At 36.2% G+C, this 57,671-nt stretch carries 67 protein-coding genes and 1 riboswitch (2 of these 68 cut by a window edge); of the genes, 6 read left to right on the top strand and 61 right to left on the bottom strand.

The genetic code is table 11. The annotated features are described in order from the left end of the window. From lhaT to sleB, 25 genes are all read right to left on the bottom strand, one after another. A protein-coding gene (gene lhaT, locus BLR62_RS04200; RefSeq protein ID WP_176759213.1) for a lipoprotein heptaprenylglyceryl N-acetyltransferase LhaT crosses the window boundary here: on the bottom strand, positions 1 to 509 show its 5' portion. 67 nt of this gene lie to the left of the window's left edge; only the first 509 of its 576 coding nucleotides appear in the window; it begins with the start codon at positions 507 to 509; the stop codon falls past the left edge of the window. Between the two features lie 57 nt (positions 510 to 566). Next, positions 567 to 1,133, bottom strand: coding sequence for a ReoY family proteolytic degradation factor (locus BLR62_RS04205; RefSeq protein WP_090793580.1), 567 nt, complete (start codon positions 1,131 to 1,133; stop codon positions 567 to 569). A gap of 28 nt (positions 1,134 to 1,161) precedes the next feature. Beyond that, positions 1,162 to 2,409, bottom strand: coding sequence for a tetratricopeptide repeat protein (locus BLR62_RS04210; protein WP_090793583.1), 1,248 nt, complete (start codon positions 2,407 to 2,409; stop codon positions 1,162 to 1,164). A 194-nt stretch (positions 2,410 to 2,603) separates the two neighbouring features. Beyond that, entirely contained in the window at positions 2,604 to 3,893 is a 1,290-nt protein-coding gene (gene aroA / locus BLR62_RS04215; RefSeq protein ID WP_090793585.1) for a 3-phosphoshikimate 1-carboxyvinyltransferase, read from the bottom strand. 21 nt (positions 3,894 to 3,914) lie between these two features. Beyond that, positions 3,915 to 5,015: a prephenate dehydrogenase gene (locus tag BLR62_RS04220; RefSeq protein ID WP_090793588.1), complete on the bottom strand. Its 1,101-nt coding sequence runs from the start codon at positions 5,013 to 5,015 to the stop codon at positions 3,915 to 3,917. Next, the gene (gene hisC / locus BLR62_RS04225) at positions 5,012 to 6,118 is read right to left on the bottom strand and encodes a histidinol-phosphate transaminase (protein WP_090793590.1); all 1,107 of its coding nucleotides are present in this window, start codon (positions 6,116 to 6,118) and stop codon (positions 5,012 to 5,014) included. Before hisC ends, BLR62_RS04220 begins: the two co-directional genes overlap by 4 nt. A gap of 11 nt (positions 6,119 to 6,129) precedes the next feature. Beyond that, positions 6,130 to 6,495 (bottom strand): chorismate mutase, encoded by a 366-nt coding sequence (gene aroH, locus BLR62_RS04230; RefSeq protein WP_090793593.1) that lies wholly within the window; start codon positions 6,493 to 6,495, stop codon positions 6,130 to 6,132. After that, the gene (gene aroB, locus BLR62_RS04235; RefSeq protein WP_090793596.1) at positions 6,492 to 7,571 is read right to left on the bottom strand and encodes a 3-dehydroquinate synthase; all 1,080 of its coding nucleotides are present in this window, start codon (positions 7,569 to 7,571) and stop codon (positions 6,492 to 6,494) included. Before aroB ends, aroH begins: the two co-directional genes overlap by 4 nt. Then, entirely contained in the window at positions 7,571 to 8,737 is a 1,167-nt protein-coding gene (gene aroC / locus BLR62_RS04240; protein WP_090793599.1) for a chorismate synthase, read from the bottom strand. The genes aroB and aroC overlap by 1 nt, the downstream gene beginning before the upstream one ends. Positions 8,738 to 8,922: 185 nt before the next feature. Beyond that, positions 8,923 to 9,696 carry a CheR family methyltransferase gene (locus BLR62_RS04245; protein WP_090793601.1) on the bottom strand — a complete coding sequence of 258 codons (774 nt, stop codon included), beginning with the start codon at positions 9,694 to 9,696 and terminating at the stop codon, positions 8,923 to 8,925. A 46-nt stretch (positions 9,697 to 9,742) separates the two neighbouring features. Beyond that, entirely contained in the window at positions 9,743 to 10,714 is a 972-nt protein-coding gene (locus BLR62_RS04250) for a polyprenyl synthetase family protein (protein ID WP_090793603.1), read from the bottom strand. Then, positions 10,701 to 11,183 carry a hypothetical protein gene (locus BLR62_RS04255; RefSeq protein WP_090793606.1) on the bottom strand — a complete coding sequence of 161 codons (483 nt, stop codon included), beginning with the start codon at positions 11,181 to 11,183 and terminating at the stop codon, positions 10,701 to 10,703. Before BLR62_RS04255 ends, BLR62_RS04250 begins: the two co-directional genes overlap by 14 nt. Before the next feature lie 14 nt (positions 11,184 to 11,197). After that, positions 11,198 to 11,407: a trp RNA-binding attenuation protein MtrB gene (gene mtrB, locus BLR62_RS04260; protein WP_090793608.1), complete on the bottom strand. Its 210-nt coding sequence runs from the start codon at positions 11,405 to 11,407 to the stop codon at positions 11,198 to 11,200. An 85-nt stretch (positions 11,408 to 11,492) separates the two neighbouring features. Beyond that, on the bottom strand, positions 11,493 to 11,765 hold the full coding sequence (locus tag BLR62_RS04265) for an HU family DNA-binding protein (protein WP_143008349.1): 273 nt from the start codon (positions 11,763 to 11,765) through the stop codon (positions 11,493 to 11,495). 431 nt (positions 11,766 to 12,196) lie between these two features. After that, on the bottom strand, positions 12,197 to 13,675 hold the full coding sequence (gene spoIVA / locus BLR62_RS04270; RefSeq protein ID WP_090793612.1) for a stage IV sporulation protein A: 1,479 nt from the start codon (positions 13,673 to 13,675) through the stop codon (positions 12,197 to 12,199). Between the two features lie 179 nt (positions 13,676 to 13,854). Further along, on the bottom strand, positions 13,855 to 14,103 hold the full coding sequence (locus BLR62_RS04275; RefSeq protein ID WP_090793616.1) for a stage VI sporulation protein F: 249 nt from the start codon (positions 14,101 to 14,103) through the stop codon (positions 13,855 to 13,857). A 64-nt stretch (positions 14,104 to 14,167) separates the two neighbouring features. After that, entirely contained in the window at positions 14,168 to 15,211 is a 1,044-nt protein-coding gene (locus BLR62_RS04280; protein WP_090793619.1) for an NAD(P)H-dependent glycerol-3-phosphate dehydrogenase, read from the bottom strand. A 12-nt stretch (positions 15,212 to 15,223) separates the two neighbouring features. Next, complete coding sequence (der, locus tag BLR62_RS04285) at positions 15,224 to 16,534, bottom strand: ribosome biogenesis GTPase Der (protein WP_090793623.1); 1,311 nt, start codon at positions 16,532 to 16,534, stop codon at positions 15,224 to 15,226. A gap of 85 nt (positions 16,535 to 16,619) precedes the next feature. Beyond that, a complete protein-coding gene (locus tag BLR62_RS04290; protein WP_090793625.1) occupies positions 16,620 to 17,168 on the bottom strand; it encodes a YphA family membrane protein in 549 nt (182 codons plus the stop codon). Between the two features lie 143 nt (positions 17,169 to 17,311). Next, positions 17,312 to 18,454: a 30S ribosomal protein S1 gene (gene rpsA, locus BLR62_RS04295; RefSeq protein WP_090793628.1), complete on the bottom strand. Its 1,143-nt coding sequence runs from the start codon at positions 18,452 to 18,454 to the stop codon at positions 17,312 to 17,314. Between the two features lie 98 nt (positions 18,455 to 18,552). Further along, on the bottom strand, positions 18,553 to 19,134 hold the full coding sequence (locus tag BLR62_RS04300) for a lysophospholipid acyltransferase family protein (RefSeq protein ID WP_090793631.1): 582 nt from the start codon (positions 19,132 to 19,134) through the stop codon (positions 18,553 to 18,555). After that, positions 19,135 to 19,815 (bottom strand): (d)CMP kinase, encoded by a 681-nt coding sequence (gene cmk / locus BLR62_RS04305; RefSeq protein WP_090793634.1) that lies wholly within the window; start codon positions 19,813 to 19,815, stop codon positions 19,135 to 19,137. It abuts the gene before it with no gap. 18 nt (positions 19,816 to 19,833) lie between these two features. After that, positions 19,834 to 20,496, bottom strand: coding sequence for a flagellar brake protein (locus BLR62_RS04310; protein ID WP_090793636.1), 663 nt, complete (start codon positions 20,494 to 20,496; stop codon positions 19,834 to 19,836). Between the two features lie 142 nt (positions 20,497 to 20,638). After that, the gene (ypeB, locus tag BLR62_RS04315) at positions 20,639 to 21,976 is read right to left on the bottom strand and encodes a germination protein YpeB (RefSeq protein WP_090793639.1); all 1,338 of its coding nucleotides are present in this window, start codon (positions 21,974 to 21,976) and stop codon (positions 20,639 to 20,641) included. 14 nt (positions 21,977 to 21,990) lie between these two features. Next, positions 21,991 to 22,998, bottom strand: coding sequence for a spore cortex-lytic enzyme (gene sleB / locus BLR62_RS04320; protein WP_090793642.1), 1,008 nt, complete (start codon positions 22,996 to 22,998; stop codon positions 21,991 to 21,993). 183 nt (positions 22,999 to 23,181) lie between these two features. Between sleB and BLR62_RS04325 the strand changes: the two genes are divergently transcribed. After that, on the top strand, positions 23,182 to 23,757 hold the full coding sequence (locus BLR62_RS04325; protein WP_090793644.1) for an adaptor protein MecA: 576 nt from the start codon (positions 23,182 to 23,184) through the stop codon (positions 23,755 to 23,757). 48 nt (positions 23,758 to 23,805) lie between these two features. Here the strand turns inward: BLR62_RS04325 and BLR62_RS04330 are convergent, their stop codons facing one another. The 5 genes from BLR62_RS04330 to BLR62_RS04350 all read right to left on the bottom strand — a co-directional run bounded on the left by BLR62_RS04330 (position 23,806) and on the right by BLR62_RS04350 (position 28,602). Continuing rightward, positions 23,806 to 24,777: an asparaginase gene (locus BLR62_RS04330; protein WP_090793647.1), complete on the bottom strand. Its 972-nt coding sequence runs from the start codon at positions 24,775 to 24,777 to the stop codon at positions 23,806 to 23,808. 63 nt (positions 24,778 to 24,840) lie between these two features. Next, entirely contained in the window at positions 24,841 to 25,437 is a 597-nt protein-coding gene (locus tag BLR62_RS04335; RefSeq protein ID WP_090793650.1) for a hypothetical protein, read from the bottom strand. Then, positions 25,418 to 26,008, bottom strand: coding sequence for a CPBP family intramembrane glutamic endopeptidase (locus BLR62_RS04340; RefSeq protein ID WP_090793652.1), 591 nt, complete (start codon positions 26,006 to 26,008; stop codon positions 25,418 to 25,420). Before BLR62_RS04340 ends, BLR62_RS04335 begins: the two co-directional genes overlap by 20 nt. 14 nt (positions 26,009 to 26,022) lie before the next feature. Next, positions 26,023 to 27,534 carry a RecQ family ATP-dependent DNA helicase gene (locus BLR62_RS04345; RefSeq protein WP_090793655.1) on the bottom strand — a complete coding sequence of 504 codons (1,512 nt, stop codon included), beginning with the start codon at positions 27,532 to 27,534 and terminating at the stop codon, positions 26,023 to 26,025. After that, entirely contained in the window at positions 27,535 to 28,602 is a 1,068-nt protein-coding gene (locus tag BLR62_RS04350) for a YpbB family protein (RefSeq protein WP_090793658.1), read from the bottom strand. It lies immediately after the preceding gene. Positions 28,603 to 28,730: 128 nt separating this feature from the next. Here BLR62_RS04350 and BLR62_RS04355 point away from each other — a divergent pair, with 128 nt between their 5' ends. Then, complete coding sequence (locus BLR62_RS04355; protein WP_090793660.1) at positions 28,731 to 28,961, top strand: ferredoxin; 231 nt, start codon at positions 28,731 to 28,733, stop codon at positions 28,959 to 28,961. Between the two features lie 41 nt (positions 28,962 to 29,002). Here BLR62_RS04355 and BLR62_RS04360 read toward each other — a convergent pair whose 3' ends face one another. The 25 genes from BLR62_RS04360 to BLR62_RS04480 form a co-directional block, all read right to left on the bottom strand. Continuing rightward, complete coding sequence (locus BLR62_RS04360) at positions 29,003 to 30,220, bottom strand: GerMN domain-containing protein (protein ID WP_090793663.1); 1,218 nt, start codon at positions 30,218 to 30,220, stop codon at positions 29,003 to 29,005. Next, positions 30,217 to 30,738: an RNA polymerase sigma factor SigX gene (locus BLR62_RS04365; protein ID WP_090793666.1), complete on the bottom strand. Its 522-nt coding sequence runs from the start codon at positions 30,736 to 30,738 to the stop codon at positions 30,217 to 30,219. The genes BLR62_RS04360 and BLR62_RS04365 overlap by 4 nt, the downstream gene beginning before the upstream one ends. 52 nt (positions 30,739 to 30,790) lie before the next feature. Continuing rightward, a complete protein-coding gene (locus tag BLR62_RS04370) occupies positions 30,791 to 31,285 on the bottom strand; it encodes an ECF transporter S component (protein WP_090793669.1) in 495 nt (164 codons plus the stop codon). A 4-nt stretch (positions 31,286 to 31,289) separates the two neighbouring features. Further along, positions 31,290 to 31,655 (bottom strand): DUF4430 domain-containing protein, encoded by a 366-nt coding sequence (locus BLR62_RS04375; RefSeq protein WP_090793673.1) that lies wholly within the window; start codon positions 31,653 to 31,655, stop codon positions 31,290 to 31,292. Positions 31,656 to 31,735: 80 nt separating this feature from the next. Continuing rightward, positions 31,736 to 31,902: riboswitch (cobalamin riboswitch) on the bottom strand. Next, a complete protein-coding gene (locus BLR62_RS04380; RefSeq protein ID WP_090793676.1) occupies positions 31,892 to 33,544 on the bottom strand; it encodes a sensor histidine kinase in 1,653 nt (550 codons plus the stop codon). It overlaps the preceding riboswitch by 11 nt. Beyond that, positions 33,544 to 34,260, bottom strand: a complete 717-nt coding sequence (locus BLR62_RS04385) for a response regulator transcription factor (RefSeq protein ID WP_090793679.1) — start codon at positions 34,258 to 34,260, stop codon at positions 33,544 to 33,546. The genes BLR62_RS04380 and BLR62_RS04385 overlap by 1 nt, the downstream gene beginning before the upstream one ends. 42 nt (positions 34,261 to 34,302) lie before the next feature. Next, the gene (locus BLR62_RS04390) at positions 34,303 to 35,040 is read right to left on the bottom strand and encodes a pseudouridine synthase (RefSeq protein WP_090793681.1); all 738 of its coding nucleotides are present in this window, start codon (positions 35,038 to 35,040) and stop codon (positions 34,303 to 34,305) included. Between the two features lie 85 nt (positions 35,041 to 35,125). Beyond that, complete coding sequence (locus tag BLR62_RS04395; RefSeq protein ID WP_090793684.1) at positions 35,126 to 35,662, bottom strand: spore maturation protein; 537 nt, start codon at positions 35,660 to 35,662, stop codon at positions 35,126 to 35,128. Beyond that, a complete protein-coding gene (locus BLR62_RS04400; protein ID WP_090793687.1) occupies positions 35,652 to 36,242 on the bottom strand; it encodes a nucleoside recognition domain-containing protein in 591 nt (196 codons plus the stop codon). Before BLR62_RS04400 ends, BLR62_RS04395 begins: the two co-directional genes overlap by 11 nt. Beyond that, positions 36,239 to 37,138 carry a D-alanyl-D-alanine carboxypeptidase family protein gene (locus BLR62_RS04405; protein WP_245719389.1) on the bottom strand — a complete coding sequence of 300 codons (900 nt, stop codon included), beginning with the start codon at positions 37,136 to 37,138 and terminating at the stop codon, positions 36,239 to 36,241. The genes BLR62_RS04400 and BLR62_RS04405 overlap by 4 nt, the downstream gene beginning before the upstream one ends. Positions 37,139 to 37,274: 136 nt before the next feature. Continuing rightward, positions 37,275 to 37,847: an SMC-Scp complex subunit ScpB gene (scpB, locus tag BLR62_RS04410; RefSeq protein WP_090793689.1), complete on the bottom strand. Its 573-nt coding sequence runs from the start codon at positions 37,845 to 37,847 to the stop codon at positions 37,275 to 37,277. Further along, a complete protein-coding gene (locus BLR62_RS04415) occupies positions 37,848 to 38,588 on the bottom strand; it encodes a segregation/condensation protein A (RefSeq protein ID WP_090793692.1) in 741 nt (246 codons plus the stop codon). Positions 38,589 to 38,710: 122 nt separating this feature from the next. Next, positions 38,711 to 39,061 carry a GNAT family N-acetyltransferase gene (locus tag BLR62_RS04420; protein WP_090793693.1) on the bottom strand — a complete coding sequence of 117 codons (351 nt, stop codon included), beginning with the start codon at positions 39,059 to 39,061 and terminating at the stop codon, positions 38,711 to 38,713. 77 nt (positions 39,062 to 39,138) lie between these two features. Then, the gene (locus BLR62_RS04425; RefSeq protein ID WP_090793696.1) at positions 39,139 to 39,579 is read right to left on the bottom strand and encodes a peptidylprolyl isomerase; all 441 of its coding nucleotides are present in this window, start codon (positions 39,577 to 39,579) and stop codon (positions 39,139 to 39,141) included. A 14-nt stretch (positions 39,580 to 39,593) separates the two neighbouring features. Further along, positions 39,594 to 40,892 carry a diaminopimelate decarboxylase gene (lysA, locus tag BLR62_RS04430; RefSeq protein ID WP_090793698.1) on the bottom strand — a complete coding sequence of 433 codons (1,299 nt, stop codon included), beginning with the start codon at positions 40,890 to 40,892 and terminating at the stop codon, positions 39,594 to 39,596. A 146-nt stretch (positions 40,893 to 41,038) separates the two neighbouring features. Next, positions 41,039 to 42,499: a spore germination protein gene (locus tag BLR62_RS04435; RefSeq protein ID WP_425438857.1), complete on the bottom strand. Its 1,461-nt coding sequence runs from the start codon at positions 42,497 to 42,499 to the stop codon at positions 41,039 to 41,041. Positions 42,500 to 42,637: 138 nt separating this feature from the next. Beyond that, entirely contained in the window at positions 42,638 to 43,393 is a 756-nt protein-coding gene (gene sigF / locus BLR62_RS04440; protein ID WP_090793703.1) for an RNA polymerase sporulation sigma factor SigF, read from the bottom strand. An 11-nt stretch (positions 43,394 to 43,404) separates the two neighbouring features. Then, positions 43,405 to 43,842, bottom strand: a complete 438-nt coding sequence (gene spoIIAB / locus BLR62_RS04445) for an anti-sigma F factor (RefSeq protein WP_090793705.1) — start codon at positions 43,840 to 43,842, stop codon at positions 43,405 to 43,407. After that, the gene (gene spoIIAA / locus BLR62_RS04450) at positions 43,842 to 44,192 is read right to left on the bottom strand and encodes an anti-sigma F factor antagonist (protein WP_090793708.1); all 351 of its coding nucleotides are present in this window, start codon (positions 44,190 to 44,192) and stop codon (positions 43,842 to 43,844) included. The genes spoIIAB and spoIIAA overlap by 1 nt, the downstream gene beginning before the upstream one ends. A 119-nt stretch (positions 44,193 to 44,311) precedes the next feature. Beyond that, positions 44,312 to 45,469, bottom strand: coding sequence for a D-alanyl-D-alanine carboxypeptidase family protein (locus BLR62_RS04455; RefSeq protein ID WP_090793710.1), 1,158 nt, complete (start codon positions 45,467 to 45,469; stop codon positions 44,312 to 44,314). A 96-nt stretch (positions 45,470 to 45,565) separates the two neighbouring features. Then, positions 45,566 to 46,453, bottom strand: a complete 888-nt coding sequence (gene xerD / locus BLR62_RS04460; protein WP_090793712.1) for a site-specific tyrosine recombinase XerD — start codon at positions 46,451 to 46,453, stop codon at positions 45,566 to 45,568. Between the two features lie 246 nt (positions 46,454 to 46,699). After that, a complete protein-coding gene (gene fur, locus BLR62_RS04465; protein ID WP_090793715.1) occupies positions 46,700 to 47,143 on the bottom strand; it encodes a ferric iron uptake transcriptional regulator in 444 nt (147 codons plus the stop codon). Between the two features lie 101 nt (positions 47,144 to 47,244). Next, positions 47,245 to 47,898, bottom strand: coding sequence for a stage II sporulation protein M (spoIIM, locus tag BLR62_RS04470; protein ID WP_176759208.1), 654 nt, complete (start codon positions 47,896 to 47,898; stop codon positions 47,245 to 47,247). A gap of 78 nt (positions 47,899 to 47,976) precedes the next feature. Then, the gene (locus BLR62_RS04475) at positions 47,977 to 48,516 is read right to left on the bottom strand and encodes an NUDIX hydrolase (RefSeq protein WP_090793719.1); all 540 of its coding nucleotides are present in this window, start codon (positions 48,514 to 48,516) and stop codon (positions 47,977 to 47,979) included. Between the two features lie 24 nt (positions 48,517 to 48,540). Then, a complete protein-coding gene (locus tag BLR62_RS04480; protein ID WP_176759209.1) occupies positions 48,541 to 49,332 on the bottom strand; it encodes an SDR family NAD(P)-dependent oxidoreductase in 792 nt (263 codons plus the stop codon). 81 nt (positions 49,333 to 49,413) lie between these two features. Here BLR62_RS04480 and BLR62_RS04485 point away from each other — a divergent pair, with 81 nt between their 5' ends. The 3 genes from BLR62_RS04485 to rnz are packed head-to-tail and all read left to right on the top strand — an operon-like array spanning position 49,414 to position 52,074. After that, a complete protein-coding gene (locus BLR62_RS04485; protein ID WP_090793723.1) occupies positions 49,414 to 50,151 on the top strand; it encodes a glycerophosphodiester phosphodiesterase family protein in 738 nt (245 codons plus the stop codon). Continuing rightward, entirely contained in the window at positions 50,141 to 51,154 is a 1,014-nt protein-coding gene (gene namA, locus BLR62_RS04490) for an NADPH dehydrogenase NamA (RefSeq protein WP_090793726.1), read from the top strand. The genes BLR62_RS04485 and namA overlap by 11 nt, the downstream gene beginning before the upstream one ends. Positions 51,155 to 51,159: 5 nt before the next feature. Beyond that, the gene (rnz, locus tag BLR62_RS04495; protein ID WP_090793801.1) at positions 51,160 to 52,074 is read left to right on the top strand and encodes a ribonuclease Z; all 915 of its coding nucleotides are present in this window, start codon (positions 51,160 to 51,162) and stop codon (positions 52,072 to 52,074) included. A 49-nt stretch (positions 52,075 to 52,123) separates the two neighbouring features. On the opposite strand, the gene BLR62_RS04500 is transcribed toward rnz, so the two are convergent. The 4 genes from BLR62_RS04500 to BLR62_RS04515 form a co-directional block, all read right to left on the bottom strand. Further along, positions 52,124 to 52,807 carry a class F sortase gene (locus tag BLR62_RS04500; RefSeq protein ID WP_090793728.1) on the bottom strand — a complete coding sequence of 228 codons (684 nt, stop codon included), beginning with the start codon at positions 52,805 to 52,807 and terminating at the stop codon, positions 52,124 to 52,126. Next, on the bottom strand, positions 52,791 to 53,597 hold the full coding sequence (locus BLR62_RS04505; protein ID WP_090793731.1) for a DUF4397 domain-containing protein: 807 nt from the start codon (positions 53,595 to 53,597) through the stop codon (positions 52,791 to 52,793). The genes BLR62_RS04500 and BLR62_RS04505 overlap by 17 nt, the downstream gene beginning before the upstream one ends. Positions 53,598 to 53,869: 272 nt before the next feature. Next, positions 53,870 to 55,117 carry a DNA polymerase IV gene (locus BLR62_RS04510; protein ID WP_090793733.1) on the bottom strand — a complete coding sequence of 416 codons (1,248 nt, stop codon included), beginning with the start codon at positions 55,115 to 55,117 and terminating at the stop codon, positions 53,870 to 53,872. Positions 55,118 to 55,170: 53 nt separating this feature from the next. Then, positions 55,171 to 56,280 (bottom strand): M20/M25/M40 family metallo-hydrolase, encoded by a 1,110-nt coding sequence (locus BLR62_RS04515; RefSeq protein ID WP_090793736.1) that lies wholly within the window; start codon positions 56,278 to 56,280, stop codon positions 55,171 to 55,173. 126 nt (positions 56,281 to 56,406) lie between these two features. Between BLR62_RS04515 and prli42 the strand changes: the two genes are divergently transcribed. Next, complete coding sequence (gene prli42, locus BLR62_RS04520; RefSeq protein ID WP_090793739.1) at positions 56,407 to 56,547, top strand: stressosome-associated protein Prli42; 141 nt, start codon at positions 56,407 to 56,409, stop codon at positions 56,545 to 56,547. Between the two features lie 47 nt (positions 56,548 to 56,594). Here prli42 and BLR62_RS04525 read toward each other — a convergent pair whose 3' ends face one another. Next, a complete protein-coding gene (locus BLR62_RS04525) occupies positions 56,595 to 57,554 on the bottom strand; it encodes an aromatic acid exporter family protein (protein ID WP_090793741.1) in 960 nt (319 codons plus the stop codon). Between the two features lie 112 nt (positions 57,555 to 57,666). Next, positions 57,667 to 57,671, bottom strand: partial view of a methyl-accepting chemotaxis protein gene (locus BLR62_RS04530; protein WP_176759210.1) — the 3' end only. 2,020 nt of this gene lie beyond the right edge of the window; 5 of the gene's 2,025 nt are visible here — the last part of the coding sequence; the start codon falls outside the window, past its right edge; the stop codon is at positions 57,667 to 57,669.

Raw genomic sequence — 57,671 nt, forward strand, 5'->3', positions numbered from 1 at the left:
CTTAACCAAAATGTAAAATAGCCAATCTCGTCCATATAAACATCTAATGCATGATACCTTGGCATCACACCAAATATGTAATCAACAAAATCATTGTGCAGTGTCCACAATCCAGCAACGACAATGTGCCGCTTTTGAATTTTGTAAAATGGCGCATACAATAACCCTTGAACAGCCATAGCACCATGAGAAAAAATGAGCATATAGGCATCGAAGCTAAGTTGTCCTAACTGAAAGTACGTTAAAACATTCATAACCACTGCCCAAACTCCGTATTTAAATAGCGTCATAACAGCTAATGCTTCAATGTAAGGCACATGTTTTCCAAAAATAAAGAAAGCCAAAAAAATGGTGAAAAACAAACTAGCTGTCGGGCTATCAGGAACAAATGGTAAAAAGATAGCTGGTGTGTCACGTAACTGAGGACCATACCAGATAAAACCATAGATCGTCCCGAGTAAATTAATGATAAATAACACGATCAGAAATGAACGCTGTTTGAGTAACATATATAAATAAGACAAAATGATCTTCTCCCCATAATATAGAACTCACTTACACCTAACTTACGGGTTGGAATTCTTTTGTTGTTCTGTATTTTTCATTGCGTTTAATTGTTGTATTAATTCATGAAATAAAAGATGGTCACGATTATCGAGTGCACGATCAATTTCAGTCGTTAAACGATCCTTTTGTGCATGATATAAAGTTTCATCTAACCATTTTGATGCAAATTGTTTATCATCGTCGCTCAGGTGAAAATCATCTGGTAAGTATGGATTTTCTTCTAGCACAGCGACATATTCAGGTGTATGACGATCATGCTCAAAAGATAATTCGATATAAATGGGATCATCTTGATTCAAGCGCAGTTCATGAAATGATTTATCCGCATCACTTGTGATAAGATGATCTTTATAAAAGCGGAATGGTAATTGTTTCGAACATGTCGTCGACATGAACACACCTCTAGGACAATGGCGAACATAATTTGTAAAATGCACATGTTTTAAATACTGATCATGATTCGTTAAATAACTTAAGATCCACATGCTTTCTCTTTTTTTTAACTTATAATGATCTAAAAACCAATTGATAAAAGCCTTCTTTTCTTCAACCGTGACATTCATCATCAGCCATAACCTCCATCATATCTCTACATTAGCTCTCAAGTCGCATGAGATATTGTTCTAAATCACTATCACTTGGTTCAAATGATAGGTAACGTTTAAATACAGAGATTGCTTCTCCAATTTTTCCTTCTTCAACTAAAAAGTAACCATAGGATTTTAAGAAGTCTGCATCATCTTTAAAGTCATCATACGCCTGTTGAAAAGCTTTATATGCCTCATTAAACGACTCTTCTTCTTCATAAGCTTTTGCTAGCTCCCATTTATAATACCCATCTTCTTCGCCTTGATCAATTATATGAGATAATAAATCAATTATTGCTTCAAAATCACCATCTGCCTTATAATTTTCTACTAAATATAAGACACCTTCTTTATAGCCAGGGTCAATGGCGATCGACTCACGAGCTAATCGATAACTTTCGTCTGATTGATTGACTTTCCTTGCTAACCCAGCAGCCGTTAATAAAAGCTCTTTGTTTAATGAATCTTGTTCAATACCTAATTTGGCTACGCGATAACCTTCATCAGGCATCCCTTGTTCATCATACGCCTCAGCCAAATACGGATAGACAGATGTATAGCTAGGATCATTGTTAATTAATTTTTCCCAATTATGAACGGCAATATCCAATCGATTTGCCTGAAAAGCGATAAATCCATATCTAAACAACGTATCGTCATCGTCAATTTCAACTGATTGATACCATTCAATCGATTGTTCGAATTCACCGAGTGCTGCATATGATTCTGCTAAGCGTTGACTAATATCAACTTGGTTAAGGACGCGCTCTTGTTTATAAACTTTTTCATAATGGGTAAGCGCTGCTTGATAGTGGCCATTTGAAAATGCTAATTCTGCTAAAGCAAAATCAATCATATATTCATTAGGGGCTAGTTGCTTTGCTTCCATCAATTTTTGTTCAGCTACTTCAAATAAACCTTGTGATTGGTAAAGATCAGCTTTTTGTAATAGTGCTAAAACATAATCTGTCGATTGAGAATCGATTGTTTCTAATAAATCCAGTGCTTTTTGATCTTCTTCTAGATCTGTATATAATTCTGCTAACGTAATAATTAATTCAGTATCTGTTGGATAAATCGTAAGCAATTTTTCTAGTATAGGTTTTGCATCATCTGTTAAACCTAAATCCAAAAACAAATCAGCAATCGTAAATAAATCATCTTCATTTGCATCTTTTGCTAAGTCTTGTAACATTTTTATACCTTGATCGGTCTCGCCTTCTTCAATTAAATGAATTGCTTTATATATATCCATCGTATCGTAACAACCTTTCAATATGCTTATAGAATAAGACCATCATAACGAAAAATAAATCAAGATTCAATTATAATAGTGGATAGCCATAAAGCATACGCATTTTCACAAAACAAAACGATCAACTGATAAAAGGTCTAAATCCGATTATCAATTGATCGTAAAAGAAATTTTTTTATTTCGTTTAAACGATGTTATTGAGTTAATTGATCTAAATGATCGAAAAAGCCTGGATACGATATATTAATCGCATCTGAATCTTTTAACGTTACGTGTCCAGTTGCAATTAAAGAAGCAACTGCGATCATCATACCGATTCTATGATCACCATGTGAACTTACTTTAGCCTCTTTTAATGGTGTTGGTCCTTCAATAATCATACCGTCTTGCGTTGCTTCAACATGAGCGCCTAATGCTTTTAATGTATCGACAACGGTCATAATACGGTCTGTCTCTTTATATCGTAATTCTTCTGCATCTTTTATAATTGTTTTACCTTTTGCTTGTGTAGCCATTAGAGCTAAAATCGGAATCTCATCAATCATACTCGGAATGATGTCTCCTTCAATGGTCGCTCCCTTTAGATTACTGTATTTAACCGTTACATCTCCTACAATTTCTCCACCAATTTCTTTTGTTTTTTCAACAGAAATAGAAGCATCCATTTTCTTTAAGCTGTCTATTATGCCAGTCCGAGTAGGATTCAATCCAACATCTTTAATCGTTAACTTACTTCCCGGCACAATAGAAGCCGCTACAAGGAAAAATGCTGCAGATGAAATATCACCTGGGACTTGAATCGATGTCGGTTTCAGTGAATCAATCGGATCAACGACGATTTCATTACCGTTAACATTAATTTTCCCACCAAACGCTTTTAGCATGTTTTCAGTATGATCTCTTGTCTTTGTCGATTCTATAACTGTTGTTTGACCATTAGCTGTGAGTCCAGCCAAAAGAACACCCGATTTCACTTGCGCACTTTTCACTTTTGGTTCAAATACAACATTGTTTAAACGTTGACCTCGAATTGCAATCGGCAAGTACTTCCCGTTTTGACGTCCATCAATGGATGCCCCCATTTCCTTGAGCGGATCCGTAATACGATCCATTGGACGATTCGTTAAGGACGCATCACCAAATAAAGTTGTATGCATATTTAACCCAGATAATAGACCAATTAAAAGACGTGCTGTCGTACCCGAATTACCTAAATTGATTGGTTGTAACGGTTCTTTCAATCCGTCTTTACCTTGGCTTTTAATCGTTACTTTTTTACCTTCTTGATCTATCGAAACACCCATTAGACGAAAGGCATCAATCGTTCGGATACAATCTTCACCATCTAAAAAATTTTCAATCGTTGTCGTACCATTAGCCAGAGCGCCTAATATAATCGATCGGTGTGAAATGGATTTATCTCCTGGAACCGTCAATTCACCCGTTAAGCCTTTATTAACTGCTCGGAGTATTTTTTCAGACATTTGCTTCCCTACTTTCTCATCTTAATCTTCTATCATCGTTTCATAGCCTTTTTGAACTAATAAACGTTGACTTGCGATTTGATCTTCTTTTGAAACAAAACTCAGTCTTAAAACACCTGTAATGCCTTCTCTTATTTCAAGAATTTCAATGTTTTTAATACTAATTTGTTCTTCTGCTAAGTATGATACGACCTTTAATAGAGCGCCCGGTTGGTCAAAGATATCAACAAATAAATCATAAAATGCGGGAATAGCTCCACGTTTTTTGTGATCGAGGCCGTCTCTATATTCTCTCGCCTGTTCTAAGTAATGATACATCGTTGTTTTATCATCACTTTCGAGGAGTTTTCTTAAGTCTTTCATTTCTTTTATCCAATCTGTTAATAGGTTGGATAAAATATGCTTGTTTTGAAAGAAAATATCTTGCCACATAGCTGGGTTGCTTGATGCAATTCGTGTAATATCTCGAAAACCACCTGCAGCTAAGTTTTGAATATAATCATGCTTTTCTTGCCAGTTTTTCGCTTGATGGACAAGTGATGATGCAATTAAATGCGGGAAATGCGAGATAACACTTGTCATTTCGTCATGCTCGTCTGGGTTTAACTCGAGAAACTGACAGTCTGTTGGTTGAAGTGCGTTCTTTAATTGGTTTACGGTTTCTTCAGGTACACCGACACACGGTGATAATATATAGATGGCATTTTCGAATAAGTGGGCTTTGGCAGCTTCAACACCTTTTTTATGTGAGCCTGCCATAGGGTGTCCACCGATGAATGATACGTGAGGTGATTCGATTTTTTCCGCTGCTTTCATCACGTTACCTTTTACAGACGAAACATCTGTGACTATAAGCGGTTGCGTAAATTCAATCTCATTAAATGATTCAATTAACTCAACCGTCTTAGAAACAGGTGTTGATAAAATACAAATATCAACAGTCGGTAAAACTTCTTTAAAATTATCGCATCGCTCGTCTATTATGCCGTTCTCTTCTGCATAGAGAAGTGTTTTTTTATTAACATCGTAACCTATAACATGATAATCGTTTTGTCTTACGATATTTAAGGCCAATGAACCGCCGATTAAACCTAAACCGACAACTAATACTTTAGGTTTCAAACTTCCGTCTCCTTTGCATGCTCATTTAAAAAATTTCTCATATGGGTTTGTAGTTCTTGCATATCTTCTTTTGCTCCGATTGTCAGTCTGACACCATTAGGAAATCCTAGTGCGACACCACTTCTGACAATAAACCCTTTAGATAATAAGTAATTGAATAATAGATCACCCGATACAGGTAGCTTAATAAATAAGAAATTAGTTTCAGAATCAAAGTAACCTAATTCCATCTCATCACAGAAATTTATCATATCAATCTTATTGTTTAACGTCTCTTTACGTGTTTGCTCTAAAAATTCTTGGTCTTTAAAAGCCGCAATCGCCGCTTTTTGCCCTACGTCTGTCGTGTTAAAGGGCCCTCTAGCGATATTAAGCGCTTCACTGATTTCAAGATTACTAATGCCATAGCCAACTCTTAAACCAGCAATGCCATATGCTTTAGAAAATGTACGCAATACGATTAAATTGTTGTATGTTTTTAACAACTCGAGCGCATCTGGTGCTTCATGTGAAGAGATATACTCATAGTAAGCTTCGTCAAGCACAACTAATACATCTTCCGGACATTTATCCATAAATAACTTTAACGATTGATCATTGATCATACAGCCTGTTGGATTGTTCGGGGTACATAACCAAACAACATTTGTATTCTCATCTACAGCATCTAACATACCTTGTAGATCATGATAACCATTAATCAGTGGAATTTCTTTAATATCGGCACCTTGAATCATAGCATTGTGCTTATATTGCGGGAAAGTAGGTGTGGCCATAATCGTATTTGAACCTTCTTCGAGGTATGTACGGCAAATCATATCAATGATCTCATCTGATCCACAACCAAAAACGAGTTGATCTGGTAATACAGATAACGCATCACTTAGCAATTGACGAAGATCAGTTGCATAACCGTCTGGGTAAATTTCAAAACTCTTGGCTGCATGTTGAATGACTTCATCTACTTTCTTGGAGTAGCCAAATGGATTTTCATTTGAAGCCAACTTAACAATTCGGTCTAAACCGTATTCTTTTTTGACTTCTTCTATTTGTTTACCGGGTTTATATGGTGTCATCGATTCAAATACTTTTTTAGCTTTCATCTAAATCCCTCTCAATCATTTATTAAATCTGGTCTTAATTTTTTTGCTTCAAAATGATACACATGATGAACGTCTTTTTGGCTTCGTTCGGTATTAATACTCATCAACACACGAATACATTTTGGTAAGCTGCCTGGTACATCAATTTCTTTTGTACACATAACGGGAACATATTGCCAACCTTCTAATTCCCGTATTGGTTTTGCTGGAAACGTCGCATTTAAATCTGACGTGACCGAGACAAGCACACTCGCAACATCTTCAGGTTGAATCGTGTTCTGTTTAACCATATCTTCTATTAATAATTTGGTATGATCTAAGATTTCATCTGCTTTATTATCGCGAACAGTTGTCGCTCCTCTTACGCCTCTAATCAATTGTTCACCAACTCTCGCATGAATGTTTCGAGCCAAAGGGTTACATCGTTGTCTTCTAAACGGACAGATGTACATTCTCCTAATTGTTTAAGTAAAACCATCTGAATCGCGCTATTTTTAGCTTTTTTATCTTTCTTCATTCGAGTGATCAGCCTGGTGACCGATAAGTCACTTACATCAAATGGGTAATTGTTTTGCTTAAACCACCGGTACAACTCATCGAATGGAAGTTGAATATTAAAATGCTGCTCACTGACTCGTAGTGCAAAAAGCATTCCAATCGCAACAGCTTCACCATGTGTGATGTGACCATAACCACGTTCAGCTTCGATGGCGTGTCCTAATGTATGACCAAAATTAAGATATTGCCTAACATTTTGTTCAAATTCATCTTGCTGGACAATTTCACGTTTCACATGAATACCGTTAATTAAATCACTGACTAAACGTTCATTATCGAGGGGCTGATTTAAATTTAAAGATTTAAGTTGATCCCAAAAAGGTGTTGGGTGAATCAGACTATGCTTCACAATCTCAGCATAACCTGAACGAATTTCTCGTAATGGTAACGTGTGTAATGTATCAACATCATACAAGACAGCCTTCGGTTGATAAAAGCTACCGATCAGATTTTTACCTTCAGGATGATTGATGGCTACTTTTCCGCCAACACTTGAATCATGGGCTAAGATAGTCGTTGGCATTTGAATAAAGTCAATCCCACGCATATATGTCGATGCGACAAATCCTGCTAAATCACCGATCATTCCTCCGCCAAGTGCCACAATCAGACTGTCGCGATCAAGACCAGCGTTTATAATTTCAGTCATTAAATTAAAGTAAAAACGACTGCTTTTAGAGCCCTCTCCAGCCGGAACAATTGAATAATCAACCTCAGATACTTTTCTTAACTCTGTTAACACATCATCTAGATAAAGGGGGCCGACCGTACTATCGGTTATAACAAAAACCTTACGGTATGACTTCGGTAACAATTCATGAAGACGAAACCTGAGCTCACTATCAACATTTACATCATACGCACCGTCTTTTGTCATCACTTGAATGGATTTCATTAAAAGCACCTTGCTTCTTCTTTGTATTGATCAAATGCCTCTTTTAATTTAGGGAATTGATCATGTGGGAATTGATCAAGAATTTCTTTAGCAATTTCAAATGCCACAACATGTTCCATCACAACAGCTGCAGCAGGTACAGCGCAAGAATCAGATCGTTCAATACTTGCATTGAAAACCTCTTTTGATTCAATATCCACACTTTGAAGGGGTTTATATAACGTTGGGATAGGTTTCATAACCCCTTTGACGACGACTGGCATTCCTGTTGTCATACCGCCTTCAAATCCACCGAGGTTGTTCGTACGACGTGAAAAACCAGTCTCTTCTGAATGAATAATTTCATCGTGAACTTCGCTACCATTTCGTCTCGCCGCTTCAAAACCAATTCCAAATTCAACCCCTTTAAAGGCATTGATACTTTGAACCGCAAAAGCAATCTTCGCATCTAATTTTCGATCATAATGTACATATGAACCAAGCCCTGCTGGAAGTCCTTCAACTCGAACTTCACAAACACCACCGATTGAGTCACCATCTTTTTTCGCTTGATCGATCGCGTTCATCATTTTTTGAGCTGCATCTTCGTCTAGTGTTCTTACAGGTGATTCTTCACTTTGCTTAATTCGCTCATCCATTTCAAGTTCAGGTTTTGATTCAGCTACAATCCCTGCGATCTCATTAACGTAACCGACAATTTTAACACCAAGATTTGCTAATAATGTTTTCGCAACAGCACCTGCTGCAACGCGCGCTGCTGTTTCTCTTGCAGATGAACGTTCTAATATATTACGCATATCACGATGTCCATATTTAATCGCACCATTCAAGTCAGCATGTCCAGGTCTTGGGCTTGTTACCGTTCGACGCAGTTTTTTATCACTTTCGATAGGATCTTCTCCCATTATATCTTCCCAATGTTTAAAATCGTCATTTTTAACAACCATTGCAATGGGTGATCCTAATGTATAACCGTGTCTGACACCACCTGCAATATCCACCAGATCCTTCTCTATTTGCATACGTTTACCACGCCCGTGGCCTTTTTGTCTTCTTAATAATGATTCATTAATATTTTGAGTTGTTAAAGGCATTTGAGCAGGTACACCTTCAACAATCGTCGTTAGCTGTTTACCGTGTGATTCTCCAGCAGTTAAATAGCGCATATTAGTTCCCCCTATTTATATATAATTTTGTATTAATATAACATACCTAACGCCTTATGTGTGCATTTAATTGATAGATAATTCTTTTTTTTCAAACATTTCAAAGAAAACGAATAGAATTTGATGCGTTTACTGATATAAAAGAAACGTCCATGAATCATATCATGTACGCTCTTGAATCAATACTATTTTGTTTTTTGATAGAAAAATGTATCCAACACTTGAAAACCGTATTTCTCAGGATTAAAAATCTGTTCGGTACTACCTACGAAAAACACACCATCTTGATTCAATGATTGGTTGAATTTATGATAAATTTCATTCTTAGCATCCTCAGTAAAATAAATGAGTACATTACGACACACAATTAAATCAAATCCTGTTGGATAAGCATCTGATAATAAATTATGCTTTTTAAACGTAATAGCATTTTTAATTTCATCGGCGATCATATATAAATTATTTTCTTTCGTGAAATGCTTATCAATTAACGGTTTTGGTGCTTCTTTTAATGCACGTTCTGTATAAATACCCTTTTTAGCCCGTTCGAGTATATTATCATCTATATCTGTCGCTAGTATTGATACTTGATTTAAATCTAAATATTGACTAAGCATCATCGCAATTGTATAAGGTTCATCACCTGTTGAGCAAGCTGCACTCCAAATTTTTAATTTACTCTTTTTCTTTAATAAATCAGGTAATATTTTCTCTTCTAAAACATTCCATCTCACTGAATTACGATAAAATTCTGACACGTTGATCGTCATTTTATCTAAAAACTCAGACATTAACGCATCATCATTTGCTAGCGCTTTGTAATAGGACTCAAAATCTGCGAATCCTTTTTTATCACGTAAGGAAGTGAGGCGTCGTTTCATTTGAACTTCTTTGTATAAATTTAAATCGATACCTGTTTTCTTTTTAATCGACTGTGTAAACTGTTGATAATCTGACATAACGTATGCTCCTTCTCCAAATTAAAAATAGCCCATTACGATGGAATTATTTTTCAAATAAGTCAATTGGATGGTTATTTAAAGAAGCAACAAGCGAACTTAATATGTATGTTTCCCTTTTTCGGGGTAATTTCTTTAGTTGCTTCGTCGCTTTTAATAAATACCATTGTTTAACTTGGATTGATTGATTAAACCCTTTATCATATCTGACTTCGCTAATAAGTCGTTGATAATCGATGTCATCTAAGACACCTGAAAAAAGTTGTTGCACTTTATCATATATGTTTTTTTCATCTAGCGCAAGAATAGTAGGTAAAGTCAAATATCCATCTGATAGGTCAAGTTGAGTATCTTTTCCTCGATCGTATGAATGAAAATCCATTAAATCATCATAAATTTGAAAAGCCATCCCAAAGAAATAACCAAATTGATATAAATCTCTTTCTATTCTTGTATCAGAATCTAACAACAATCCTGGTGCTTGCATCGACACACCAATGAAATGAGCCGTTTTTTGTCTTACTTTTCTTAAATAGGTTTTAACCGATTTATCTAGTTTGTTTCGTGAATTTAACTGCATTAATTCACCATTCGTTAAATCGACTAATAAGCGCGACATCACACAGTGAAGCCGTGTTGAATTGAGTTCTGTTAATTTTCTTAGTGCAAATGCAAATAAATAATTGGCTACATTAATGGCATATAATGTAGTTTGAGCTTTATGTAATGTGGGTTTATCTCGTCTCATATCTGCATCATCAATCACATCATCGTGAATTAAACTTGCGAGATGAATCAATTCAAATATTGCAGCTAAATGAAGGATACGCTTTCGGTCAGCTTCTACATAATAACTAGACGTAATCACGAGTATTGGACGTATTCGTTTGCCACCTGTGACAAGCTCAAGAGCTGGCTCTTTTATCCTCAAAGGCATACTAGATAGCCAATTGATCAACAAATCGTTACAATCGTTTAAGTCTTGGCGTATTAAATCAAATCGTTTAGGTATCTCCATCTTCAACCTCACTTAAAGTAAGTTCGTTTATCTTTATGTATTTTTGAACTGTCTCCAATATGCCCCATGAACTCAACGCTTCTCCTTCATGATCACTAGCTAATTGAAGATAAATCGACTCGACTGGTGTTTGGAGCATTTGAACAAGATCTATTAAATTCAGTCTTGTTAACTTTTGATAGTAACAGGCACTTAAATAATCCGACCATAAAATAAAGTGATCGGTCTGTTCAAGCTTTCCTTGACTGTATAATATATTTAAATCAATAGCATATTTTAAAGACATTAAGGCCATCACGATCTGATCTTTATCCTCTTCTGATCTTTTTAAATAGTCAATGCATGAGATAAGATGAACTAAAAATGCATCATGATCTGGTAGTTTTTTTAAAGAATTAGAAAAAGACACTGGTATATTTAATTGCTCAAATGTTTCAAACCACCGACTTTTTAAGTGCAAATAATCCATTTTATTATCCTGCACTACTCTGATTCAATTTTCCCGTGACTTGACTGTACAATGGCCTTACCTTTTACTTTCACTGCTGAGGTATGATCTGTAAATTGAACGATTAATAATTCACCTTGATCTAATTTTTCTGAATGATGAAACTTTGTGTCTTCCCCACGCGTTAAACCAATGACTTGCACACCGTCCTCTAGTGCTTTAATGATCATATGATCTGATTGCATTATTTTCACCTCTAATATCGTTATTGAAAATGATGAGAAAAGAAAAAAGGGTGCAATACTGCACCCTTTTACGCCCTATGTAACATTATTTTACGATATCTTTAAGGGCTTTACCTGGTTTGAAAGCAGGAACTTTGCTAGCTGGGATTTCAATCTCAGCGCCAGTTTGTGGGTTGCGACCTTTACGGGCAGCACGCTCACGTACTTCAAAGTTACCAAAGCCGATTAGCTGTACTTTCTCACCATCTTTAAGTGAATCCATGATAGATTCAAATACTGCGTCTACAGCTTTTGTAGCGTCTTTCTTAGAAAGTTCACTTTTTTCAGAAACTGCATTGATTAAATCTGTCTTGTTCATGATATTCACCTCCTCCCACATTTAAATTCATGAAGCATACGAACTTAAATGGTTAATGGCCATTTGTTCTTTTAACTAATTCATCCGTTACTTCTTGATCATCAAAATAATTGATGACAAAGCTTATAATAAACGACTTTCCCTGCAAATTCAACAAAAAATAGATGAATAGTTAAAATTTATCATATTACAATTGATAAATTTTAACAATTTGACAGTTAGTTCTGCATTCGTTGAATCATTAACATGACAAGGTTAGTGCGCTTACATCAATTGAATCGTACCATAGTAGGCTTTCTAATGCAAATCGTTATTATTTTTTCAAAAATAATAACGATTATATAGGTTTTTTATTACTATACCGTCTAAAAATAATAAAAACCTTCCGCTTATTTAAAAGAATAAACGAAAGGTTTTTTATTTAAAATGACTTATAATATAATCGCTAACATGCCGCCTGATCCTTGATTAACGATTTTTTCTAATGTTTCTTGTAATTTAAACCGCGCATTTTCTGGCATGAGCGTTAGCTTACCCTGAATGCCTTCACGAACAATTGAGCTAAGTGATCGGCCAAATATATCGGATTGCCAGATAGATCTTGGATCATCTTCAAAATCTTGCATTAAATAACGTATGAGTTCTTCACTTTGTTTTTCCGTACCGATAATCGGTGAAAATTCTGACTCGACGTCTACCTTAATCATGTGGATCGATGGGGCAATTGCTTTTAATTTCACACCGAATCTCGACCCTTGTCTTATGATTTCAGGTTCATCGAGTCTCATATCATCAACGGAAGGAAATGCAATCCCATACCCCGTATTTTTGACCATATTGACTGCATCGGAAATTTGATCATATTCCTTTTTCGCTTTTGAGAAATCTTGCATTAATTGTAATAAATGATCTTTTCCTCTAATTTCTTCACCTACAATTTCTTTTAATACTTGATCATATAATGTATGAGGTGCATCTAGCTCGATTTCAGCGATTCCACCCCCTAAATCAATCGTATCAACAGACGCTTTTTCAATGTACTCATATTGATCAAAATGACCAATTACCCGGTCTACATCACGCAGGCGTTTAATGTCTTCAATGGTTTCTTGAATAGCATTTTGATAATTGGATTTTAGCCAATGATCATCTTCTAGTACCATGACCCAATTGGGTAAATTGACATTGACTTCTAAAACTGGGAATTCAAACAATGCTTCTCTCAATACGCGATAAATATCCTCTGATTCCATGTTTTCAACACTCATAGAAAGTACAGGGATATCATATTGCTCATTTAATGTCTGACGTAAATATTCTGTGTCTTCATGATGGGGTTTTGTTGAATTAACAATCATAATAAATGGCTTGCCAACCTCTTTTAATTCTGAAACAATTCGTTCTTCAGCACTGACAAAATCATGGCGTGGAATATCACCAATCGTCCCGTCTGTTGTAATCAAAACACCAATTGTCGAATGCTCCTGTATAACCTTTCTTGTCCCCATTTCAGCTGCTTCGTGAAATGGAATCGGTTCTTCATACCAAGGCGTATGAATCATTCGTGGGCCATTTTCGTCTTCAAAACCTTGTGCACCCTCAACCGTATAACCGACACAATCAACAAACCGAACATTAATATCAAAACCATTTTCAAGTTCTAGGTGCACAGCTTGATTCGGTATAAACTTAGGTTCAGTCGTCATAATCGTTTTACCCGCTGCACTTTGTGGCAGTTCATCTTGTGCTCGTAGACGGTCAGATTCATTCGAAATACTCGGCAACACTACTTTTTCCATGAAACGTTTAATGAATGTTGATTTCCCTGTTCTTACGGCTCCAACTACCCCTAAGTAGACATCACCATTTGTTCTTTGGGAAATATCTTTAAACACATCAATTTTATCCATTGAATTCCCTCCTGCTATACTTATGGCTCTATTAAGACGACTTTTCACATTTAAAGTCTATGACGTTGTCCACTTCTTTTATGACTTATATTCAATATTTCCTCATATTTAAACCAGGTGCATTGGGGCAAATACACCTGGTTTGACTTTGAATAATCCATAATTAACAATTTCAATTATTATAAATTGAACCATTGACTCAATGCATTCATATCATTTGGTAACTTGTTATTTGTGATCGTATTAACGAGTTGTTGTTTTTGTTCGGGTGAAATCGACTGGCCAGCTAATCGTTGTAATTGGTCAATTAACTGACTAACGGTTTGTTCATCACTAAAATTTGCATTTTGCATTGCTTGAGCAATATTAATAATCTCGTCAGTTTCAATGTTTTTCTGCTTTAACAGATCAAATAAATGTTGACTCACATAAAAACCCCCCTGCTATAGTATAGTCGCTTCACTATATGCAAGGGGGCTTGATTTTGTACGCCTATTGATCGTTATAATGCTTTTTAAGCATATGGTGCACTTCATCTGTTTCTGGACGTTTAGAACGCGTCATTAATTGATCAACGACCTCTCTTGGGTCAGCCTTTTCAAATAATATTTTGTAAATACCCGTTGTAATAGGCATTTCGATCTTTCGTTCTTCGGCTAATTGATAGGCTGCTTTAGCCGTTCTAACGCCTTCAACAACCATTCCCATTTTATCTAGAATCTCTTCTAATGATTCACCTTTGGCTAACATATGCCCGGTTTTCCAGTTTCGACTGTGTATACTAGTAGAGGTAACGATCAAGTCACCAATACCTGTCAACCCAACAAATGTTAATGGATCAGCGCCCATAGCTGTACCTAACCGGGCTATTTCAGCCAATCCACGTGTGACCAGCGCAGCTTTTGCATTATCACCATAACCTAATCCATCTGATATTCCAGCTCCAAGGGCAATAATGTTTTTAAGTGCGCCACCTAGCTCTACACCTAGAACATCTTGGTTTGTATAGACTCTGAAACGCTCATTCATAAATAAGTCTTGTGTGTGCACACTTTTGGCTACATCACTTGATGTCGCGCTCACTGTAGTTGGTTGAAAAACACTTACTTCCTCAGCATGACTAGGCCCTGAGAGAACTACAACCTCACCATATAAATCCTTAGGCAATTCTTCTTCAATCATTTCTGATACACGTTTAAATGTATCTGGCTCAATTCCTTTCGTTCCATGAATCAGCGTAACTTGATGGGTTAAAACGCCTTTTAATTGCTGGCAAACTGGACGAATCGCTTTTGTTGGTAAAACGAGCACAATAGCAGAAACCTGATCAATCGCCTTAGTCAAATCACTATAGGCAACTAAATCTTGAGGTAACTGAATATTGTTAAGATAGTCACTATTTTGATGCGTTTTATTGATTCGTTTAGCATGATCCTCATCATGCGTCCACAAACGTACCTCATGGCCATTTTGATGCAATACCATCGCTAAAGCCGTCCCCCAGCTCCCTGCTCCTAATACAGCTACTTTTTCCATTCTGTTAGCCTCCTATCCTCTTCGCCTTGCGTAAATTTTAATTGGCGTGCCTTCAAATCCAAAGGCGTCTCGGATGCGATTTTCTAAGAAACGTTCATACGTGAAGTGCATAAGTTCAGGATCATTAACAAAAACAACAAACGTCGGTGGTTGTACTGCCACTTGAGTCGCATATAAAACTTTAAGGCGTTTACCATTCATTGTCGGTGTTGGGTTCATCGCCACAGCATCCATAATAACGTCATTTAAGACATTCGTTTCAACACGTAACGCGTGATTCTCACTCGCCAATTTAATTTGCGGAATGAGTGTATGGATCCGTTTTTTGGTTAATGCTGACAAGAAAACAATCGGAGCATAGTCTAAAAACGGGAAATGCACTCTCACTTTTTGTTCAAAATCTTTCATTGCTTTCTCATCTGAATTAACAGTATCCCACTTATTGACGACAATAACGACGGCTTTTCCTGCTTGATGAGCATATCCTGCTATTTTCTTATCTTGTTCTATTATACCCGTTTCTGCATCAATTAATGTTAAAACAACATCAGAACGTTCGATGGCTTTTAGCGCACGCAAGACGCTGTAGCGTTCTGTTGCTTCATAAATCTTACCTCGTTTTCTCATCCCTGCCGTATCTATAATGACATAATCTTGATCATCTTTTGTAAACGGTGTATCAACAGCATCACGTGTGGTACCAGCGATCTCACTCACTATGACGCGTTCTTCATGTAAGATGGCATTTACAAGTGATGATTTCCCCACATTAGGTCGTCCAATCAGACTAAAGTAGATCGTGTCTTCATCATGAACATCCGTGTCTAACGTAGGGAAATAACTTACGACCTGATCAAGTAAGTCACCTAACCCTAAACCATGTGTTCCCGAAATCGGGAACGGTTCACCGAAACCAAGACTGTAAAATTCATAAATAGCTTCTCTCATCTCTGGGTTATCAACTTTATTCACAGCTAAAACAACAGGTTTATTAGATTTATATAAAATTTTCGCTACTTCTTCATCAGCCGCTGTGATCCCTTCTCGTCCATTGACCATAAAAATAATCACGTCAGCTTCTTGAATTGCGACATCAGCTTGTTCTCTCATTTTGACTAATAGAGGTTCATCACCAAGTTCAATGCCCCCTGTGTCAATTAAATTAAATTCTGTTGTTAACCATTCTGCTTGTGAGTAGATACGATCACGAGTTACACCTGGTGTATCCTCTACAATCGAAATCCTCTCACCTACTAAGCGATTAAAAATAGTAGACTTTCCTACGTTCGGTCTACCAACTACCGCTACAATTGATTTTCGCATGAAAGGTTCATCCTTTCTGTTTTCATAATCATATTTACATCTAACTTATTTATTTTAGCAAAACAATTCTATTTCTACAATCTTTTTAGTATGGTTTGTTAGGTCGACTGATGAGTTGTTGGTACTGATAAAGCATGAACAACGACATATAAGCATATAAAAATAACTGATGATCGCCGAGTCGAACATAATCCATTGATTGACATCTCATGAATTGAAAAAACAATTCACCAAAGAATAATGTGATCATAAAGCTGATCATTCTCAATGATGGATCCTTTATTAATACAATCATCAACAATAGTAGTATAAGTGATATCATGATAAATCGATTAAAGAATAACCAAATTGGATGAACTAAAAAGATAAGTTGTAAACCTGTATATAGAAATAGCCAAGCATTGATCATAAATAGATGAACAACTTTCAATTTGAATCGTGCCAATTGAATCAATAAAACCATGCTCATAACGATATACGCAATCGATACTTCAATCGATTCAGATATGACAATCGGATTAATAAAACAAACATTAAAAAATAATAAGAATACGATCCATCGATTCGCACGATATCCGTGATCAAAGAAGCTAAAATAATAGATCAATAACCAACTCACCCAATAAAAAGCCACATTCTTCACCCCATAACAACCATTATAGGGTAAGTTTGTAAAAAATATTCAAACAATAAATAAATTCAAAAATCCACCTCATCTATAACTAAAAAAAAGACTGATAATGGCATTAAACCACTATCAGTCTTTCGGATTATAGATTAATCTTTAAATTGGTCAAGTTTGTTACCGATTACGTCGCTTAGTGAAAAACCAGCATCATCTTCTTCTCTTTCATATGATTTTAATTCCTGTTGGTTTTTCTCAGCTTCAATTTCTTTAATACTTAAAGAAATTCGTTTTTCATCAGGATTAACATCTAACACTTTAACATTAACCGTCTGACCAACTTCTAATACTTCTTGTGGTGTTCCAATGTGCTCTGTTGAAATTTGTGAAATATGCACTAACCCTTCAACTTGTGGTAGCACTTCAACAAAAGCACCAAAATGAACAAGGCGCTTAACGGTGCCTTCTACAATATCACCTGCGTTTAATTTAGTCTCTACATTTTCCCATGGACCAGGTAATGTTTCTTTAATTGAGAGTGAAATACGTTCAGATTCTGGATCAACAGATAGAACTTTAACTTTGACTTGGTCACCTTCACTCACGACGTCTGATGCATGTGCAACATGATCATGTGATAGTTCAGAAATGTGAACTAAACCGTCTATGCCACCTAAATCGACGAATACACCAAAGTCTGTAATTCGAGCAACTTTTCCTTCGACAATTTGATTTTCTTCAAGTTGAGATAAAAGCTCACCTTTTTTAGCATTTTGCTCTTCTTCTACAACGGCTTTATGACTTAAAATAACACGATTCTTCTCACGGTCTAATTCAACAACTTTGAGTGTTAAGCTTTGATCTAAATAATCAGAGAAATCATCAACAAAGTGTGTCTCCACTAATGAAGCAGGAATGAAACCTCTAAGACCCACATCAACAACAAGTCCACCTTTTACAACTTCTTTAACTGTTGCTTCAAAAATTTCACCTGATTCTAATTTACTTTCTAGGTCTTCCCAAGCTTTCTCAACATCTACTGCTTGTTTAGACAAAATAATTTCATCGTCATCTATTTTTTTTATTTTTAATGTTAATTCATCTTCCAATGAAACAACTTCATCTGCTTTTTCAATGTGGAGACTAGAAAGTTCACGAATTGGCACGACACCATCTGTTTTCCAGCCAATATCCACTAACGCTTGTTTGTCCTCAACTTTTACAACTTTTCCAGTTACCAAATCACCGACTGATAACTCTTTCAAATCTGACATTTCTTGATTCATTTCATCCATTAAAAAAGCCTCCTTCAATTTGCGACAAGAAAAATAAAACTATCCTTTTTTCTAACTTCTAACATTTTAGGCGATTTGTCAAGTCATACCCATCGAAATCATTGATATTTTTCTATAATCTTACGTATATTTTCCATAATATGATCCGTTGCTTCTTTAGCTGATACTTTATCTTCTCTAAGCTGTTTCATGTTTACAGGTTTTCCATATACAATCTTTAGCTTACGTCCAATTTTATAAGGCCCTATAATTGCACAAGGAACAACGGTTGCTTCTGAGCGTAATGCAAAAAAACCTACGCCAGATAAACCTTTTCCAAGCTCCATTGATTTACTTCTTGTCCCCTCAGGAAATAACCCTAGTGTCTTGCCTTCTTTTAATAACCCTAGAGCTTTACGAAGGGCATTTCGATCACTCATCCCTCTTTTAATTGGGAAAGCATTTACGTTCGTCAATATCGGTTTTAACCACTTTTTTTCAAACAACTCTTCTTTTGCTAAAAAGTGAACTACTCTTGGTGCTGAACCGCCTACCATTGGTGGATCAAAATTTGAAATATGATTCGAACAAATGATGACTGGTCCGGATTTAGGAATGTTTTCTGCCCCGATCACTTCCATTCGAAAAAGAGGTTTTGATATATACCAAACAACATTTTTTGCTATATGATAAAAAGACATTTAGCACCATCCTTTTTCGGCAATTAAATCAATAATTTTACTTTTAACATCTTGAATGGAACGTGATGTCGTATCGAGTTCAATGGCATCGTCTGCTTTAATAAGCGGTGACACTTCTCGTTCTGAGTCAAGTTGATCTCGTTTTCGAATCTCTTCTTTTAATTGTGATAGATCGACTTCATAACCTTTTTTTTGATTCTCCAAGTACCTACGTTGTGCACGTTCATCCACTGAGGCAAGAAGGAATACTTTTAATTCAGCATCTGGAATCACACGTGTTCCTATATCCCGTCCATCCATGACAACACCACGACGTTTAGCTAGTTGTTGTTGTCTTTCTACCATCTCTTCTCTTACTTTTTTATGTTTAGCAACTGTTGAGACGGCATTGGTTACTTGATCAGTTCGAATTAGTTCACTAACATCTTGTTCATTAATATAAACCTTTTGCTCGTTTCCTGATTGTTTTAAATCAATTTTTATTTCACTTAATTGATGGAATAATCGATCTTCATCGTTTAGATCAATTCCATTTTCTATTGCGCTATATGTTAATGCACGGTACATTGCACCTGTATCAATATAGATATAATTCAATTCCTTTGCGACTAATTTAGCTACTGTACTTTTCCCGGCAGCTGCAGGCCCATCAATCGCAATTGCTATAGCTTTTTTCGTCATAATCTCGTCCTCTCATCGTCAGCTTTTCGTCGAATACTGACGTCTTCTTTCTTGTAATTGTTTATCAAAACAAAATTGTATAATACGTTGGCGGTCTTTTTCATCAATTTCTGTGAATTTCATTGATAAAATCGGTTTTGCCACCTCTGATTTTTCTTGTGTCCTGATCGTTTCCATTTTAGCAAATATGTATCCTTGCTCTTCTTGCTCAGAGTGAATGACAATGATAACATCCAAAGCTGTTGCTTGAGGTAAATATCGCTCAAATGGATACAATAAAGCAACGCCGCCACCGCTAATATCTTTTGTCACTGTTGCAAATGGTTCGCATGTTTCATCAACTGATTGAACAGCAATATCAAGCCCTGCATCTACTCGAACGTATTCTCTTCTTTGGATTTTTTTTAGTTTGTCTTTATCATAGTGTAAAACTAAAAGGGGAACATTGTCTTTCTTTCTTCCCTTCACCTCTGTATGGAACTGATATACCGCCTCATCGTCCGATACAAAATAGGCAAACAAACGCGCTCCCTTTGGGAATAAATCTGTTCTACCTGTTGTTAAATTAATCGGATAGTCTATGTATAAGTTCTGACCCTTTTGATCAACAACTCGACAACGATAACGAATAATTTCTCCATCTTGTTCCTGCTCTAATGTTAAGCTCGATCCAACTTTCATTGAGATAACCTCACCTTCAAAGTGTGCCTAATTATATTATGGCAAACAACACTATGAAAGCGCAAGGCGAATAGCAAAATAATTTCACATTCAAAAGCCTCTTTAGATATTATTCTACGTTAATATCTAAAGAGGCAATCCTTTATAAGCCCCAAATAGGCTCTACATCGTGTAATATTTCTGCCATTACTTCTCTACCTGTATTCGCGTCGATGAAAATTCGGTAAGTATCTGTCTCATTCGTACAGAATAAAGCGTAGCTTAACACTTCCTCACCATCTCTTTCATCTATGATCGCCAGGTGATGATCTTCAACAGTTAAGTGATGATTAATAGCGTTTTCAGCTTCTTGTAACGTCAATTCAGGTTCTTCGACATCTCTCTTTTGATGATTTCTATAATAATCAGTCGCATTAAAACCAACAATTGCTCCATCATCTAACGCAACCTTTATCATTACTTTATCTGGGTAAACATAAACATCGTCTTCCAAACCGACAAATTCGAATACACCAATTTGATCATATTGTGCTGCTTGTAATAATGTCATACTGTTTAAGTCTTGTTGATTCAAAAAGGATTCCGCTTCATTCTGTGCTTCATTTAAACCAAGTTCAGCATGAGAAACGTCTCGATTCATCATATAGTTTAAGATATGACCACCCTGTTGAGACACTTCAACATATCCATGATTCTCTTGTGCTTCAAACGAACCATAATATGTTGCAAGTTGAGCACTCTCTTCTGAGGTATTTAAATCGACAAGTGCCTCTTCGTCTAACTCAAACTGATCTTTAATTTTCTCAACAGCTTCATCAGCTGATACCTGTTCACCATCAATGTGTTTAAAATGATCGTGTTGACTCGGTAAAGTGGGGGATAAGGTATGGGAATGCGCTTCTTGGAAATCCGTGGCTAAATCATTGACTGATAATAATCCATCCACTAAGGAATGTGTATCACCCGTATCACCTTGTGTTAATAGCATCTCGAGTTCAACCCATTTAAGTTCCTCGTTTAACACTTGATTTTGTGTGATTCTAACATTTTCCCTTATTTGTTCAGATGTTTGATATAAAGCTGTCAATTTCTCTAACTCGTCATCGGACAATGGGTTTTCGTCTAAATCCCGCATTGCTACATCATACGTGAAATCACCTACCTCTGAAAGATAGAGCTCAGTTTGATTAAAAGGTAGAACGACAAGCGGAAGTTGCGCTACATCCGACTGTGCTTGTGCTGTTAAACGCCATATTTCAATCAACTGAGGCGTCATACGTTCAGTCGAATTTAAAGCAAGCGTTGTCCCGATCTCTTCATGTAACACATCAAGGTGATAAGTTAAATCATGAAAGGCACGTTGATAGTTGTTTTCCGCATGCACAACCATCATATCGCGCTGTTGGTTAATACGTAATCCCCAAAAAACTGAAATGAGTAAGGTTAATCCTAAAAGGGCAATGACAATCCATCTTTTCATACTTTCACTCCATTCTATTCACAAAAGATGTGCTTACCAATTCGTTTAATTTGTGGTCTTGACCAGATCCAACTAGACGTTGCCGTATCAGGATTAAAATAATACAAGGCTTCTCCTGATGGATCCCAACCATTTATCGCATCTAATACGGCTTCCCTTGCTGTTTCGTCTGGTTCCATATAGATTTGTCCATCTGCAACTGCCGTGAATGCTAACGGCTCAAAAATCACACTCGCAGCACTATCAGGAAATGTAGAACTTTGAATACGATTCAATATAACAGCAGCAACAGCGACTTGACCTTCATACGGTTCACCTCTTGCTTCTCCATACACAGCTTGCGCCATCAAGTGAATATCATTGTGACTAAATCCATTTGGCACATTAGCAGACGTTGCTTCCATCGGTTCTTCTTCATCGATATTCTCTCCACCTGTGTCCTCGCCTTCTTCAGGACTCTCTGGTTGCTGCTCGGTTGGATCAGGCTGATTGACATTATCCCCAGTCTCTTCAGTGACATCTGGTTCTTGCGGTGTTTGTTGTGGTTGAGAGGTATCATCACCTGTTTGTTCAGGTTGAGTTGGCTCTTGTTCGGGAGAGTGCTTTTCTTTCTGGTTCTGCTCTTTAGGTTGAGGTTCACTCGTACCTGGTGCAGGTTGAGATCCATAGTGAGTAAACCGTCTACCTTGTTTAAGTTGTTCTCGAACTTCTTCTTTATGATATTGACTAGCTTTAATCAGCATATCTTTAACTTGATCTCCTGCTAATCCATCAACCTCCATACCAAATTCATACTGGAAGTTTCTTAAAGCCCAATACGTACCCCAGCCAAACACACCATCAATTTGACTATTATAAAAACCGAGGTATTGCAACCTAGCTTGTAATTCAATTACATCTTCACCGACTGCACCATGTTGAATCACTTGTGGGCTAAATGCATCTACAGAGTCTACATATGATATATGAATCACCATCGCACTTGTTAAAATTAAACAAGCTTTTATCAATCGCTTTAACATGACATGGCCTCCTTTTTAGAAACAAACGAATCATTACTAAGTAGTGTTGGAAGTTGATGAAAAATTATACACTATTCAGGCGATTTATCTTAGGCGTCTTTGTTTCATAAATAAATGTGATATCATATAATAAGCAAAAGGAGTTCATTCGACGTAGTTAATGGATATGAGGAGGTAATAAGTGTGAAATTAGAGAGATTAACGCCAAGTCAATTTAAAATATTTTTAACATTTGATGACCTCCAAGAAAGAGGATTATCACAAGAAAAGTTATGGGATGATTTACCTCTTCTTCAAGCTTTGTTTCACGATATGATGTTTGAGGCAAGTGAAGCATTAAACTTTGAACTTGTAGGGTTATTGTCAATTAAGGTTTACCTACTTCAAGCACAAGGGATGTTACTGTATGTAACACAAGAAGAGAGTGATGAGAGGGATGATTATGTTGAAATGCAAGTGACATTAGATGAAAGCAATGAATTACTCTTTGAATTTGCAGATTTTGAAGATATGATCCAGTTAGCCAGAACAACCGAACCTTTGAACCTAAACAAAGGGAAAGTTTATTATTATAAAGACCATTACTATTTATATTTTAAAGAACAGACACTTGACACTTATGGACTTGATAATATGATCGCCATTTTATCTGAATTTAGTTCAGCAAGTTTAATTCCATTGGCGATGATTGAAGAATATGGAAAAGTTGTCCTTGAAAAAGATGCTTTGCAATCGATCAGGTATCATTTTAAACATTAAACTATTTTCTAATGCTAAAACCAGACGTTGTTAAAACGCCTGGTTTTTTTAAGGACATAGCTTTTGTTTTAGAGCTGTGCGGTCACATCCAGAAGCCAAAAGCGCAAGGAGTCGAATGCGAGCTTTTGGGCCTGATAGTCGTTTTTCAAAAAAGACCCCTTTATCCTTTAGTTGTTTACCTCCACCTACGTAGGCATAAGTTGGCTGCACATTACCTTTAAAACTTCTAGATACAATCACAACAGGTATATCACGCTCAATTAACTGATCAATTTGATCGGCTAGCGCAATCGGAACATTTCCTTGACCAAACGCTTCAATAACCAAACCATCTATTTCTGCAGCCATAACAGCCGATATAAATGATGGCTCCATTCCTGCATATACTTTTAATAAAGGCACTACTTTTGATACGTGATCAAACGATATATGTTCAAAAGTTAGTCGTGTTTGATAATAATAAATGTCCTCTTTAGTGATCATTCCAATCGGGCCAAATTGCGGACTTTGAAACGTTGCTACGTTGCTAGTCGAGGTCTTGGTTACTACTGGAGCCGTATGAATGTCGTCATTCATCACGACGAGAACCCCTTTATGTTTAGAATCAGGATCAGAGGCGACGCGGATTGAACTAATCAAGTTATATAAACCATCAGAACCAATTTCATTACTCGAGCGCATCGCACCGGTTAACACAACAGGTATGTCATTATTTAAATAGAGATCAAGAAAATAAGCCGTCTCTTCTAGCGTATCCGTTCCATGCGTAATGACAACACCGTCATATAATCCCGCTTCAACTAACTCCTGGATCGTTTGACCAATACGCAACATCTCTTTCGGTGTCATTTGAGGAGATGGTAAATCGAGCAAGTAGTGTTCACTAATCGAAGCAAATGTTTGTAAGTGATTTAAATGTTGCGTTAACGGGTGTTTATCCTTCGTCATAATCGTGCCTTCTTCAGCATGGTCTTCCATCGCAATGGTACCGCCTGTGTGGATAATCATTATTTTTTTCATTGCTAAATCCCTCCTAAAAAGCGTTAGCTTCGTTATATTAACAAAAGCTAACGCGTAATATCTTTAGTTTAATTCAATTGTGTTGGGCAAAAACAGACGCGTTCGATTCTCAAATGGTTGATCGATCGAATGCGTAATATCATTAATTTCCTTTATTAGCGGCAAACTGTTATGTGTTTGATAAAAAGCATCGACAACTTGCTCTAACGTTTCATCGTTCTGTGTAAAGTAATAATGCCCTTTTATAGTTCGAGTACGATCTTCACTAGATAAACTAAATGTTCGCTCTACCTCTTCACTCAATCCATTTTGATTAGACACGACTTGAACACGATCTATTGTTTGGTCAGCTCGCAACTCATTCATCGTATCAGAATTATAAAACAAATCGCCCCAATAATGATACGACAACAATATCGCAACAATAATAAAGAAAATAACAACGACAAAGCGAATTAAAGCATAACTAAACTTCCATCTTACCTTTTGTTCTTTCTCATCATGAACTTCACTTCGAGGTGGTAAATTTAACAGATCCATTGAATCATCAACATCATTTCTATGTTCATCTTCAGTATTCGATTGAGTCTCTGAATGTGATTGGATTGATTCCATTTGTTCTCTTAATGTATGAGCTTGATCATCTTGTGGTTGATACATAATAGGTTCCTCCAGATTGATGTCGCCAATATAAACCTAACGTTAAGTCGACAATAAAATGTAATGTTATCACAACTAACAAATTATTCGTTATATCCATAATAACACCTAACGATATACTAACGATCAACAAATTAATAACTAAAAATGGTTTTTTTAAATAGCGCACATGAATAAGTGCAAAAATAATGGCCGTCAATTCAAAACCTAAATGGTGTTGCATCACACCTCTGAACAACCATTCTTCACTTATTGCTATTATACCACTTAACCCTATAATTTCTAACCGATTTATTTGAGAAAAAATCAATTGATTCACGCCACCGTCATCCCACCAGTGTTTCGGGAAATAACGATAACTTATAAAATCAATGGATACAATGAGAAGTGCTGGTATAACACCATAAATAAACATGTTTATTATATCTACTTCTATTACATTCACAAGCGAAAAATCTCGAGATAAAAGTGTCCATGGCAGTGAAATGGCAATCAGCATAAGTTGCGTAAGATAAACAGCTTTTCTAATTTCTTTAGGTGTGAGCCCCTTTAGTGATTCGATGTGATTCATTCTTTATTACACCTCTATATATGTGGTTGCATAATCTGCATTAAATGGTCTTCCCAATCAGATGATACACTTTTTCTTCGTTCATCAGATGTCCATACATAAAAATTCTTATCACAACGATCACAACATTGGAATAAAGGCTGTTTAATCGTTGTTTGAAATTTTTGATACAAATGATTTCGCAAGCAACCTTTCCTATGCACCCAATTAAATAATTCATTAATTTTACCCTCTTTATATTGATAACGATCTTTTACTTTTGTTATGAGTTCCTGTTCAATCAATGGGGTTAAATTTGTTGGTTTTAGCACCATATCTGTTGATATGACACTTTTTTCTTTTAAAAAATTAATAACGAAACGATACTGTACTTCTGTTAAGTCAAACAACACTTCAAACACATCTTGTAAGACTTGTTCTTCATTATCTTTTTGTGCTTTGATAAACGTTAAAATCTGCTCTAGCATATCGATTGAGGGCAATTCACTATCAATTAACCGTTTAGGTATATGATAGTCTGTTGGTGAGACAAGCGTGATACTCACACTTTCTAATTGATCACGTCCAGCTCTACCTATTTCTTGAATGAAAGATTCGATCTGTGTCGGTAAATGATAATGAATCACAACACGTACATCCGGTTTGTCAATGCCCATTCCAAAAGCGCTGGTACAACAAATCACATCTAATTGATGGTGCATGAATTGTTGTTGGATTAATAATCGGTCTTCATGATCTAATCCTCCGTGATAATACGCGATGTTTAAATGATCACTACTATCCCTTAATAAGCGTGCCACACGCTCAGCCTCTTTTCGACTAGAAAAATAGATCATAGCTGGTGAGCGAAATTCCTCAAACAATGTTAAAAGCTCTTGATCCTTTTCGTGTGTGTTCTCAACATGTTTAATTGTCAGTGCTATATTCTCACGATCTATCGGATACAAATGTTTTTGGAAAGATAAAGGATGAAAATGACGAATGATATCCGATTGCACATCTTCAGTTGCTGTAGCTGTTAATGCTAGAATGGTCGGTTCATTTAAGGCTTTATGCACTTCATTTAACTTCAAGTAATCAGGACGAAATTCATGTCCCCATTGTGACATACAATGTGCTTCATCAATCACAAAAAGCGAAACATTTAATTGTTTAAACCGATTCATGATCTCATCCGATTGAAGAAGTTCAGGTGAGATGTATATGAGTTGATACACGTTGAGGTTTAATAAAATATCACGTCGTTCAGCTCTTGAGTTGAAGCTATTTAGCGCAACACTTCTTTTAATACCTTTACTAATTAGTCGCTTCACTTGATCTTCCATTAGTGAAATAAGTGGTGTGACAACGATAACTGTTCCCTCTAGTACAAAAGATGGTAACTGATAACAAATTGATTTCCCGGCTCCTGTAGGAAGTGTTGCAAGAACGTGTTTACCTGCTATCACATCTTCTATAATGTCACGTTGTCCCTCTCTAAAGGATGAATATTGAAATTTATTTTGTAATAGTTGATCAATCGTCAATTAATTACCTCCTACCTTTAATTCAAGATGCCCTTTATAGGCCAATACAAGGCGAATTTGAAAGTATGAATAATCATCATCTAAAGCTTGCTTAATGACGGATAACTTGGACTCATTTAACTGATTAACTATCGCTAGAATATGCTTAAATGAAGGTTCTGTCATATAATCATGTATGTTAAAACGATCATCAGATACTGCCATTTCGACTATATGATCTTCAATGGTTGAGCGCTTCAATCGTCTTATCTTACATATAGCATCAATTGTATGACCTCGATCAATAAAACGCTTAGTTTTCTTTGCTGACTCTGTCATAAATGACTCAGATCCTAAAGTTTTTGATTCACTAATTAATAGAGGCATTAGGTACTCAAGTGAGTTGTCTTTAATATACCGCATCCATTTATGCATTAAAATAACCAAGATAAGCTGAATATCCAATTCATTTAGTTGATGACTAGATGCAAGTTGTTGTATTGAATCCCCAATCTTTTGGTATCCAGTTAAACGTTTAACAAATATAAACGCCCATTCTTCAGGAATTGTTTTTAAAAATGTATGTAAATGAGTGTATGTTTTTTCTAACCACTGATTCGGTGTGTCATTTATGGACTTATAATAGTTTTTAACCCATTGTTTGACTGCGTAATCATCTGTCACCGGTATAAACTGATGATTGCTCATAACAACATTACTGTATGATTGAATCAACAAGTTTAATCGCTTAAAAAATGAACGCGACACATGAACGTAAGTCATACCATCTAAATCGTTTAAATACTCAGCATCTACATCCATCAACGTCGCTTTACCGGTTATCGTCACTTGCGCGTATTGAGTTGAGCTGAGTTCAATCCATTTTGAACTGACCAATTGTTGAATCTGCTCTTCAAAACTTTCCCGTTTTAAATCTGGTAAAATTGCATAATAGGATTGCAATCGATAAAGATGTGCATCTTGAATGGTTTGCGCCGAACGCTTGCCTGTTAGTATATGATATAACGAAGCGACCGTTCTTTTTTGTTGTAAAGATTGAATTGCATCTAATAATAGATGATTAAACATAGACTACACCCATTCTTTTTCTAACTTTTCTTAATCTTATCAATTTAAACTTCATAATGCTATGATTGATTATATCATTGATTCGCTTTACAATGGTTATAGGTTTTGAAAAGGAGTGTTGGTTAGAAATGAGTTATTACACTTGTGTCGACCAGGAATTATGTATTGCTTGTGGCTCTTGTGGTGCATTAGCGCCTGATTTATTTGATTATGACGATGAGGGCATCGCTTACGCCTTATTAGACGATAACCAAAATCGGATCAAGATCCCAAATGTTTTAGAAGATGATTTACTCGATGCATACGACAGTTGTCCAACTGACGCGATAAAATTAACAAAGGCTAACACGACGGAATGATCATCGTGCTAGCCTTTTTATATGTTATATAGGAATCCTTACTAGTGTAGAACAATTGGATTAACCCCGTCTGGCACATCGATCGCCTCACCTAAATAAAAGTGTCCAATTCGTTCTTCAATACCTTCAATCGACAATTCAACTTCATCGTAATCAAAACTTTTAGCAGTCATTAAAATAGCTTCAATCATATCCTTAGTTAACGAATTATCACCAAAATCTGAATGCTCGCTAAAATCAATTTCTAATCGTGACTCATTTGACGGATCTAAAGAAAACTCAACATCACTTGGAATGACTGCTTCAACAAAATCTGATCTAGATTCTTGCATCGCAACCAGCGCTTCATCAATTGTGAAAAATTCATCCCCGTCACTTCCTTCTGCTATAGGAAGCAGTAAACGTTTGCTATCCTCATATTGATAAATTTGAAAGGCCAATCGTTCGACGGATTCAATTGATAGAGAATCGACTTCACCAATCGGTCCTAAGCTAGCATCTTCTCCTTCTGTTGTTCGCACTTCTAACTCATTGGCTGAAAAGTTAGAAAACATAAAGTTAATAGCTTCTTGAAACAAGTATGCTTGCGTCGAGCTTGATGGAAAATCATACGACGAATCCACAGTTAAGCGAATCACCTCATTTGACTCATCAAATTCAAATTCAAATCCTTCATCAAATGGAAATAATTCCACACCGTATTCGACTTCATCTATAAATGTTGAGATTCGATTATAATAGTCCTCTGGGTTATATGTTGATGATGTAGACACAAGAGAAATAGGGATAACATATTGCCCTTGTTTATCATAAACAGCTATTTGAAAAATTGGGAAAGATGAATCCTCCTGGTAGTAAATAAACTCTGATTCACTTGCTTCCTCAGCAGTCTCCTCTTCAACTTCGACTTCTTCTCGATTCATGGTTGTATCTTCGTTTTCAACTTCTACTTCGTTTTCAATTTCATCTTCATTTTCGCCTTCATCTACAGACTGAACAGCAAACGGATCAGTCTCCTCAGCTGCTTGGTCGTCTGCAATATCAGTCATCTGTAAAATAATGAATGACAGTAACAATACAGCCGCAGTTGCTATAGATGGAATGACCCAATGAACTTTTTTCCTTTTGGGTGGTGAATACTCTTCATTCAGCTCATCCATCACTTGATTATAAACAGTTTCTTTCGATCGGTGGTCTTTTACATTTGGCAGATCTTTTAGATGCTTTGTGATCTCAGTATCATTTTTATGATCGTTCATGATTTTCCACCTCCTTCTGCCATTGCTTGTAATCTTTTTATCGCTCGATGCTGTGTGGTTTTTACTTTACTTTCCGACCATTCAAGAATTTTCGCCGTTTCGTGGATCGACATCATTTGAACAAATCGTAAAACGACAACATTGCGTTGATCTAACGTTAAATGATCCAATAATTGATAGACAGATTGAATCGCCTCGTTTTTCATAACGATCTCTTCAGGTAATGGATCTTTATCAATAATTTTACCCAATTCCTGATCTTTATTGAAAAAGTGAGCAAGTTTATTGTGTTGTCGTTGTTGTTTTCTAAAATAGTCAATTGTTGTATGTTTGGCTATTGAAAATAGCCACGTTTTCTCACTACTCTCACCTCTGAAATGTTGGTGAGATTTTAGAACTTTTATATATACTTCTTGCACGATATCTTCACAAGCTTGTTTATTTTTCACAAGGTAAAATACATATTGGTATAAATCGTTATGATAACGATCATAAATATCATTAAATGTGGTCTCCAAATCAAGACCCCCCATCTACATTTTATTAGTCGTCAAAAAGCTTCTAAATGTTTCATGCTTTTTTATGTTTTATTAAAAACAAGCGATTGAGTGGTGGATACAATATCATCATGAAAATAATATTCCCTACAGCGTGGTTAATATCAAATGCTAACCCAGCCAAGTAATATGGCCAAAATACTTGGCCAATAACAAAATTAATTAGGGCGAACACAAATCCATAAAAAAAGCCCGAAAAACCAGCAATCACGGTTAAGTAGATTAGTGGTTTTTTCGGTGATGCCAAAGAGATAAGTGATGCGATCAAGGCAATTAAACACCAAGCTAGCATTTGCCAAATGGTCCATATGCCCATTCCCAACACCATATTGGATAAGTAAGTTGAAATAATAGCAACGAAAACTCCAGATACTGGACCTAGAAAATACGTTGTTAAAATAATGAGTGATGTCACCGGTTGAACACCAGGATTAAATTGAAAGAATATTCGCCCTACAGTACTCAGTGCAGCTAGCACAGCAATCAGCGTTATACGATCTGTTTTCATCTATTTATTCTTCCCATTCTTCCAATTCAAATAGAACCTGATCCTCATCAGAAAGTTCATATTCACCCGCTCCAACATATGCTTCTTCTTGGTTCACTTCATACACCCAAAACATTGAGTCGGTCTGACTATGACCTTCAATTTCAGTGATAAAACCATCTGAAGTTACCTCTACGTCATAGTGATCTTCTAATACATCGAGTAAGATGGCTTCATCTTCTACTTCAACTTCCTCATCAACAATAATTTCTTCACCTTGTTCTACCGCAATCGTGATCGAAACAGAAATTTGATCACCTGTTTCTTCGGCATTCCCAAAACAACCTGTTAATACAATAACACTTAAAATACTTAATATAATTTTATTCATTTTTCATTTTCCTCCATTCAATATTGGAGGATTAAACGTATGTACTCATTTATTATTTAAACGCTTAACCCTCGAAGCATTAGTCGTCAGTTTTTTAGGTAGGTCTCCTGGCTTATAGAGTTACTAAAACGCCTTCCCATATTATGAATACAGTGGCAAATGTTTTAGCATATCTATTTACAGTTGCGAGGACAGCTTTGGATTTTCACCAAATTCCCTGTTATGCACCTTAAAAACTACTCTATTGGTAACGTGAAAGTAAAGGTTGTCCCTTCACCTTCTGTACTTTGTACCGCTATGGTACCATTATGTGCTTGAATGATTTGTTTAGCAATCGATAAACCTAAACCCGTCCCTTTTTTAGAGTGTTTATGAAGGGTTCTTGCTTTATCTGCTTTATAAAACCGTTCAAATACAAATGGTAAATCATCCTTTGAAATACCCGTCCCGTTGTCTTCTACTTTAAAACTAATCTGGTCATTATCCTGTTGTATTAATAATCGGATGTGGCCATCAGCGGGTGTGTGACGCATGGCATTATCAATCAAGTTTGTTAATACTTGATCGAGACGATCATAATCAAACGTAACATATTCCGGGATCGATTGCACCTCAAGTTCAAACACTATATTCGCTCGATTCATCGCATCAGTAAACTTATTTTTTATTTTATCTAAAAACGATGTTAATTGATACGTTTGTTTGTCTAATGTGACTTGACCTGACTTAAGTTTAGCTAATTCTAACAACTCATTAACTAACCGATCCATCCTTGCTGATTCTTCCATGATAATTTGTGCTGATGATTTTTGATCCTCAAATGAAGCAGCAACCCCGTCAATAATAGCTTCACTATAGCCTTGGATTAATGAGATAGGTGTTCTTAATTCGTGTGAAACATTGGCGATAAATGCTTCTCTCAATTGATCAAGTTGTACTCTCTCTGTAATATCTCGAGCAAGTAATACAACCCCTATTAATTGGTCGTTTTCATACAATGGACTAAGCGTGATCAACCAATCTTTACCTTGGGCTTTTAAATGATGCGTTAATTGTTGATGCCTGTCAATAACTGGACGAATAAGTTCTCTTAAGCGCTCAGGACACTTTTCATTCGAAGTGTCTTCTTCATATAAAAGGTCAGCGAGCAGTCGATTGGCTTGGTGATTTGACAATAAATTATCAAAGTCTAAATTAAACGTCATCACACCGTCTTCCATAGATGATATCACGCGATAAAGAATTTCTTTTTCTTGATTCAACATCTTAAGTTCATTACGTATTTGACGACTCATTCGATTCATCGCCATATTTAATTCGTCCATTTCATTTTGGCTATTTATCGGTAACGTTCCTTCTAGTTGACCGTTAGCCAAATGTAGTGCGTGTGCCCGTAATCGTTTAATTGATGTCGATATTTTTTTTGATGTCAAAACTAAATAAATAAGAAATGAAACAAAAAACAATCCACCTAATACTATAATAAGCATTTTGAAATGTTGATAAGATTGATTAAACTCATCCATCGAATCAATGATAAACACATTTTGGTCATTGATAACCACTGAAGTTGCAATAATCTGTTGATCGTTAAAATGTAGAGCGCTTGGTGAGTGTGTAACAGTACTTAAATCATCACCGGGTTCTTCATTTAAATCAATCACAATAAAAGATAGATCGGGATTTGTGAAATGACGCTTTAGATCACTCACCGAATCAACTGTAGCTGCATCTATCGCTTCTGTCTGTTGATTAAATCGATGCATTCGATTTGATACGGACTGTTCTTCAAAAGATTGTAGCATAAAATAACTAGTGATCACATAGAATGGTAACAGTAAAACAAGATAGACAACACCCGTTCGTGATACAACACTTTTAAGAAACATTACGCATCATCCACTTCGAATTTGTAGCCGACACCCCAAACTGTCACAATCATTTCTGCTGCTTCAATCGATACCTTACTCAATTTCTCTCTTAGACGTTTCACATGTGTATCAACTGTACGAAGGTCACCAAAGAATTCATATTTCCATACCTCTTTAAGTAAATGTTCACGGTCAAAGACACGGTCTTGATGACTCGCTAGAAAATAAAGTAACTCATATTCTTTTGGTGTTAAAACCACTTCTTTTCCATCAGCTAAAACACGATGCGCATCATTTTCAATTGTCAAATGATCAAATATTAAGACGTTCGTGTCCGGTTTTGTTTGTAAAATAGGTGTTTCTGTATTCGAACGTCTTAAAAGCGCCTTCACTCTTAGGACAACCTCTCTTGGGCTAAAAGGTTTTACAACGTAATCATCTGCTCCAGACTCAAAACCTTCAATCCGATCAGACTCTTCTCCCTTTGCTGTTAACATCAAGATTGGTGTAGATAGTGTTTCACGTAGTTTCTTACTGACTTCAATGCCATTCATACCTGGTAACATTAAATCTAATATGATCAAGCTATAATCATTTTCTGTTGCTTTTTTCAACCCATCTGTGCCATTGTCAACTTCGTCTATTATGAAGTTTTCTCTTTCTAAATACATCTTTAAAAGTCGTCGTATGCGATCTTCATCTTCAACGACTAAAATCGTTTGTTGTTCTCCCATCAGTAAACCCCCTTCTTGCATACAGCTAAAAAACAGATGGCTTTATTTTTCTTTTAGCGCATCAGCTCTTAACTGTTTGACCTCATGTGGTGTTAATTCTCGGTATTCACCTGGTTGCATCCCCTTTAAATCTAAAAAGCTATAGCGTTCTCTTTTTAGTTTCTGAACTGGATAATTGATGGCTTCAAGCATACGTCGAACTTGTCGATTCTTCCCTTCATGCAATGTTATCTCCACAATCGAATTCTTTTTTTCTGAATCATTCGATAACACTTTTGCAGAAACGGCTTTCAATTTTTCACCTTCTGAAAATACACCTTTTATGAGCGGTTTTAGATCTTTGTTAGTTGGTATTCCTTTTACTTTTGCAACGTATACTTTGTCTATTTCATGACTCGGGTGCATAAGAAGTTGAGTTAAATCCCCATCATTCGTTAACAACACTAACCCAGATGTGTCATAGTCAAGTCGTCCCACTGGATAGACGCGTTCATCAATTTCTGGTATAAGCTCCGTCACAACTTTTCGATTTTTATCATCTTTTACACTTGAGATCACACCCCGAGGCTTGTAGACAAGATAGTGAACTAATGGGTCTTTAGTTAATGGTACACCATCAACTTTGATTTCATCGTTTTCTGTAACTTTTGTACCGAGTTCAGTCACTTTTTGATTATTCACCTCAACTCGACCTTCTTCGATTAAACCTTCTGCTTTTCTTCTTGAAGTTAGGCCGCTTTGAGCAATGACCTTTTGTAAACGTTCCAAATTATTCGACATATTTTCACCAATCTCTTTATTTTTATTTTATCCTTATTCTTATTCTGCCAAAAATGTGTCATTAAAACAACTAGATTCTATAAGTTCAAATGCCAAAAAAGAATTTCACAACGATAATCGCTGTTATTATACCAATAAGATCAGCTAATAGTCCAACTTTTAAAGCATCGCCAAACTTTTTAATCCCGACTGAACCGAAATAGACGGTTAAAATATAAAATGTTGTATCTGTACTCCCTTGCATGGTTGAGACAAGTCTTCCTACCACTGAATCAGGCCCCATTGTTTTTAACAAATCCGTTGTTAAAGCAAGTGCGGCTGTTCCTGAGATAGGGCGTAGTAAAGCTAATGGGATGACATCGCTCGGTACATTGATCATGACGAAAAATGGCGTCAACCATTCAACAAAGGCTTCTAGCGCACCAGATTGACGAAAGATAGATATTGATACATACATACCAACTAAGTAAGGTAATAACTGAAGCGAAATCGTTAAGCCCTCTTTGCTACCTTCAACAAATAAATCAAAGGTTGGTAACCTTTTCGCTGTGGCGATCACCAATACAACAAGCACAAACATCGGTATTATAAGTAAACTGAACCATGCTACACTATCGACCATTCATTCTCACCCTTTTATAATAAAATGCACGATCAATTAAAATAGCTGCAGTTGTTGAAAGAGTTGTCGCAATTAACGTAGGTAAAACAATTTCAGTTGGAGAATTCGATCCGAACTGTGACCTTAAAGCAATGACAGTCGTTGGAATTATGGTTAAACTTGATGTGTTAATGACTAAAAAGGTAATCATTGATCGACTCGGTTCATCACTAGTTGACTGAGCCTTCAATTCTTGCATCGCTTTTAATCCTAATGGTGTAGCCGCATGACCTAAACCAAAAACATTTGCTATAAAATTAGATGTTATATAACCTAAAGCAGGGTGTTCTTTTGGAATTTCAGGAAAAAGCCTGACCATAAATGGTCTTAATAGACGACTCAAAAACGTCAGCGCACTTATCCCCTCTGCTATTTTCATCATACCTAACCAAAACATTAATAAGCTAGAAAGTCCGACCATAATATAAATGGCTTCTTCAGCACTTTCAAATATGGCTTGATTAACATCAGACATCGTTCCATTGATTAAAGCATACACAATGCCAATACACGTGAGTCCTGCCCAAATTAAATGAATCATATTTGAACCCCTGTTATTTGTTTAAATAAATTTATACATGTGTTCCACCAACTATTATCATCTTTTAGTGTTGTTTCTTGTTGTCTGAACGTATTAACTTCATGTTCTATTTGTTTAAACCCCCAATTATATAACCGAATATGGTTTTGCCAATCATTACCGTCATTTAATGTCACGACAATTAACGTATGATCATCTTTTTGCGCGGCTGTTACTAACGTACGACCAGCAGCACGTGTATATCCTGTTTTACCCCCGACAATATACGGCTGATAATAATTAAGTAATTTATTCTTATTAATCCAAGCATAATCACGATTATCACTTTTGAAAGTTTGGGCACCGATCATCTCAATGAAAGGGGTATGATTTAAACCGTAGGCCATAATTTTGGCGACATCACTCGCCGTTGATAAGTGGTTTGTACCATCTAATCCGTGCGGGTTTTCAAAATGTGTATCCTCAAGACCAAGCCATACCAATTTCTCATTCATTAACGTGATAAAGCCTTCCTCACTGCCGCCAATATGTTCGGCTATCGCAATCGCTGCATCATTGCCTGAACGAAGTAATAAACCGTAGATTAAATCTCTTAATTTTATCTCTTCACCTGGTTGTAAATATAATGAAGACCCCTCTACTAGAGTCGCTTGTTCTGAAATCGTAACCACATCATCTAAATCACCATGTTCAATCGCAATAATAGCCGTCATAATTTTAGTTATACTTGCGATTAATTGTGGGGTATTTGTGTTTTTCTCATAAATAAATTCACCTTTACTTACATGATAAACAGCAGCTTGTTGAGCTGAAATGCTGGGCATTGAAAATGCACGCATGGGACTTATTAATAAAGATAATACTATAAGTATATAAGCGAACTTTAGCTTGTCCAAAATATCACACCTTTTATCTTTTCATGAAATTTAAATCCTTTCTTAAAAATTATGATTCAGTATGCCGCTTTATGCATTCATCAATAGTTACAATACAACAACAAAAAAAGAATGATTCACTATATACGTGAACCATTCATTGTGATTGATCATTAAATAATTTAAATTCTTCAGTTAAGTCTTGGTCAGCAAAGTCTTCCGTGAGAGGTGGCAATTCTTCTAAAGACTTTAAACCGAAATAGGTTAGAAAATCGATTGTCGTTTTAAAAAGCATCGGTCTTCCAGGTGCTTCTTTTCGACCGGACTCCTCTATAAGTCCTCTTGATATCAACGTTTGAATAGGGCGATCACTTTTAACACCTCTTAAATCCTCCACTTCAGCACGTGTGATCGGTTGATTGTAAGCAATGATCGCTAAAGCTTCTAGACTTGCTTGAGATAGTTTTGTATGTTGAGTTGTTTTCATCATGCGTTTTAGAAACGGTGTGTGTTCAGGTTTTGATGTTAAATAATAATACTTCTCTGTTTCTAGAAGTTGAATACCTCGATAAGTTGAGTCGTAATCATATTTTAGTTCCATCAGTATATGATGAACTGTTTCTAAATCTACTTCTAGTGTTTCAGCAATTTGTTTAGCTGTTAACCCGTCTGATCCGGAAACAAACAACAACCCTTCAATAATTGCCTTATATTCATTTATATTCTCCATCTACTCACTCCATCTGAATAGGATTAATTCGTCAAATGTTCGTTCCTGTTGACAATAAATCAAATTGTCTTTCATAAGCTCCAAAACAGCCATAAAAGTGATCACAATATGACTTTTTGATTGATAAGGAAAAAGTTGTTCAAATCTTATGCCATAAGCGTTGCGATTTACTTCTTCTAAAATTTCATCCATTCTTTTACTAATCGGAATATCTGTTTTTTCAACCGTTGTTGTCATAGGTCTTGTGAACTTCTTCCGATCAAACACTTTCTGTACGGCTGCTAGCATATCATAAAGCGTGACATCTTTAGACTGTTCAACAGGATTTTTTGTTTCTGTTTCTAGTAATTTTTCCGGTTCTCTTGTGAAACTTGATACATCTTGGTTTTCACGAGTTTGCAACTCGCCCGCCGCTTCTTTGTACTTACGATACTCAATTAATCGAGCCATAAGCTCTTCTCGTGGATCAACTTCTTCTGTATATTCATCTTCTTCATCTAACTCTTGATTAGGTAGAAGCATTGCACTCTTCATCGCTAATAATGTGGCAGCCATCACCAAATATTCACTTGCCATATCAAGTTCGAGTTCTTGCATCGTATGTATATATTCCATGTATTGATCCGTTATTTTAGTTAGTGGAATATCATGAATATCAATCTCGTATTGATTAATTAAATGTAATAATAAATCAAGTGGCCCTTCAAATTCATCTAATATTACTTTATATGCCTCTTGCATCTATTGCTCCCCTTTTTACAAAACACCGTTTCCATTTATTATAGCACATATCACTACTAACACACCGAAAACCACGTGAAAAAAGCATCGTCAACAGATGACGATACTTTTTACGTTTGCGTTTAATCACATTTGTTTAAAAAACTGTCCGTTAAGTCATTGGGAACCACACGGTACTCATCTTCATAAAGCGACCTGATCTCTTCAATCATTTTACGTCCAATCCCCATGTCTCGATGTGACGGGTTAACCGTAATGTGTTGAACAATGACCGTCTTTTCATCCGGGTTGATTTCTACACCGATAGCCGCTAAAACATCTTCTTCAACTTTCCATAAATAAAGTTGCCAATTAGGATCTTCTTCATATTGCTGCATAGTTTGCTGAAGCTTTTTGACATCTTTTTCTTCTGGCATGAATGACAGTAAGCCCATTGCGATTTTTTCCATCGATTTTTTAAAACGAATTAACATAATAACCCCTTACTAGACTTATTTATAGTCTTTTAATCATTTACTATGCACTGATGCACGCTTGATGATTGTGTTAATTAGTTTGTTGTCTCGACCTTAACCTCTTGCATAACATCACCTTGTTTTATGCTAAGTACAACATCTAAACCTTCAGTTACTTGACCAAAGACAGTATGCACACCATCTAAATGAGGTTGAGCTTCGTGTACTAAGAAAAATTGACTCCCGCCTGTATCTTTACCTGCATGTGCCATTGATAAAGACCCTGCAACATGCTTATGAGGATTTCCTTCTGTTTCACACTTAATTGTGTAACCTGGTCCACCTGCGCCTGTTCCAGTAGGATCTCCACCTTGAGCTACAAACCCAGGAATAACACGGTGGAACGTCACGCCGTTATAAAACCCTTCATTTGCTAATTTTTCAAAGTTTGCAACTGTATTTGGTGCTGCATCTTCAAACATTTCAATAACAATTTTATCGCCGTTTTCAAAATTAATTGTTGCTTCTTTACCCATCGTTATGCCTCCATCTATTCATATGATAGATCGTTACGTACTAAATCTTCATATGTTTCTCGTTTAATGACTAATTGATCTTTACCATTTTCTACAAAGACAACCGCGGCTTTTGGAAAGCGATTATAATGACTTGACATCGAATAACCATAAGCGCCAGTACTAAACACTGCTAGTATATCACCAGCTGTAATATCTGGCAATAACACATCCCAAATCAACATATCACCAGATTCACAACACTTACCAGCAATCGATGTTTCATAATCACGTTCAACATTCATCTTATTGGCAACAACCGCATCATATTTCGCATTGTACAAGGCTGGTCTTATGTTGTCTGTCATACCACCATCAACCGAAATATAATTTCGCACATTTGGTATCTCTTTTTTTGAACCGACCTCATAAAGCGTAATGGCAGCATTACCAACAATGGCACGCCCTGGTTCGATCCAAATCTCAGGGAATGATACGTCTTTTTGATTGGCTTGTTGTTTAATTTCATCGACTAAAGCATGAACATATTCTTCTAATTCAAGTGGTTCATCTTCATCTGTATAGCGAATACCAAAACCACCACCTAAATTTAGTACATCCGCTTCAAATTGATACTCATGATGCCATTTGCCTAATGTGTCAAATAAACGGCGTACAGCCATAATAAAACCATCTGTTTCAAAAATTTGAGAACCAATATGGCAGTGCAGACCCTTCAAGCGGATATAGTCATGATCTTTAAGTGCTAAGAAAGCTTGTTCAGCTTGTTGATTGGAGATATCAAAACCGAACTTTGAATCTTCATTACCTGTTAAAATATAATCGTGTGTATGTGCTTCAATTCCTGGTGTTACTCTTAATAAAACATCTATTGATTGATCATATGCTTTTGTTAATTGATCAATGAGTTCAATTTCATGAAAGTTATCAACTACAATACAACCAACACCATGTTGCATCGCCATTTCAAGTTCTTTTTTGCTTTTATTATTTCCATGCATGTGTATTTTATCAACCGGAAAATTAGCTTTTAATGCTGTATAGAGTTCGCCTTCAGAGACGATATCTAAACTCAAGCCTTCTTGCTTTGCCACTTGTAACATCGCAATTGAAGAAAAAGCTTTACTAGCATAAGCAACCTGAGCTTTAACACCTAATTTTTTAAACCCTTCGACAAATGCACGTGCATTTTTTCTGATACGTTCAACGTCATAAACAAATAATGGCGTGCCATATTTGTTTACTAAATCAATGGTATCTACTCCACCGATTGTTAAATGACCTTGATCATTAACTTCGACTGATTCTCGCACATTTTTACCCCCTGTTACATCAACCTGAATTCAATCCTAATTCATATATAGTAATTCAGTACATATATGATCGTAGAAAATGAATGACTGTCATAGAATAGCATTAATTTACCACAACTACTATGCCTAATCAACTATTATATGATTTATCGATTGCGTTGTTTAGGAGACGTAATACTAGGACGTGTTTGTTCAGAGGGCATCTTATAGCGTATTAAGATTTGTAAAAGCGCCTTGAAATTAAATGGAATCAACGGCCAAAAATATGGCACCCTTAAAGCGTGCGTATTGATCAGTCCAATAAAATAAATGGTCGCTGAGATCACTAAACCTGGCAGTCCAAATAGGGCAGTTGATAACATGAAAAACAAACGCGACATTTTATTCGCTACACTAAGTTCATAACTTGGGGTAGCATAAGTTCCAATGGCACATAATGAAACATAAAGAATGACTTCTGGTGTGAATAGCCCGACTTCTATTGCAATTTCACCGATTAATACAGCAGCAATTAACCCCATCGCTGTAGAGAGTGGATTTGGCGTGTGAATAGCAGCCATCCGTAAAAACTCCACACCTAAATCAGCAAGTACTATTTGGACCAGCAAAGGGACATTCCCTTCATCCTCAGGCCCAATAAAGTGAAGCATATCAGGTAAAAATTGATCATTTGTTGCAAGCAAATACCAAAATGGCAATAAAAATAGAGAAACAAAAATACCAATAAATCTCACTAAACGAACAAAACTACCAATAGCTGGTGCTTGTCTATATTCCTCAGCATGTTGAAGGTGATGAAAATAAGAAATGGGAATGATCACCATACTAGGTGATGTATCAATCATCAGGATGATATGACCTTCAAATAAATGATCACTCGCTACATCAGGTCGTTCCGTATAACGGACAAGTGGAAATGGGTTAAATCCTTGGTGGACGATAAATTCTTCAATTGTCTTATCTGTCATAGATAATCCTTCAATATCAATGGCTTCCAACTTGTCTTTCACTAATTGTAAAAGTTTTGGATCTGCTAAATCTTTAATGTACGTAATACAAAGATCTGTTTTTGAACGATTCCCAACTTGTATCATTTCATTCCTTAGTCTATGGTCTCTTATGCGTCGTCTTGTCAGGGCTGTATTTTCAATAATATTTTCTGTATATCCATCTCTTGAACCTCTAACAACACGCTCTGTATCAGGTTCTTCTGGTCCTCTACCTGGATAACTACGCACATCAATAATCATCACTTTGTCATAACCTTCAATAAAAATGGCCATGAGACCAGATAACATATCAGTGACGATTTTATCTAAATCTGTTGACTCTTCAAATTGTTGATGCGCAATTCGATTTCGAATCAAGTCTTCAATAGGTATATCGGATCGTTCAAGTTCATCCGTTTGAATTAATAATTCTAAAACTTCAACAATGACTTGTGTTTCACATAATCCGTTGACGTAATACATATGCACACGTGTATCGTGGATAATTAATTCTCTATATTCAGCATCGAACGACTTTCCAACACCGACTTCTTCTTCCATAAAGCGCTTAACGCTGTCTAAATTTCTAAAAACAGGTTGTTTATTGTATGACGTCACTTCAGCACATCCTTTATTCATAGCTGTTAATCAGTATGAGGTAAAAAATGCAATAATATACGTATGTAAATGATTGACTTCTGTTTTAACAAACAAAACGAACAGGCGCTCACCATTGCCCATTCGTTTTGTTCCATCTTATGCTTCATTCGATAATTGTCCCTTTAAGTCAAGCAGTATTTTCTTTTCCAACCTTGATACTTGAACTTGGGATATACCTAATCGTTTAGCGACTTCGGACTGCGTCTGATCTTGAAAATATCGTAGATAGACGATGAGCTGTTCTCGAGGTTTTAAATGTTCCATGACTTCCTTTACAAGTAAATGATTAAACCAATCATCATCATTATCCTTTAATTGATCTAGTAAACAGATTGGGTCTCCATCATTTTCATAAACAGTCTCGTGAATGGATTGCGGCTGTCGAACAGATTCTTCAGCATAGATAATTTGTTCAACAGTTAAATCCAAAGAACACGCAATTTCTGAAAGTGTTGGCGATCGACCTAAAGATTTGGAGAGTGCCTCCTTTTCTTTTCTGACTTTATGGTTTAATTCTTTAAGCGAGCGACTGACTTTTATCGCACCATCATCACGGATGTAGCGCTGAATCTCACCAATAATCATCGGAACAGCATAAGTTGAAAACTTCACATCATATGATAAATCAAATTTATCGATTGATTTCAACAATCCAATACAACCAATTTGAAACAGATCTTCTTGATCATAGCCCCTATTTATAAATCGTTGAACAACAGACCAAACGAGGCGCACATTACGTTCAGTTAATAGATCTTTAGCTTCCTTACTGCCAGCTTGACTCTCTTTAATTAATTGCTTCACTTCGGTATCTGATAAAGGTGGCTTTTTTTTAACTTGATTTATTTGCATCAAGGACCACCTCACTGACAATATGAGCGTGACGTGTGTAGTGTCTTCTCTAAAGTGACTTTTGTTCCTTCCCCGTATGCCGATTCAACTTGCAAACGATCCATTAAATTCTCCATAATCGTAAAACCCATTCCTGACCGCTCCATTTCCGGCTTAGATGTATACAGGACTTCTTTAGCTAGATCAAGATCTTTAATCCCTACACCAAAATCTTCGATCACAATTCGTAATCTATCTCCATTCAGTTCACAAGATAAGTAAATATCAAATTGATCCGATTGTTCATATCCATGAATAATGGCATTCGTAACAGCTTCTGAAACAACTGTCTTTATTTCATTCACCTCATCTAAGGTAGGATCAAGTGGCGCAATAAAAGCAGATACAACAAATCGAGCAAACGATTCATTTTCACTTATACTTTTAAAGGACAGATGCATATGGTTCATTACGATGCCACCCCCAAGTAAACTAATGCTAAATTTTCATCTTTTTCGATTTGCATAATTTTATATAGCCCTGACAAATCAAATAAACGTCTAACAAGTGGTGATAATTGACAAACAACCATTTCATGATTCGGTTGTTTAAATTCTCTATATCTCCCTAAAATAACGCCTAAGCCCGAGCTATCCATAAATGTTAGCCCTTCTAAATTTAAAAGAATGTGATCTGGATTTTGGTCTCTTTGTTCTTGTTGCCATTTTGCTTTTAACTCTTTGGCGCTATGATGATCGAGTTCTCCTGATAAACGAATGATCAACACATTACCTTGCATTGTAAATTGATAAGTCAACATTGAATCGTCTCCCTCTTTTCTTCATACATTTTATTGATGTTTTCATGTATTCGCCTCTTCATTACCTATAACCTGCTACTCAGCAAAACTAGTACGTTTTCGACTGTATCTGTCACGTTTCATAAAGAATTAAAACGCCTTACAACATCAAACAATGACTCTGTCCAGTTAGCTTTTTTTATGGGTATAGTTGAACGTAAATTAACAGATGCATACACCTCTTTATCAATTAATACTTCTACAGTTCCTACCACTTGCTCTTGATTAATAGGAGCCTTTAAATGATCATCTATATAAATATTATATTGAACGTTCTCTAACGCTTCATTTTTAGGTAAAATAATCGCTAAGTCACGCTCACCTACTAGTTCATAATGCGACTTCTCACTTTGAAATACATCTGCTGTTGTGAGCACCTCATCTTTTTTGACTAATACGTGACGATCAAACTTTGCGTAACCGTAATCAAATAATTCTTGAATGGTTTTATTTCTTTCTTTTACACTGTCAGCCCCCATGACAACAGCTATTAAACGCATATCCTCTCGAATGGCACTAGCTGTTAAACAGTATTTCGCATCAGCTGTATAACCAGTTTTCAATCCATCAATGGTAGAATCATGCTTAACGAGTTTATTCGTATTGACTAACCAAAAAGCATCATCCGTATCTTCCCTTAAGTAGTCTTCATAGATTGACGTATAGTCTGTAATCCACTCATAATTTAACAACTCATTTGCAATCTTAGCTATGTCTTGCGCGGAGGCATAATGATCGTCTGCTGGTAAACCTGTCGTATTTTGAAACTGTGTATCTGTTAGCTCTAGGTCTTTAGCCTTCTCATTCATAGCTTCTACAGCATTGGTTTCATTACCAAAAATGTGCTCAGCTAAAGCTACGGTAGCATCATTTGCAGACGCGATCGCAATTGCTTTTAGTAAGTCTTGAACCGTCATTTGCTCATTCTCTTCTAAAAAGATTTGAGTCCCGCCCATTGAAGCAGCATGATCAGTGACTGTAACTTGATCTGTTAAACTCAATTGGTTAGTCTCTATCGCCTCTGCGATCAATAGAAGTGTCATCATTTTTGTCATACTGGCAGGTGAATATGATGCCTCTTCATTATCTGCATATAAAATGCGACCAGATTCGTATTCCATTAAGACAACACTCCGCGTATCATGGGAAAGTGATGGACGATCGATAGAGGCCGATAGATTTTGTGGCCAAGACACCAAAAAAATTAAACAACAAATTAACATCGTTAAATAACGCATATAAATCCCCCTTAAAATGGTATATACGCATTCTAGCCTGAAGGGCTTATCTTTATACTACTATTAAAAAAAGCTTGAAGATTTTATCTTCAAGCTTTAAGCACGCGGATGATAGTCTTTATATATTGTTTTTAATCGCTTATTTGTAATGTGTGTATAGATTTGTGTAGTCGATATATCGACATGTCCGAGCATTTCCTGTACAGATCTTAAATCCGCTCCATTCTCAAGTAGATGTGTAGCGAACGAATGTCTTAACATATGTGGTGTTAAATTTTTTTTGATACCTTTTTCATGTGCTATTTTCTTTAAAATCTTCCAAAAACCTTGCCTTGTTAGCGGTCTACCATGTTGATTGACAAATAATGCATCCGTATTTGTCTTCTTCACTAGTTGGTTTCTGGCTTCTTCAATATAAACTGTCAATGCTTCTTGAGCTATATCTCCTAAAGGGATCATTCGTTCTTTGTTCCCTTTTCCTAAACAGCGTACAAATCCCATTAAAAGATGTAAATCGTGTATATTCAGCTGTACTAATTCAGAAACCCTAAGTCCTGTTCCGTACATGAGCTCAATCATTGCTTTATTTCTAGATGCAAGTGGGTCAGATGGTTGAATCGACAAAAGTCGATCAACTTCTTCTGAATTTAGCACTTTAGGTAATTGATAAGACTTTTTAGGTGTTTCGATATGCAGGCTAGGGTCATAATCAAGGATACGATCTTTTAATAGAAATTGATGAAATAGACGAATCGAAGATAATGTTCTAGAAACCGTTGCCGTTTTAGCACCTTGATCATTTAAATCATACATAAATTTTAAAATTTTGTCTCGATCAATTTGATTAACAGCTGTTACGGATAATTGTTTCTGTAAAAAGTGTATATATTTATTGATGTCACGCTTATAAGCCATGACTGAATTATCAGCCAGACCTCTTTCAATCTTTAAATAATGTATAAAATCCTTTACTTCTAGCTCCATCCCACATTCTCCTACTCGCTATCATTTCGTGACCCATTCTACTATTGTAAATGGGCGTATCTCTTCTAGTGGCTGATCATATTCATCTATATACAATAGTGTACCATAAGAAAAGATGATGAAGCTTATTAAAAAGACTAACAAAAACTTTATATAATCCAAGATCGACCCTTTCATCATCACTCATCCTCAATAAAAAATGGTTATAAATATAAAGCGAGATGCTTTTATTTATAACCACTTATATTAGTTTTTATTCTGACAATCTCGACAAACACCATGGAATGTTAACCGATGATCTTTGACTAAAAAACCCCATTCATTCTCTACCCTATGTTCCACATCTTCTAGAAGGTCTTCTATAATTTCTTCCACTGTTCCACATTGCATACAAACGAGATGGTGATGAAAATGTGTTGCCCCTTCTTTTCTTAAGTCATAACGCGAAACGCCATCTCCAAAATTTATTTTATCAACAATGCTTAATTCAGTCAGTAATTCTAATGTTCGATAGACAGTTGCCAATCCGATTTCTGGCGCTTTTTCTTTGACGAGTAAATACACGTCTTCTGCACTTAAGTGATCTTCTTCTCTTTCAAGTAAGACACGAACGGTAGCTTCACGTTGTGGTGTTAACTTGTAACTTTGAGCATGTAAGTGTTTTTTGATACGTTCGATACGATGTTCCATAACGGAAACCTCCCTCACATTCTCAATTATAATCAGAGAGTGAAAACGTGTCAATTAAAATTATTATAATCTGAAAAAGAAACTAAATCGTAATCTTATAATTATTCTAAATTAATAAACTGTATAGCCTGTTCAACTAACAAATGGTTAACCGATGACTCAATCATAGAGACAATTCCAGCAATACATAAAAAAAACACAAATGCTAAGCTGTATCTTAAAAAAGGCTTGATTGTAAACTTGTGGAATCTTCTATCTGTCATTCGTTTAATGAGATAGATTGAACAAATCATAGCTAATGTGCTCGCAATCAAATAAAGGGGTATGAATACAATGTTTTTGGGCAATAAAAGTAATACTGAACAAGCCAAGCCACTGAACCCATAGTGATGAACAAAAAAGCCAATGGTAAACCCCATAAATAATCCTTTTGAGAAAATAAACAGAAAAATAAGGGGCATGCCAATAATTGAAAGACCTACGCCGTACAAAATCAATAAATAAATAAGATGCTCGTAAAAGTAGTTCGTAAAATTTAAATCGCTAAGTAATGATGGATGTTCAATGATTCTATCAAAATACTGTTCGATAAAAAATAAAAGTTCTTGAGATTGAGTGAAATGCATAAAGACGACTAAAAGCGCACCAAAAATCAATCCCATCACAAACAAAACAAAGATAAACACATAGTGCAAATAGTGACATTGTATATGTCTAGCTAAAAATGAATCTAAGATATTATTGATATAAGCCACCTCCAGCCTTTCATCGCGCTCACATAAACGATTATATGAGATTTGAAAATGAGATAGACCTATTTTTTTATCCGATTTTTATTTATTTAACTTTAAATATTGCACAGCAAAAAGTGTCTTTAAGTCTTGTATTTCTTTTTTCTTAATCCATTCATCGATTTGAGCAATATCTGCTTCGTATAATTCTACAAATTCATCTTCATCTAAATCAGGTCTTATTTCAAGCTTAGTTACTTGATCAGTCCAATACAAATGTAAATACTCATCACTAAAACCAGGCGAACTGTAAAATGACGTTATGTAATGAAGCTGATCAGTTGTATAACCTGTTTCTTCTTCTAATTCGCGTCTTGCCGTCAAAATCGGTTCTTCCCCTTCTTCTAACTTACCAGCTGGGATTTCAATTGATGAACTTTCCATCGGTTTACGATACTGTTTAACCATTAATAACTTATTGTCATCTGTTAGCGCGATCACAGCAACCGCTCCTGGATGTTTTACCAATTCACGTTTTGACTGTTCTCCGTTAGGCAGCTGGACATCATCTACAGTCACATCGATAATGGCGCCTTTATAAATATGTTTTGTATTTATTGTCTTTTCTTCTAATTGATCCATTTTTGTCATCCTTTTCGTCATCTATTATTTTTTATTGAATGAAGGTCCCATCAGGCGTTCAATTGTTCTTGGAAATAAGTCATGTAATTTAGCCCCGACTGACATCCAAAATGGCAAATTAATTTCTCGCTTATTCGTAAATAAAGCTTTTTTTATTTTTTTACTCACGATATCTGGGTCTAACATGAATTTCTCAACTGCTCTTTGATAGCTTCCAGTTGGATCTGCTTGGTTAAAAAAGGCTGTTCTTACAGGACCTAAGTTCACAGCCGTTACATAGAGTTCTTTTAAATTGAGCTCTAACCTTAATGCATCCGTATACCCTAAAACGGCATGCTTCGTTGCGCTATACGTCGACGCTTTCGGTGTTGCAATTTTTCCGGAGAATGAAGCGATATTTACAACATGTCCTTTTTTATGCTTTAAAAATAAAGGAATGATTTCTTTCGTTATTTCAATTAAAGAGAGCACATTCAATTGAAACATTTGCTCCGTTTTCTCAGTCGGCGTTTTATGCGCTAACTCAAAATAACCAACACCTGCATTATTAACTAATGCATCAATTGTCTCATGATCTGTCATGACTTGTTTCATCACGTTACTTGCTTGATTTACATCTGTTAAATCCGCTTGATAAATCGAGCAACTTGCTTTATTGTCTCCATCAATTGAATGTTTTAATTGTTTCAATTTGTCTTCTGAGCGACTGATTAATATTAAATGAACAGAATCATTTGCTAATTGTTTAGTGAGCGATAAACCTATACCACTTGTTGCGCCTGTTATAACAATCGTTTTGTTTGAAAGTTTAGTCATAATCTCCCTCACCATCTATATATTTACTTCATATTATGCTACGATTTACTTCATACTGCAAATTTAATTGGGGGTTGGCTTATGCAAACATCTGTAATCGCCCATCGAGGCGCAAGCGCCGATCGGCCTGAAAATACATTGACTGCGTTTGAGTTAGCATACTCTTATGGTGCTCATGGTATTGAAACCGACGTTCATTTAACAAAAGACCGTATCCCAGTGCTGATTCACGATCCAACGGTTGATCGTGTCACACAATCAACCGGCTATATAAAAGACTTTACCTATAATGAATTAAAAACTTTAGACATCGGTTCATGGTATGATCCAGAGTACACAGATCAAAGATTATTGACCTTGGATCAGTTCTTAAGTTGGATTCATGACAAACCATTAACCATCCACTTAGAGCTAAAAACAGCCAAATTTAATTATCCAGAGATTGAAAAGATTGTAATTGAAAAACTCAAGTCATTCAATCTAGAAAACCGAACAACCATTTCAAGTTTTAACGCACACTCTTTAGTGACTGTTAAGCAGTTAAATCCATTCATAAAGACAGCTTTACTAACGAATCATTATTCTCAATCTGTTCACAAACGGGTTAAAGAATATAAGGTTGATGGGGTTCATCTGAAATTTCGTGCACTAACCCCTTCAGTAGTTAAAACCATTCAAAAAGAGCATTACATAGGTGTTTTTACCGTTAATGACTCTAAAAAGATCAATCAATGTTATAAGTTAAATTGTGATATTATAATGACAGACAATGTGCCACTTGCACTTCAATTAAGAGAGGAGTATGAACATGAACAATGAATTATTTCAACCTATTCAATTTAAACAACTCGTCGCTAAAAATAAGCTTGTCATGTCACCGATGTGTACGTATCAATCATTAGAAGAAGACGGAATGGTGACGCCATTTCATTTGACCCATTATGAATCAAGGGCTATCGGACAGATCGGAACCATCATGATCGAAGCAACAGCTGTACAGCCGGAAGGTCGAATATCCACTAAGGATTTAGGGATCTGGTCTGATGACCACATTGGAGGCTTGCAACAATTAAATCAGCGGATTCATGCTCATGGTGCATTAAGTGCGATCCAACTAGGTCATGCGGGTAAAAAAGCAAAAACGAACGAACCGGCCATGACGCCGACTGAAAAATTAGATGATAAAGCGCATCACGCAAAAGAGATGACCCTTCATGATATAGAGGAAACGATTCATGCATTTAAACAATCTGCGATTCGATCTATAAATGCAGGATTTGACATCATTGAAATTCATGGTGCACATGGCTATTTAGTCAATCAATTCCTCTCACCCTTAACCAACCAGCGAGAGGATGAGTATGGTGGTTCGAGGGACAATCGGTATCGATTATTAAAAGAGATTATTGATGAAGTGAAAAGCGTTTTTGACGGTCCTTTATTTGTTCGTATTTCAGCTGATGAGTATCATCAAGATGGCAACCAGTTAGATGATTTTATTTACTTTGCGAATCAAATGAAACAACAAGGTGTTGACTTGATTGATGTGAGTACAGGTGGTGTTATTCAAGCAGCAATTGATGTTTTTCCAGGCTATCAAGTTAAACACGCCGAAACGATTAAACATCAAGCACAAATTAAAACAGGTACTGTTGGTTTAATCACCCAACCCCAACAAGCTGAAGAAATCATTCACAACGAGCGTGCAGATCTTGTCTTTTTAGGACGCGTCTTGTTAAGAGATCCATATTGGGCATTACATGCTGCCCGATCACTTAATGTAGATATTGCCTTACCAGAACCTTATAAACGAGGTTGGTGATTGTTTTGAATGTTACATTTTTAGGAACGGGTGCTGGTCTTCCCTCAAAATATCGTAATGTCTCAAGTATTGCTTTAGACTTGAGTCAAGAAATTGGTGAGACGTGGTTGTTTGACTGTGGTGAAGCAACACAACACCAAATTTTGCACACATCAATAAAGCCAAGAAAAATTACTAAAATATTCATCACACACATGCATGGAGATCACATTTTTGGTTTGCCTGGTTTGTTGAGCAGCCGATCATTCCAAGATGGCACAACGCCAGTTAAAATTTACGGACCTATAGGCATCCGATCTTTTGTCGAGAATAGTTTAAGGCTTAGTTCAACGAATCTTTCTTATCGTTTATCTTTTATTGAAGTCACCGATGGGTACGCCGAACAACTAGAGGGATTTAATCTTAAGGTGAAGAAGTTAGAGCATGGTATTGATTCATTCGGCTATCGGTTAACTGAACATGATCGATTAGGTAAACTAAACGTTAATCAATTAAAAAATGACGGGATTCCACCAGGCCCTATTTATAAAGTTATTAAAGAACAACCAACAACTAAACTAGATAATGGTGAGGTTGTAAATCGAGATGATTATTTAGGCCCGCCGATTAAAGGACGACGTATAAGTGTGATGGGAGATACAAGAAATCCTTACCAATTTAAGGACTTCGTTTCAAATAGTGACCTTCTTATTCATGAAGCGACGTTTAAGCATGAGGATAAAGAATTGGCTAATCGATTTTATCATTCAACAACGATTGAAGCGGCTCAACTAGCAAAAGAAAGTCGCGTTAAGCAACTTATTCTTACACATTTATCAGCACGATATGATAAAACAGGTATCGATCTATTAAATGATGAAGCCCAAGCCATTTTTAAATCAACAACGATTGCAGAAGACTTATTAGAAATTGATATTTAAACGTTAAACAACGAAAGGCATTGTAGTTAATTACAATGCCTTTCGTTGTTTATTGAGTCATTTCTTCTGTGAAAACGACAAGTCTTTCTCGGTGTGTTCCTGCTTGTCGATCGAATTCACCTGTACAAGTAATTAAGTTTAAGTTTGATTGAGAGGTGGGGCCAAACACCTCTTCAATATTTTTTTCGTCATATGGATAGACTTTTTTATGCGTCACACGAAATATACGCTCATCCCCCTGGTCGTTATGAACCTTTACAACATCTCCTTTTTCTAACTCATCAAGATGATAAAATATCGCTGGTCCATTTTGATCATCAACATGACCAGCCATTACAGCTTGACCCGCCGCACCTGGTTTTGGGCCACGATTAAACCAACCAACTTGGTCACCATCATCCGGAACGCCCATTTTACCATCAGGTAGAATGCCCACATCTTCAATGGATGTATCAACATCTATAGATGGAATCGAAATTCGATCAGGAACAATCCCTTGTGTTGATGAGCCCACGGGCGTGATGTCTACACGTCGCGGCGTAACACTGCCGGCGTCAGGGAATAAACGACTTGATTTATAGGTAGGCTGATACGTTGATCTTTGGCTCAGTAAGTCACCTGAAAGTGTCTCTGCACCTATATTGTCTACGTGAGCACCTAGAAAATAAAACCCAAAACTTATGACCATCACTATACTTAAACTTAATGTAATCATTTTATCTTTCAGTTGCATGTTTTCTTGTTTTAACGAATAAAACAAGGCCCGCAAGTGAAGCTGATCCGATCATTAGTGGAAGTGTATTGGATTCAGCTGCTGAACCAGCACCTGTTTCAGGTAATTCTTCTGGCATTTCATAAGCCTCATCTGCAACTAATACAATGTCAAGTTCATCTGCATCTGCACCTACAGCATATACAGAGTAGATCATGTTCTCTTCTAATGTTGTATCAGATAAATCTAAAACTTGATCTGTTGTTCCTGCTGCGCGAATTTCTAAATCATACGTAGCAGGGTCTAACTCTAAATAATCTGTTACAGCAAAGAATTCAGCGCCTTCAACTAGGCTATCACCATCAATTAAACCGACATCTACAGCCGGTGCACCTGGCGATAAATGACCAACACGTAATTTTAATTGGCCTTCTTCTACTGTTGTATCATCAACTAAAGCTTCTAGTCTAAAATCGCCACCTTCTAATAAATCAACAGCAGCAACTGTGTAATACGTACCTGCTTCCACATCTAATGATTGCTCATATACTGCCTCATCATCACCCGCAGCGTGAATAGCAATATCATAACTACCCGCTTCTAATTCTAAATAGTCTGTTATATCTTGAAACGCTATATCTTCTACCGTCAATTCTCCATTCACATAAACATCAACACTTGGTGCGTCTGGAGACGCATGTAATACTCTGACTCTGGCTTCCTCATGTTCATGTGCAAAAACGGGCGATCCGACAAGTGACATTACTAAAACACTTACTATCAATGTAGCTAACACTTTAACCTTCTTCATTTTTCCATCTCCTCTTATATTGTTTTTGTAGAAAAACACCTTGTGTTGTGTCTACGCCTTTTATATACCTAAGTATTTTGAATTCTAAACTTTTTTATGCATGAATTTTCATAAAATAAGCGAATAGGTAGATAAAAAAGGTTATGATCTCCCAATTGGTGAGTCTATTTATGTATAACATTTGTATAACTTTAGTATAGTATTTGTATAACTTAATTGGATGTATAACATATAAAAAGACATTTCCCCTTAGTTAGAAATGTCCTTTTATATTAATTTTTATAATCATCTAAAAAATCTTTTTGAAAGCTTGTACTCGGTTCTTGATGATCTTCCTTAGGTTGAAATGATTTGAACGGATTTTTCCCATATTTCTCTGTTAAGTCATGAATCGTTTCATATAATGCTTCATCTTGAATTTGTTCTTGATAACGAAATAAATTGAGCTGCTCAATAATGTCGGATCGTTCAACCAATCCTTGAGCTGTCACACCTAAAAGCCGAACAGGCTCACCATTCCAATGATGTTCAAATAAGTCAGTCGCTTTTTTGTAAATTTCTGATTCGCTCATTAAGTATTCAGAACTTGTAATGCTACGTGTAATGGTTTTTCGATTATTATAACGAATCGTTAGTTGAATCGTTTGTCCCGCGACTTCTTTTCGGTTTAAACGGTCTGAAACTTTTCGTGATAACTTACGGATTAGCATATACAATTTTGTTTCATCAATCGTATCTTCTTTTAATGTTTCAGAATTCCCGATACTTTTAAAATCATAAATCGCATCCGGATTAACAGGGCTCTCGTCAATCCCTTGAGCCCGTTCTTTCAAACGTTCACCGTTGATGCCTAAGAGGCGTTTTAATTGGTAACGATCCGCTTCAATTAAGTCACCAATTGTAAATACTTGAATCGTATGCAATTTCTCTTTCGTTTTTTCTCCTACACCGTACATTTCTTCAATTGGCAAAGGCCATAATTTAGTGGGCAAGTCCCTTTTTCTCAGAACCGTCATGCCCATCGGTTTTTGCATATCAGAAGCCATTTTAGCAAGGAATTTATTGGGTGCAATACCAATACTACAAGGTAGATCAAGTGTCTCTTTGATTTTTCTTTGCAATTGTTTGGCAATTTCTATAGGAGTTCCTAAAGACTCACAATGGGTAATATCCATATAGCCTTCATCGATTGATACGGGTTGAACAAGTGATGTCACCTCTGACATTAATTTAAAAATTTCTTTAGATGCTTGTCTATAACGATCAAAATTCGGACGCATCACAATTAAATCTTTACACAGACGTCTCGCTTCCCACAAAGGCATGGTTGTCTTTACACCTTTGGCTCTTGCTTCATAGCTGCTTGTCACGATAATCCCTTTTCGTTCTTCCGGATTACCCGCAATAGCGAGAGGCTTTCCCTTTAGGTCTGGATTATAAGCCGCTTCAACAGATGCATAAAAACTATTCATGTCTACATGAAAAATAACACGTCCATTTTTAGGATAAAAATTAGACATTTGATCGCTTCCTTTATGGCTTATGATTTATCGAACACTTCATTCACATCTTTTTATACTGACTGAATAATCTTGAGAACAAATTCTGCTAATTTATTTAACTCATTTATTGATAGGCGTTCATTCGTCGTATGGATCTCTTCATAGCCAACTGCTAAATTAACGGTTGGAATCCCTAAACTTGAGATGATATTTGCATCACTTCCACCACCACTTTGTTTAAGTTCACTTTTAATACCAATTGCGTTTGCAGCTTTTTTAGCCAATTGAACAACTTCATCTGATTCATCTAACTTATAGCCAGGATACATTTGTTTAATATCAAACTCTACTGTAGCACCATTTTCTTCTGCTGCTTGTTCAAACGCATGTTTCATTTTATCGACTTGATTTTTTACTTTGTCTTTATCTAAAGACCTGGCCTCAGCTAATACCTCTACATAATCACAGACGATATTTGTTTTTTGTCCACCTTCAAATCGACCGATATTAGCAGTAGTCTCTGAATCAATTCGACCTAACGGCATTTTGGCAATGGCTTTTGAAGCAACGGTAATAGCTGATACCCCTTTTTCTGGTGCTACGCCTGCATGAGCTGTTTTTCCATGAATCGTAGCAAATAGCTTCACCTGTGTCGGCGCAGCGATTGTCATCTGACCAACCGAACCATCACTATCCAGTGCAAAACCTAATTCAGCATTTAGTAAGCTCTCATCAATTGCTCTTGCTCCAACTAAGCCTGACTCTTCTCCGACTGTAATGACAAACTGAATATCGCCATGACTTAATTCATTTTCCTTAATAATTTGAATCACTTCTAACATGACAGCTAGTCCAGCTTTATCATCTGCACCTAGTATTGTTGATCCGTCTGATGTAATAATATCACCATCTACAATTGGCTTAATTGATTTTCCAGGAACGACCGTATCCATATGAGAAGTGAAATAAATTGGCTTTGTCTCTTTATTGCCACGCAATGTGCAAATTAAGTTCCCAGCCCCGTGACCTGTTTCTGATTGTGAGTTATCTTCAATGACTTCTAATCCCAACTTCGTTAACTTTTCAATTAACACATCAGCAATATGGCGCTCTTCTTTCGTTTCTGAATCAATCTGAACAAGTTCTAAAAAAGTATCTAATAATCTGCTTTTATTTAACATGTTACCCCTCATTTCTTCCTTCATTTTAATCTAAAGAAACATTTACTTCAACGTTAAGACTTGTCAACAAACTCAATTCAAGCTAAAATAGTATGTGATTAGATCCGTATTAAAGGAGGTCTCTTTATGGCTAAGGCAAAACAAAACAATCAAACTCAAACCCGTAAACCATCAAAACGTCAACGTCGCAATAAAATCATTGTTTATTTAATGATCGCCGCAATGGTTGGATCTGTGTTTACAACTGGATTAGCATACGTATTGTAAGAGAGTAACGCGTGAGGTTACTCTCTTATTTTTATGTCAAAACACCATTAATTGTCTTTTTCTGTTAACGTCTTATTCTTGATCGTTAAATAATGTTCTACTTCATTTAATAATTGAAATAGTTTCGCCCGAATTTCAAATTCTTTTCTCGTCTCTGGTAAATCATCATCCTCAAAATAGCTCCGTAATTCATTCACTCGATCAAGTTGATAGCTCACATTATTTTCTGGATAAATAGCATCGGCTAAATCATCAAATAGTTCGGCAATTTTTTTAGCTTGTTCCACACTCACGCGCAATCCATGAATAATCACTTTCATACGTTCCAATGAATGAAACTGAACTTCCCTCATTGAAAAATAACTTGTTTGACCCTCGTGATCAGACGTGCGGCTCAATATATTCTCGCTCTCTCTTTGAACTAACGCAGTGGCCTTCTCAAAATCTACTTTCGACCGATTCAAATTTTTCTCATCTAAATGATACGTATGCCCTCTTAAAAATAACGACATATCACGGAAAAATGCTTGGTAATTGGACTCAATATCTTTTTTAATCGCTAAAAGATCTTTATCAAGGCTAGGCATATAGAGGTTAAGAATTAAAGCTAAAATAATACCGACAGCCATGATTAAGATTTCGTTAATGATTAATGGGATACTAACTTCTTGAGCGGCATAAAAGTGAAATAATATAACTAAACTTGTAATAATACCTGGTGTAATTTTCAGCGCATCCGTCACAGGGATAAATGTGATTAATAAAAGCCCCACTGTTAACGGGTGATAACCAATGCCTTCAAATATAACATACGCAAAAATGATCGATAATAAACCTGCTGCTGTCCGGTGCCAAGCTGTTGTAAACGAGCGTTTCTGTGTCGGTTGAACACAAAGCACGGCAATAATAGCAGCAGAACCCGGACTACTTAATTGTAAAATCTCCGCAATCCAAACAGCGAGTGGTGCCGCAACGGCTGTTTTTATCGTTCGATAACCGATTTTCATAACCTCTTCACCCTTTTTCTAATAAATCATCTATGTATTTCAATCCTTATAGTATAAGTGATATGGCTTTAAAACACAAAACAGAGCCAGCTCAAATGAACTGGCTAAGTGTTTATA

Origin of the sequence: Pelagirhabdus alkalitolerans (assembly GCF_900096905.1) — a bacterium.
In the GTDB taxonomy this organism is placed as follows: Bacteria; Bacillota; Bacilli; order Bacillales; family Amphibacillaceae; genus Pelagirhabdus; species Pelagirhabdus alkalitolerans.

Bases quoted from the DNA above. Each gene is read 5' to 3' on its own strand.
- hisC (WP_090793590.1), bottom strand. From the start codon at position 6,118: ATGAAAGCTAAAAAAGTATTTGAATCGATGACACCATATAAACCCGGT.
- aroC (WP_090793599.1), bottom strand. From the start codon at position 8,737: ATGCGCTATTTAACTGCTGGAGAATCACACGGTAAACAGCTAACGACG.
- BLR62_RS04300 (WP_090793631.1), bottom strand. From the start codon at position 19,134: ATGTCTTTTTATCATATAGCAAAAAATGTTGTTTGGTATATATCAAAA.
- cmk (WP_090793634.1), bottom strand. From the start codon at position 19,815: ATGACGAAAAAAGCTATAGCAATTGCGATTGATGGGCCTGCAGCTGCC.
- sigF (WP_090793703.1), bottom strand. From the start codon at position 43,393: ATGCAAATAAATCAAGTTAAAAAAAAGCCACCTTTATCAGATACCGAA.
- xerD (WP_090793712.1), bottom strand. From the start codon at position 46,453: ATGGAGCTAGAAGTAAAGGATTTTATACATTATTTAAAGATTGAAAGA.
- fur (WP_090793715.1), bottom strand. From the start codon at position 47,143: ATGGAACATCGTATCGAACGTATCAAAAAACACTTACATGCTCAAAGT.
- BLR62_RS04420 (WP_090793693.1), bottom strand. From the start codon at position 39,061: ATGTTAATTCGTTTTAAAAAATCGATGGAAAAAATCGCAATGGGCTTA.
- aroA (WP_090793585.1), bottom strand. From the start codon at position 3,893: ATGTCTGAAAAAATACTCCGAGCAGTTAATAAAGGCTTAACGGGTGAA.
- BLR62_RS04355 (WP_090793660.1), top strand. From the start codon at position 28,731: ATGAGTTATTACACTTGTGTCGACCAGGAATTATGTATTGCTTGTGGC.
- ypeB (WP_090793639.1), bottom strand. From the start codon at position 21,976: ATGAAAAGATGGATTGTCATTGCCCTTTTAGGATTAACCTTACTCATT.
- sleB (WP_090793642.1), bottom strand. From the start codon at position 22,998: ATGTTAAAGCGATTGATAAAAGCTTGTTTAATTTTAACAAGTGCGATG.
- BLR62_RS04385 (WP_090793679.1), bottom strand. From the start codon at position 34,260: ATGGGAGAACAACAAACGATTTTAGTCGTTGAAGATGAAGATCGCATA.
- BLR62_RS04310 (WP_090793636.1), bottom strand. From the start codon at position 20,496: ATGAAAGTTGGATCGAGCTTAACATTAGAGCAGGAACAAGATGGAGAA.
- BLR62_RS04245 (WP_090793601.1), bottom strand. From the start codon at position 9,696: ATGTCAGATTATCAACAGTTTACACAGTCGATTAAAAAGAAAACAGGT.
- BLR62_RS04205 (WP_090793580.1), bottom strand. From the start codon at position 1,133: ATGATGAATGTCACGGTTGAAGAAAAGAAGGCTTTTATCAATTGGTTT.
- BLR62_RS04480 (WP_176759209.1), bottom strand. From the start codon at position 49,332: ATGACTAAACTTTCAAACAAAACGATTGTTATAACAGGCGCAACAAGT.
- BLR62_RS04250 (WP_090793603.1), bottom strand. From the start codon at position 10,714: ATGGAGATACCTAAACGATTTGATTTAATACGCCAAGACTTAAACGAT.
- BLR62_RS04485 (WP_090793723.1), top strand. From the start codon at position 49,414: ATGCAAACATCTGTAATCGCCCATCGAGGCGCAAGCGCCGATCGGCCT.
- rpsA (WP_090793628.1), bottom strand. From the start codon at position 18,454: ATGGATGAAATGAATCAAGAAATGTCAGATTTGAAAGAGTTATCAGTC.
- BLR62_RS04510 (WP_090793733.1), bottom strand. From the start codon at position 55,117: ATGTCTAATTTTTATCCTAAAAATGGACGTGTTATTTTTCATGTAGAC.
- BLR62_RS04500 (WP_090793728.1), bottom strand. From the start codon at position 52,807: ATGCAACTGAAAGATAAAATGATTACATTAAGTTTAAGTATAGTGATG.
- BLR62_RS04415 (WP_090793692.1), bottom strand. From the start codon at position 38,588: ATGCAAGAGGCATATAAAGTAATATTAGATGAATTTGAAGGGCCACTT.
- BLR62_RS04425 (WP_090793696.1), bottom strand. From the start codon at position 39,579: ATGGGTAAAGAAGCAACAATTAATTTTGAAAACGGCGATAAAATTGTT.
- BLR62_RS04370 (WP_090793669.1), bottom strand. From the start codon at position 31,285: ATGAAAACAGATCGTATAACGCTGATTGCTGTGCTAGCTGCACTGAGT.
- mtrB (WP_090793608.1), bottom strand. From the start codon at position 11,407: ATGCAATCAGATCATATGATCATTAAAGCACTAGAGGACGGTGTGCAA.
- BLR62_RS04360 (WP_090793663.1), bottom strand. From the start codon at position 30,220: ATGAACGATCATAAAAATGATACTGAGATCACAAAGCATCTAAAAGAT.
- BLR62_RS04380 (WP_090793676.1), bottom strand. From the start codon at position 33,544: ATGTTTCTTAAAAGTGTTGTATCACGAACGGGTGTTGTCTATCTTGTT.
- BLR62_RS04515 (WP_090793736.1), bottom strand. From the start codon at position 56,280: ATGTTAAATAAAAGCAGATTATTAGATACTTTTTTAGAACTTGTTCAG.
- BLR62_RS04400 (WP_090793687.1), bottom strand. From the start codon at position 36,242: ATGATTCATTTAATTTGGGCAGGACTCACGTGTATTGGCATTGTGTAT.
- BLR62_RS04525 (WP_090793741.1), bottom strand. From the start codon at position 57,554: ATGAAAATCGGTTATCGAACGATAAAAACAGCCGTTGCGGCACCACTC.
- namA (WP_090793726.1), top strand. From the start codon at position 50,141: ATGAACAATGAATTATTTCAACCTATTCAATTTAAACAACTCGTCGCT.
- aroB (WP_090793596.1), bottom strand. From the start codon at position 7,571: ATGAAATCCATTCAAGTGATGACAAAAGACGGTGCGTATGATGTAAAT.
- prli42 (WP_090793739.1), top strand. From the start codon at position 56,407: ATGGCTAAGGCAAAACAAAACAATCAAACTCAAACCCGTAAACCATCA.
- der (WP_090793623.1), bottom strand. From the start codon at position 16,534: ATGCGAAAATCAATTGTAGCGGTAGTTGGTAGACCGAACGTAGGAAAG.
- BLR62_RS04395 (WP_090793684.1), bottom strand. From the start codon at position 35,662: ATGGTCGATAGTGTAGCATGGTTCAGTTTACTTATAATACCGATGTTT.
- BLR62_RS04375 (WP_090793673.1), bottom strand. From the start codon at position 31,655: ATGAATAAAATTATATTAAGTATTTTAAGTGTTATTGTATTAACAGGT.
- BLR62_RS04265 (WP_143008349.1), bottom strand. From the start codon at position 11,765: ATGAACAAGACAGATTTAATCAATGCAGTTTCTGAAAAAAGTGAACTT.
- BLR62_RS04455 (WP_090793710.1), bottom strand. From the start codon at position 45,469: ATGCGTTATTTAACGATGTTAATTTGTTGTTTAATTTTTTTGGTGTCT.
- BLR62_RS04475 (WP_090793719.1), bottom strand. From the start codon at position 48,516: ATGGATCAATTAGAAGAAAAGACAATAAATACAAAACATATTTATAAA.
- BLR62_RS04255 (WP_090793606.1), bottom strand. From the start codon at position 11,183: ATGGATTATTTGCACTTAAAAAGTCGGTGGTTTGAAACATTTGAGCAA.
- BLR62_RS04330 (WP_090793647.1), bottom strand. From the start codon at position 24,777: ATGAAAAAAATAATGATTATCCACACAGGCGGTACCATTGCGATGGAA.
- BLR62_RS04280 (WP_090793619.1), bottom strand. From the start codon at position 15,211: ATGGAAAAAGTAGCTGTATTAGGAGCAGGGAGCTGGGGGACGGCTTTA.
- spoIVA (WP_090793612.1), bottom strand. From the start codon at position 13,675: ATGGATAAAATTGATGTGTTTAAAGATATTTCCCAAAGAACAAATGGT.
- BLR62_RS04335 (WP_090793650.1), bottom strand. From the start codon at position 25,437: ATGTATCAACCACAAGATGATCAAGCTCATACATTAAGAGAACAAATG.
- spoIIAB (WP_090793705.1), bottom strand. From the start codon at position 43,842: ATGAACCATATGCATCTGTCCTTTAAAAGTATAAGTGAAAATGAATCG.
- spoIIAA (WP_090793708.1), bottom strand. From the start codon at position 44,192: ATGTTGACTTATCAATTTACAATGCAAGGTAATGTGTTGATCATTCGT.
- BLR62_RS04505 (WP_090793731.1), bottom strand. From the start codon at position 53,597: ATGAAGAAGGTTAAAGTGTTAGCTACATTGATAGTAAGTGTTTTAGTA.
- BLR62_RS04210 (WP_090793583.1), bottom strand. From the start codon at position 2,409: ATGGATATATATAAAGCAATTCATTTAATTGAAGAAGGCGAGACCGAT.
- BLR62_RS04340 (WP_090793652.1), bottom strand. From the start codon at position 26,008: ATGAATCACATCGAATCACTAAAGGGGCTCACACCTAAAGAAATTAGA.
- BLR62_RS04350 (WP_090793658.1), bottom strand. From the start codon at position 28,602: ATGTTTAATCATCTATTATTAGATGCAATTCAATCTTTACAACAAAAA.
- BLR62_RS04390 (WP_090793681.1), bottom strand. From the start codon at position 35,040: ATGTCGAATAATTTGGAACGTTTACAAAAGGTCATTGCTCAAAGCGGC.
- scpB (WP_090793689.1), bottom strand. From the start codon at position 37,847: ATGGAGAATATAAATGAATATAAGGCAATTATTGAAGGGTTGTTGTTT.